This window comes from Sporosarcina sp. resist (assembly GCF_014302295.1).
Classification (GTDB): domain Bacteria; phylum Bacillota; class Bacilli; order Bacillales_A; family Planococcaceae; genus Sporosarcina; species Sporosarcina psychrophila.
In genome coordinates, this window is record NZ_CP060287.1 from 4,814,106 (window position 1) to 4,871,776 (window position 57,671).

Below are 57,671 nucleotides of genomic sequence, written 5' to 3' on the forward strand. Positions count from 1 at the left end.
CTTTTGCTCGCAAAAGCCGTTCTTCGTAACGGCTCTTCCTGCGGGGTCTTCAGCTCGCGCTGTTCCCGCTGGAGTCGCCGCTCTTCACTACAGTCAACTAGTTCTTACTATAAAAAAGAACTTTTTCAGTGGCTTATCGCTTCGGCTACCACGAAGTCGCGCCTTCGCTGGATGGTCTATGTGAGAAAGCGCATTTCATTAGCGGTGATGAAATCTGCAAACTGGAGTACGTCTTTCTTGACTATAAGTAGTATCAACTAGTAATCACCTTACAATCTCGCCATATACATCCAAAATCACATTTCTCTCGATAATGTACACCCTAGCGCAGGCGCGGCAAAGGCATCCCCAAAGCGCCAAGCGTTCTACAATCCACACCCCGAATTAAAACTCTCTCCTTATTGAGCGCCACAGTAAATTCAATGAAATTCTTTAATTCAACATATATAGCCCGTATTATCAGTCCTAAATTACGATATTTCCCCTAATTTTATTAACAAATAAGATTGAATTCTCTATTTACAATTCATCCTAAGAGTGCTATTATCTATAAAAATCAAATGCGTCGAAGAGAAGAGTAGCTAACGTTCATTCTTTGCAGAAAGCTCCGGTTGCTGAAAAGGAGTAAGAATGCGTTATCGAAACAAGTCTCTGAGCATCACTCCGGAACCAGCAATGGGGATAGAGTGACAGGAGCTCCTGTTATAGAGCCAGGGTATACGCATCTATTTGCCGTACCTGATAAGGTTACGATGGAAACATCGTAATAAACTGGGGTGGCACCACGATTGATACAATCTCGTCCTCAAGACTTAAGGTCTTGGGGGTGGGATTTTTTTATTGTCAAAAAATGAATGATAGAGGAGGAAAATCAAATGAGGCTTGGGAACGTAGTTGAATCTTGGAAATATCCTTTAATGTTGTTAGCTGGAATTGGCATTTCTAATGTGGGCGCCTGGATTTATTTAATTGCGCTTAATTTGATTATCCTTGAGAAAACAGGTTCTCCGCTTGCAGTGGCTGTCCTTTATATCCTTAAACCTTTGGCTACGTTATGTACAAATTTTTGGTCAGGCAGCGTCATAGACCGGTTAAATAAACGTAATTTAATGGTCACTCTTAACCTGGTTAGTGCGGTATTTATCGCTACCTTATCTTTTCCTTCTTCTCTTTGGTCGATCTATCTAGTCGTTTTTTTAATCAATATAGCACGCTCTATATTTGACCCGACATCTATGACTTATATTACAAAACTGATTCCCCCTAAGGATAGAAAACGGTTTAATTCATTACGCAGTTTAATCGATTCTGGAGGCTTTCTAATTGGGCCAGCTATAGCGGGATTGTTATTTATCATCGGCACACCCATTTTTGCCATTTACATGAACGCAATCGCTTTATTATTATCAGGATTAGTCACTATGATGATGCCCAACCTCGAAAAACACATACAGTTTAATAGTACCGATGAAAAAATATCTTTTGAAGTAGTGAAGCAAGATTGGACTGTTGTGTTTAATTTTAGTCGTCGCTACGCCTATATCATGTTCATTTACTTTCTTTTTGGCTGTGTAATGGTCATGGCTACAGCTATTGACTCACTTGAAGTGGCATTTGCTAAAGAGGTCCTTTCTTTATCGGATAGTGAATATAGTTTTTTAGTCAGCATAGCGGGAGCGGGGATCGTAATGGGCGCAATTATTAATACGATGATTGCCACTAAATCATCGACTTCTTTGTTAATCGGTTTAGGCTCCCTATTCGTTTCTATCGGCTATATTGTTTACGCTTTTTCCACTATCTTTTTCATGGCAGCTATTGGGTTTTTCATTCTTTCCTTTTCTCTCGCCTTTGCGAATACAGGCTTCCATACCTTTTACCAAAACAATATCCCAGTCGATGTGATGGGGAGAGTCGGAAGTATTTACGGATTAATTGAAGCTGTTTTAATCATACTTGCAACGACCATAGCTGGCGTGGCAGCTCAACTCATTTCTATTCAGTATGTTGTCATTGTAGGGACATTTGTGATGTTGGTGATTTCCATTACACTGTTTCTTTTTAACATCCGTCCTTCAAAGGCAAAACTATACTCGACTGCCTCTGTAGATTAAATATTAGATCCTTTGTTACAACGCCACTGGACATTCCTATCTCATCATTTAAGATCGATTGCACAACCTTTCATTTCTTTACAAACTATTAACACAAATTTACATGTCCTTCATGTTAGATTAACAACTTCACTTTATAGTTAAATTTGATAGTAGATTAAATAGGAGGTTTTACATTGATGAAAAAGCAGTTCTTTAAAAAAGTTATCCCCATCGCAGTTCTTTCTACTGTTTTGGTCGCAAGTTGGAGTGGTGCAATCACTAATCCAAGCGCCCAGGCAAATGAAGCAGAACTAAACAACAATGCAGAAATCAAAAATGTGATTTTCCTCATTGGTGATGGAATGGGCGTATCCTATACTTCCGCTTATCGTTACTTGAAAGATGATCCTACTACACCTATTGTTGAGAAGACAGCGTTTGACAACTACCTCGTTGGTCAGCAAATGACTTACCCAGAAGATCCTGAACAAACAATAACAGATTCCGCTTCCGCTGCAACTGCAATGTCTGCAGGTGTAAAAACATATAACGCCGCAATTGCTGTGGATAACGACAAATCTAACGTAAAAACTGTTTTAGAGGCTGCAAAAGAAACAGGCAAATCGACTGGACTTATTGCTACCTCAGAAATTACTCATGCAACGCCTGCTGCATTCGGTGCTCACAATGAAAACCGTAAAAATATGGATGCAATTGCCGATGATTATTACAATGAATTAATCAATGGTGAGCATAAAATTGATGTCCTCCTAGGCGGTGGGAAATCAAATTTTGAGCGCTCAGATGTGAATCTTACAGAATCCTTTAAAAAAGATGGATTTAGCTATGTAACCACTAAAGATGAACTGTTAAAGGATACTAATAATCAAATTCTAGGGTTATTTGCTACTGGCGGTCTTCCCAAAATGATTGATCGTCCAGATGATATCCCTTCACTTGAAGAAATGACTACTACAGCAATCGATCGCTTAAGTAAAAATGACAATGGTTTCTTCCTTATGATAGAAGGTAGCCAAATTGACTGGGCTGGCCACGATAATGACATTGTTGGTGCAATGAGCGAAATGGAAGACTTTGAAAAAGCATTTAATGCAGCTATTGAATTTGCAAAAAAAGATAAGCATACGCTAGTCGTAGCAACTGCTGACCATTCTACAGGTGGATTTTCTATAGGTGCAGACGGTAATTATAACTGGCTCACTGATACAATCAAAGCCGCAAAACGGACACCGTCCTTCATGGCAGATGAAATTGCTAATGGTGCTGATGTCGAGAAAACCTTAAAAAGCTATATTGATCAAGAGTTATTACCACTGACAGAAGTTGAAATCGAATCTGTTAAAACTGCTGGTGAAAAAGCGAGTGATATCAATAACGCAATCAAATCAATTTTTGACAAGCGTTCTTATACAGGTTGGACAACAGGTGGACATACTGGTGAAGACGTACCTGTGTATGCTTTCGGTCCATCTAAAGATCGTTTTGCCGGGTTACTCGATAATACAGACCATGCACAAATCATATTCAACATTTTAGATACGGATAAAAGTCAGTAATACTAGTCAGAACCCGTTGCTTCCATTGAAGCAACGGGTTTATTTTTTCATACAAAAAAAGCCCGAGTGATCTATTCCCGAACCTTTCTTTAGTAAAATGAAATTACACCGTTTCCCCCCTTTTATCCTCTCCTAAATTCCGCCCCAAAAAGTCTTACCGAATACGGATGTGTAAAATCGAATCTACCTTCCACTTTCACACTTTCATCGACAATCTCCCCGTTATTCATCACATATAGCCGGTCACACATATACGCAACAGCTTGCAAATCATGCGCTATGAAAAGTAAGGCCATGCCGGTTTCACGGTTAAGTTCTATTAGTAAATCAATAATTTCTTTTTGAATCAATCGATCCAGACTGGAAATGATTTCATCACATACGAGTAGTTTAGGTTCAACGAGAATTGATCTGAGCAAGTTAACACGTTGCCTTTCTCCACCACTCAGTTCGGAAGGACGTCTATGTAAATGAGCTTCCGTTAACTTTACCTTGCAGAGCATGCGTCGAATATGAGCATCCCGGTCCCCTTTCTTATTACGAAGCGGTTCCATCAAGATTTCACGTACAGTCCATAATGGATTGAGGGCAGCCGATGCGTTTTGAAAGATGAGTTGGCACCCTTTGTAAAATGCTTTTCGGGACTGCCTCGTGACGAGCGAACCATTGAATAAAATTGTTCCGTCATCAGGCGCTTCAAGTTGCATAATTACACGTGTCAGCGTACTTTTCCCGCTTCCACTTTCCCCGACAAGCCCAACGATTTCACCTTCTCCAACTGTGAGATTGATTGCACGAAGGACTTCTTTCGCTTTAGTTCCACTACCATACCTTTTTGATACACTTTCCATCACTAACACCGTCACACCTCCATTCCTTTAAAACCTACTATCCAACAAAAGCTTCGTGTAAGGATGCTTAGGACAATCAAATACCTCCACCACACTGCCAGTTTCAATAACTTCACCATGACGCATAACAATCATGTCATGTGCCGCCTCTGCAACGATATCCAGGTCGTGCGTTATAAGAAGAATTGTTGTTCCATGCCGCTCGTTCAATCGCTTTAGCAGCCCAATGAATTCCTTTTGTAGCACCATATCGAGTGCAGAAGTGGGTTCATCTGCAATTAAAAGGGCCGGTTCCATATACAGTGCACACGCAATCATACATCGTTGCAACATACCGCCCGATAATTCGAATGGATACTGTTCCATGATTTCCGATGCAAGGCCAAGATCATCCAAAATGCCCTCCATCTTCACTCGAAATTCTTCAATTGTATCGCCCGTTTTTCTTCCTGAAAACTCAAAAAGTTGATGCCTCATCTTCACAGAGGGATTAAAGCTGTTCGCCGCATCTTGGAAAATTGTAAATAGGTGTTTTTTTCTAATTTCCATCATTTCTCTATCCGAAACCGTAATCAAGTTTTTATCGTTAAATATAGCCTGTCCAGTTACCTTCGCTCCTGTTGGTACTATTCCGAGCAGTGCGGAAACCGTCATACTTTTCCCACTGCCGCTTTCACCAATAATGGAAGTAATCTTTCCGAGTGGAACAGAAAACGAACTATTACGCACAATCGATTTACCATCGATATCAATCGACAATTGATGTACCCTAAGCATTTAAACGCCTCCGTTCCGGATCTTTCAACGCTTCACCGATAAAGTTAATCGCAAGTATTGTAATGAAAATCATTATGCCTGGGAACAATCCAATCCACCAAGCCCCAATTAGGATATCATTTTGCGCATAGTACAACATATTACCCCATGATGGAATCGCTGGTGGTACACCAATCCCCAGAAAACTAAGCGACACTTCAATGAATATAGCTCCTGCAAAGTTAAACAATGTAACAACGAATATAGCCGGAATACTATTGCGAAGCATATGACTAAAGATAATTTTCCACATCGGTGTTCCGAACATTATCGCCATTTTCACAAATTCCGCATCCTTCAATCGAATAAATTCAGAGCGAACGATACGTGCGGTAACCAACCAACCTGTAACGCCAATAATGAGAGCCATACTCCACATTCCGCCTTGCATGAATGCTTGAAACGCTAAAATAATAATAAGCGAAGGAATCGTAATGAGCGCTTCTAAAAACCGCATCATAACAATATCGACGAATCCACCAATATAGCCGCTAATTCCGCCGTATAGAACACCCATAACAAGCGATACTAGTACAGAAATACTTGCAACAGTTAGCGTTACTTTACCGCCCTCTAAAAGACGTGAAAAGACATCGCGTCCAAGATGATCAGTTCCTAACAGATGACCTTCCCCAGGGGAGACGTATACTTTATCGAGATTCATGTCATTTGGTTCATACGATGAAAGGAAGCTTGCAAAAGTAGTTAGGATTATGATAACGCCGAGGACAACGCACCAAAAAATCAATGCTTTTTTTGATTTCATTTATCGCACATCCCCTTTCCGTAGCCTCGGATTCAATAAATACGTAATGAGGTCAATAACGAAAAGGCTTATGACAACGATTAAACCCGTTAGTAAAATACCACCCATCAACAATGGGAAATCTTTCGTAACCACCGCTTTTACGGTTAGTTGACCAAGTCCCGACCATGAAAAGAGCGATTCTACGATAATCGACCCGCCAACAAATGAAGGAATGGTCATCCCGATATAATTCAAATAGGGAATAGATGCATTGCGCAAAATCCCTTTTCGAATGACTTGCTCCGCTACACCATTGGCACGTGCTACCGTTACATAATAGTTACGGCTTTCTACTTTGATGCTTTCTTGGAGAAAGCGTGCATAAATTCCAACGTGAGTCAAAATGATAACAGTTGCAGGCATGAGTAGATAACGCAATTTATCCAAAAATCCACCTTCACCGCCAATATCTCCTGTTCCAGATGACGGAAGTATGCCGAGTTTGACTGCAAATAATGAAATAAATAAAATACCAAGCCAAAACGCTGGAATTGAAGAAGTCACAATACTGACTGTCGATAATCCTTTATCCCACACAGATCCAGCCTTCATGCCCGCTGTCGTTCCAAGCCAGATTGAACCTATACTAATAAAAAATAGCGTCACGCCGAAAAGAAGTAATGTATTTGGCAGCCGTTCCATAAGAATTGTCGATACGGGCCGCCCTTCTTTATACGAAACACCTAAATTCCCTTTCACTGTTTCCGCTAACCACGTACCATACTGCGCAATGACAGGTCGGTCAAGCGAAAAAACACGGCTGATTCGTTCTTTTTCAGCCGCGTTCAATGTTTGTGCATTCCCTCCGTAAAAAGCCGCTGCCGGATCACCGGGAGCTGCATGCATGATGAAAAAAGAGAGGAAGCTCACGATGAGGAGGACAATTATCCCCATCATCATTCGCTTCCCAATCCATTTAACGGTCATTCCACGTCCACTCCTCAACATTCCAGAGGAAACCAGATCCATGATGGCCAAGTATTCGTTCTTTCACACCGCTTAGATTTTTATTAATCCCGTAAACCGCGTCTTCGTACGCGATATAAGCAAATGCAGGGTCCTTCGCAAGCTCAGCTTGAAACTCCATATAAATTGCTTTGCGTTCTTCAGCATCTGTCGAAAAACGGCCTTTTTCAAGTAGCTCATCTACTTTTGCATTCGAATAGCTACCGTAGTTATAACCAGAGCTCGTCAAAACCGACTGATCCGTATGGAACAAAATATGTGTATGATGATCCGCATCGTACGGACTACCCCACCCGACCATGAATGCTTCTGCATCTTCGATTGTAATGGCACTCCAGTCAAGCGCATCTACTTTCACATCAGCGCCAATTTTCTTGAATCCTTCGGCAGCATAGTTCGCCATATTTACGCGTACTGTATCCGATACAGGTGCCGTAATCGTAAACGCCAATTTTTCATCATTTTTATAACGGAAACCATCTTTTTCTTCTTTCCAGCCTGCTCCGTCTAGAAGCTCTTTTGCTTTTTCAATGTCGTATGCATACTTCTCTACATTTTCATTGTTAAATGCATGTTTTTGAAGTGGTGAATACGCTTCTGTCCCGTATCCTTTCAAAATACCTTTGACGATTTGAGCGCGATCAATCGCATAGCTAAATGCGCGCCTCACGTCAACATCTTTCCACAAGTCAATGGTCGTATTGAAAAGGATACCGCGGTAATCCGCAGATTCAATATCGTAAATTTTAATATTCTTTTCTTTTTCCAACTCTTCAACTTGGACCGGGTCGAGTAGTGCAATATCGACTTCTCCAGACTTGAGTTGCAATGCACGGACATTACTATCCGGAATGAATTTAAAAATCACTTTTTCAATAGAAGGCTTTGTTCCATGAAAATTATTATAGGCTTTTAACGTTAAACTGTTGCCACGGTCCCACTTATCAAACATATATGGACCCGCGCCGATTGGATGACTATTGAATTCAGCTGTCCTCATCTCAACGCCTTCAAAAGCATGCTTGGGCAAAATTGGAGCCGTTAACTTATCAAGCATCGGCGTGAATGGGCGTTTAAGTTTCAATTCAAGTTTGTAGTCGTCAATTTTTGTCACCGAATCCACTTCCGTGAAATCCGACTTCAAAAACGAAGCATTATTATCGTCTAGTATGCTCTCAATTGTGAAAATCACATCGTCAGCAGTAAGTGGTTCGCCGTCGTGAAACGTAATGTCTTCTTTCAATTTAAACGTATACGTTAGCTTATCCGGTGATAGTTCATATGATTCAGCGATATCCATTGTTGGCTCATTGTTCTCATCGAACCGTATCAGACCGCGGAATAAAAGCGCATCCAGGTTCGTTTCTTCCAGTAGCGGATTAAGCCCTTCAAATTCAGTTTCCGACGCATAGACAAGTCGGTTTTCTTTTGTTTTCGAAGTTTCTTTCTCCTTGTTTCCACAACCCGCAATAACGAGTAAAATAGCAATAAAAATAATATATGCATTTGTTTTCCTTCTAAACATAGTAACCTCCAAAAAAATGTAATTCTATACTTACTAATTATAAAGAGCAGGATGTTCAATGTCTAACCTAACGCAGTTTGGAACAATCTTCTTGCAGACTTTCCGACTAAAATCCTGTAACTCGGGCATATTATCATGAACAAAAAAATAAGGAGGGTGATTATATGATGAACAAGATGGCCGTGACAGCACTTGGACTTGGCGCAGCATATTTAATGAGAAATAAAGATGCTAGGAACAAGCTGATGAAACAGGTTGAATCGTTCACAGGTACACTTTCCAAGAAAAGCGAATCGCAAAGTAATTCGTAAAATTGTTTTATAAACGATTAAGCGAAAAAACTTTTGCACAAAAACGGCAACCCTTAAATAGGTTGCCGTTTTTGTTGTGAAAATGTCGAATATAGCATTAGTTTACAACAGCATTTCGACGCTCCGTATACAGGACAATAAAGATACTCGCTTCGTAAAGCAACGCCATTGGAATCAGTACAATGAGTTGGCTCACAAAATCCGGCGGTGTAATCAAAGCCGAAATTATTGCGATGGCAAGATACGACCATTTACGCACTTTTTTCATTGATTCCGCTGTAAGTAACCCGATTGCCGCCAAAAACATCGCAACAATTGGTAACTCGAATAATATCCCGATTGGCATAGTCGTCATTAGCAAGAAACTGATGTATTCTTGCGCCGACACCATTACATTAAAATTCACGGCTCCCAATGAGACAAGAAACTTATAGCTAAGCGGATTGACGATAAAATAACCAAATGATACACCTATAAGGAAAAGCAGTAACATTACAGGCGAATACATGCTTAGAAACCGGCTTTCCCGTTCGTTAAGTCCCGGTTTTACAAATTGCCAGAGAAAATGACAGAGAAAAGGGATTGATAAACCCAATGCAAGTGCTGTGGAAATCGACATATAAAACTTCACAACTTCGAGTGGTCCAAGAATGATTAGCTCATGGCCGCGGGTAATATACGGGAACCATAAATTGATACTCGAAAACACTGCGATAAGAAAAAAAAGGAAAACAGCTGCACTTTTGACGAGCTGTTTTCTTAGGTCTGTGAGATGGTCAACAAGAGACGGAGCAGCTTCAAGATTGCTTTCCACGACCTTGTCATCCCGAGTTATTTCAGATTCTATTTCCGGTTTGACGGGTATAACAATCTTCGCCTTTTCGACTTGGACTTTATCAAGCGGACTTAAAATTTTACGACTATGATCTCCGTATGGATCCATACTTTCACCTGCTTATAGTTGATCCGTTTTCTTTATTTCCTTTGGGGTTACTGGTTCTTCATCCTCCATAATATCTTTCGCTGACCTTTTAAATTCAGCAAGTGTTTTCCCTACCGCGGCTCCCACTTCGGGTAACTTTTTCGGCCCGAACAAGATGAGAACAATAACAAGAATGATGATTAAACCCGGTACGCCAATACTCGCTAAACTCATTGCCTAAGTCTCCCTTCATTTTCACACAAGTGACCCACCAGCTTTACTGTATTTAACAATTCCTTCTGCTGCGCGATAAGCGAGCGCACCAACTGTCCCCGTAGGATTGTAGCCGCTGTTATGCGCAAAGTTACCTGCGCCAACAACAAATAGGTTTTCAGCGTCCCAATGTTGTAAGTAATTGTTGACAACACTATTATCCGGGCTCGCCCCCATAATAGTTCCACCTGTATTATGGGTTGTTTGATACGGAACAATATCATAATTTGTAATTGGATTTCCAGCCATGACTGTCTTCGCGCCCATCTCTTGCATAATGGCAGTTGTCTTTTCAATTAAATATTTGTGCAAATTTCGATCTTGGTCAGTAAAATTGTACGTCAACTGGAGTAATGGAATACCGTATGCATCTTTGTAATCCGGGTCGAGCGACATAAAGTTTTCTTTGTGCGGCATCGAAGCCCCTTCTGTTGAGACGTTAAGTGTCCTTGTATAGTTATGAATAGAGGCTTTCTTAAATTCGGCACCCCAGATAGGTGTGTCTGGCGGCACCGGGTTCGTCTGGATCGGGCGTGTACCTGTCTGAGTCATGGAGATACTCCCCCCGTGAATGAAATCCAGATCACTGTGGTCAAAGTTATCCCCATTCAGATCATCGATTGTCATGCCAAGAGATCCGGCTCCCATAAATACATTCATCTGTTCATCGAAAAAGCCTGTAGCACCAGGAAGAATTTGATATGCATAGTTCTTGCCAAGGGTCCCTTTTTGCGTCTGTGGATTGTACTGTTCTCCAATGCCTGACACCATTAATAGTTTTGCGTTATTCATGACATAACTCGTAAGCACAACAACTTCTGCAGGTTGGATATACTCTTCTCCAGTTTGGTTATCGATATATTTTACGCCCGTCACTTTATTACCTTTTTTCAAAACTTCTACAACATTCGCATGGAAACGGACATCGAAGTTTCCAGTTTTCCTTGCTGTTGGAATGACCGTTATTTCCGGTGATGTCTTTGCTCCGTATTCACAACCAAACCGTTCGCAAAACCCGCAGTATTGGCATGCTGATATTGATTCACCATCAGGGTTTGTATAGGCCTCCGACAAGTTTGCAGATGGTAACATGAAAGGTGTATATCCGAGTTTACTTGTTGCCGTTTCAAATTTTTTCAGAATAGGTGTTTTTTTCATTGCGGGTGTTGGGTAATCAGAAGAACGTTTCCCCGCGAAAGGATTTTTGGCTTCACCTGATAAACCTGCTGTCTTTTCAAATTTGTCGAAATATGGCTCTAGCTCATCATAGGTAATGCCCCAATCTTGAAGCAGGTAGTCGGCTGATAGTTTGTTTTTTCCATATTTCTTTTCTGTCATTGATTTGATTTCGAAATCGTAAGGCAAAAATCGCCATGTTTGTCCATTCCAATGCGTCCCCGACCCTCCGAGTCCTTCCCCAAGAAGAAAAGATCCCATTTGTCGCATAGGTAATGCCCTCATTTTTTGATGATTCCTAAAAGTAATTGTTTCTTTCGATAAGTCTTGCATCAGATCATAACGCATTGCATAACGATACTCATCATGTATCCTCGAAAAGTCTACTGTACTTCGTTCCTTTCCACGTTCCAATCCGACAACCTTCAGTCCTGCTTTTGCACATTCAGCAGCAATGATACCACCTGTCCATCCAACACCAACTGTAACGACATCGACTTTATCCAATGTTGTTGCCATTCACTATTCCCCCTTTAATGTTCCATACTGCTAAGTGATAGTGGTTCGTATTTCACAAACTTTTCATTTTCAATTTCGGCTATATAGGTCATTTGATTGCCCGGGAATTCCTTCATCCGCCAAGCATCCATGTTCACGTTGCCATTATAGATTGGATCTGCGTAGGCACCTTCAAGTGTAGCCTGACGAAGAAGCTTAAAGAAAAATTCAGATGACACGCCTTTCATATCAACTTCATTTTTTTGGAATGCGGTAATGATTTCGTCCATCTGTCCTCCCTCGAGATCAGCGAAACCTTTATCGAACCGCGTCTTTGCTTCCTCTTCCATCCTTACGACTCCTTGTTTGAAAATCTCTGCACGTGTCAGTCTACTTTGGTAACCTTGCGTCGCTTCACCCGCAGGGAACGGTCCTTGCATATATTCCTTCGCATTACTTCCGTAATTGCCCGCTAATTGGTTGTCGATGAAATACGGAACCCCGAGTCCAATTGCACCAGGACCAAGATCGTCTTCCGGGAAAATCCGTTCAACTGCTTGAGACAAAACACTGAACTCTGCCATGTTCGTAAAGAACATCAAACCTCGATTACTGACAGCGGCTTGCTCTCCGCCTGTTCCTTTATGATCACCAGTTCCAGCAACTTTATCTTCCTTGTTGACGTTGTACCCGACAAGGCCTCCAATGAGACCCCCTCCCACGAGAGCCCCTGTTGCAATTCCCGTTGTCTTCAGAAAGTCCCGTCTCGATAAGCCTTTTTTATCCACTGACATCCTTTATCCTCCTCAGTATGACTACCGTCTATATAATGATTCCTAGCACAAAGCATGGCAATCCTATCCAATGTTTATACAATACATGGATTTTTTTGATCAACTTAATTTTTACTCACACGCATAACGGGATATACTGAAAAAAACGAAATACGAAAGGAGTTTTCCAATGAAACGCCTTTTCCTCTTCTGTTTTCTATTAATATTAGCTGGTTGCACAGATCAAGAACGTCCTTCACCCCATGCGAATCCTGATCTCGCAGAAAAAGTTACGGTAAATCTCATCGCACCATGGTCCATTGATTTCGATGGAGAACATTTTTTCATCTCTGAGAAAGAAGGGTCAGTTGTTAAGGTATGGGGAAACGGTCAAACTTTACGCGAGGATGTCTTTCTTTCGGAGTCCTTAGCAAATGTAGCTGAATCTGGTCTGCTTGGTTTCGTGTTGAAAAAGGATTTTCTGAAATCGCATGAAGCATATGCCTACTACACATATGATTTAGAAGGTACTCCTGTAAATCGAATCGTAACATTACACTACGACGGAACTTCGTGGCATGAAAAAGACATACTCTTGGACGGAATCGTATCAGGTCCAGTCCATCATGGCGGGCGTCTTGCACTCTCTCCGAATGGTGTTTTATATGCAACAATTGGCGATGGGGCAAATCCTGATTCAGCACAAGACACTGATTTATTCAACGGGAAAATAATCCGGTTAACTGATGGCAACACATTTGAATTGGTGAGCATCGGACATCGAAATTCACAAGGGCTTGCGTGGGATGAAAGCGGAGTATTATATGCATCAGAACACGGTCAATCTGCAAATGATGAAATTAATAAAATTGAAGCCGGGAACAATTATGGATGGCCAATCATCGAGGGAACGGAATTAGCAGAAGGCATGGAAAAACCACTTCTCACCTCTGGTACTGGAGAAACATGGGCGCCATCAGGCATTACTTTTCACAAGGGATTGTTGTACGTTGCTGCACTCCGCGGTGAGGCGATTCTTGTCATTGACCCATTGGCTGGCAAACTCCTTGAGAAAATAGAAGGCTATGGCCGCATCCGTGACGTGTTTTCGGATGGCGAGTCATTATTTTTCATAACAAATAATACCGATGGTAGAGGGAACCCTGCCGAAGATGATGATGTGCTATATCGCTTGAAATAGGTGTTAGAAAAACCGACCAAAAGTGCCAGCGCCTGGTCAGAGGCGCTGGAGTCTAGAAGTGAAATAGCTTCTTTTGGAGGTTATCCACAGGACGAGATTTTATAGTTTCCTATGAAATGAAAAAAGGCTCCCCGACACAGGCAGCCTCATTCTATTTACTTCATAATCGCTTTCACCAATGCCTTACATCTTTCAAATCGCTCTTCATAATCCCCACTTACAATGACATATTCAACGCCAGCTTCATCAAACATTTTCTTTAACTTACGGTTATTTTCTTCTCGAATGGACTGATCTCCGTGAACACGTATACCATCGTTCACCCACGCCACATCGGGCTCCAAATAAATATGTAAATCATACTCTTGTAACTTTGCCACTTCAGTTAGGATATCTAGCCTTTTCCCGACATATAACTCCGAATAATACTGGGTAACAATCGCTTCAGTGTCGATAAAAAGCACTTTATTTGCCGTCCTTGTTTGCATACGTTCATGATATTTATGCTCAAACGCAATTTCATGGTAATCACTTTCTAGCGTAATCGACATAGAATCTTTGAATTTGTCATAATATGTACGACCGTATTCCTCAACATATGACGTATTATACACGCGTGCTAGATTTCGAACGAGCGTTGACTTCCCACTACTCTCCGTCCCAATGACAGCAACCTTTTTCACAAAATAGGGACGGACTTCTTGGGGAATCATATGCCAATGAACGTAAGGCCCTTCATCCCTAATCTTTGTTGCCGAAATGTCAAATAGCTCACGATCATTATCAAGCACGATATGTTCAGCGTCTGGATATAACTCATTAAAGTATTCATTATAACTACTCTCAGAACTGAAGACCGTATCGATTGTTTTCCCTATACACGCTTTAATCGCTTTCGCGCCTGCCGTCCAGTCTTCAAATTTCCCTGTTTGCTTTTCTTCAACACTATGTACAAATACATGATCCAAATCAGCCGTAATTTCGCTCCACCAACGAAGTCGTTGAACCGCTGAAATTGGTTTCATTCCTGTCCCTTCGAAAACTTCTTCCTCATATTCTTCATCATATGAAACAACGACATGTAATTCGTCGACGATTGTTGAAGCCATTACCATCGCATTCACATGGCCTAAATGTACCGGTAAAAATTTCCCGCCGTACATCCCAATTCTACGTTTCGCTGTCATCTTTCCTGCCCCCCAGAATACTTTCTTATGAGTCCAATACTACAAGGTCTTGCACTAATAAGAAAAGCGCAAGCCCCTTGGTAGCCCCGACACTTGCTGGCCTAGTTCGTGTGGGACCAGGGGCTATGCGTTCGAGTCTAGACACTGCTCCAGATGAAAAACTTATAGTTTTGTATCTTTAAAGAAAACCAACTAGAGATAGGCGGTATCTGAACAACTTCCGGTTCATTGTTCTTCCCATTCTCTTAAACGTTTTTTCACTTCAGCTTCCAGATCTTCAAGCTTCATTAAATGATTTTCCTGGTCAGGCTGCATTTGAAACCAGTTCACTTCCTCGTCTTTATAATGTCCTTGGTATTCTTTTCCGTCTAACGTCAACTCGAAATGTAACGTTTCGTATTGTGTATCTTCAAATATTTCTTTCCGCACATTAAAATTTTCGATCATAACATCGCCTCCATTTAGTTAATTCTTTTTACAGTTTGCCATTCCTATCATGCACATTTATCAGCGATTTCTTACTTGAATCATGAAATTCATTTCACATCGTAGCATTTGTCAGCTTTGCGATTGTCTTCGAAGATAACTTGACCCCTATCGAAACCTGTAGTCCGAAAATCGATAGCTAATAAAATGATACTTCTTACTAAACTTGCTATAACGTTTACTATATTCGTTGTCAGGTATATAGTTGTATAATTAACCAAATGGGGGTTTTATTATGAGCAACAGTTTTTCCGACAAATTCAAAGGCGCTGTAAACAAAGTAAAAGGCGAAGTGAAAGACAAATTCGATACGGCAATGGATAACGACAAGGTCGATAAGTTTAAAGGGCAAGCACAGGATAAATTTGGCGAAGTGAAAAACAAAATCGGTACCGCAATGGACAATGACAAGGTTGACAAATTTAAAGGGCAAGCGCAGGACAAATTTGGCGAAGTGAAAAACAAAATCGGTACCGCAATGGACAGCGATAAGGTCGACAAGTTTAAAGGGCAAGCACAAGATAAGTTCGGTGAACTGAAAGACAAGTTTACTAATAAAAAGTAACATTGGAAGATCCACACTAAAAGTACGTTATCTAACGCAAAAAACTGATTCGTAAAAAGCAGTGCCTTTGTTCCCGTTACATGAAGTAAGGTACTTCTTTTTCGATCAATTTTTATCAGGTAAGAAAAGCCCTAGAGTCTAGACACTACTTCAATTGAAAAACGTATAATTTCTTATCTTTTCCCCAAAACCAGTAATCCTTCAGCCGTTAAAACCATAATAGGTAATCATGTGCACTGTCATTTCAGCGTACACGATTACCTTTTTATGTGTGCAAACCTTCAAAGCCACGTATCGGAATTCGATCTTCCTCTAATCGGATCTCGTCTAACGAAACTTCAATTATATATTCAAACTTCCCGTAAGCTTGCACGTCGACCTTCTCTTTGACAAAAGAATTATTTGTCACAAGCGCAACTTCACCAGTCTTTTCATTGTATCCTTCTAAAGAAAATCGATAGCCTGCGATCATTGCATACGGAACGATTTCATACGCATCCTCCAATTCCCTAATGGAAACTGGTTTAATGAAAACCTGTTTTTCCCCATTTTTCCTTACGAACCCATTCTCCATGTCTAAAGGATTTTCCGATTGTAAGTAGTATTGTCGTTGATAGGAAATTAGTTCAAACTCTTTGTTTCCCCATACAGCAAAACGTCCTTTTCTTATCACTTCATCTCCCCCACTAGTTATATTATATATCCATTATACATAATAGATTGAAAATTGTGTATACATTTTTCGTCATATTTCAACAAAAAAACCTGGTAGAATTACACATAAAAAAGCTGGTTTTTCACTATATATGTTGAATTAAAGAATCCCATTGAATCTACTGTGGCGCTCAATAAGGAGAGAGTTTTAATTCACGGTGTGGATTGTAGAACGCTTGGCGCTTTGCGGTCGCGCCTGCGCTAGGGTGTTCATTATCGAGAGAAATGTGATTTTAAGATTTATATGCCGAGATTATACTGTGATTACTAGTTGATACTACTAATAGTCAAGAAAGACGCACTCTAGGTTGCAGATTCCATCACAGATAATGAAATGCGCTTTTTCAAATAAGACCATCCAGCGCAGGCGCGACTTCGTGGTAGCCGGAGCGATAAGACTGAAAGGGATCTTCTTTCTGGCTTATCGCGGGAGGCATCCACAAAGCGTCGAAGCGGTATTAGTGGGAATCCTAATTCATTCCAAGTACAACGGCTTTTTCAGTGGACTCCCAAAAGCCCTTGTAAAGCGCATACGCCGTATTCATTTGTTCAACATATATAGTTTTCCATCGCACTGATTACTCCACTTTCATTCTAACGCTGTGAATTGGATTCGGAGTATCTATGAATGGCGCAATCCCTCCAACTTTTATCCCATCATAATAAACCCGTGATTACTGTTCTGTGAATGCCATACGAGTACAAGCAGCAGGAATCAGTTCTTCACCATTCAAAAATAACTTAAAATGAAAACATCAACAAAGAAACAACTGCCTATTACAGAAAACGCTATATCGAGCAAAGTAAATTCCCTCAATCCCTAAAAAAAGCAGTGTCCATTCACTTATTGTGAATGGGCACTGCTTTTTAATCTATTTTCATCAGATCCAGCGGTGTAATAATTCCAAGTAGTTTCTCTTCCGGTCTTCCACTTTCCGTAATGAGAAGTGCCTCAAGACGTTTTCCTTCAGCAACAGACTTTTTAAAATATTCCTCCGCTTCATAAACAGAAAGATCCATTCTTATAAATCGATACGTGTTTTTTTGTTTTTCATGGGAATAAATGTCGAGAAGCGTCGGCATTTCCCGGGAAATTATTTCATCTGTCATATTATCTGCAAGCCAATACGTAATGCCTGTCGCAGTAACAAGCCCAATGAATTTATTGCTCTGATAAATTGGTATCTGATTGAACTTTTTTTCCCGGATTAGTTTCAATCCGGAGGCAAGTGTATCAGTAGCTTGTAATATATGGACTTTTCGTAAAAACATATCACCGACTGTAACAGGTTTCGAAAGCTCTCGGTCAATGTATTCAATTAGTTCCACAATATCATCATGTGGTTCTGCAATTGCATATTCAATATCAGTCCGATTATGGACAATTGCATTGCGTAAATCACCACATTCCCGCAAATCCCGCTCAAATTTCCGAATAACCGCATTCAAATGCTTGGATTTATCAATCAATCGCTGGAAAGACATATAGCTGCTTAAGCCACTTATTTTTTCCAAAGATTTTTCAATACGGTTAAATGCGAATATGAAGCGATCTGAATTGCGTGTAGTCATCTAGAACCCCTACCTTTCAGAATAATTCGTCTTTATACGAATTATACCACAAAGGGTTATTTACACTGTTGTTTTTGCCGCATTCCGTTTCGACATAAATACTCCGAATACGATTAAGATGACGATTAGTATCACTGTCAGACCCGAACTCATCCATAAATCCGACAGTTCAGAGTTCGAATCGAACCAATAGGATGCATACATCGACAATTTCCATGGTGATACTGTCCAATAGGTACCGATAAGCGAATCTATAATTTGGTAGACAAGTGTAATTAGAATCGCTAGGCCCGCCGCCCCACCTGTCGGAAGCCATGCGCTTAGCGCTAAAACAACAGTGACAACGAAGACGAGCCATAAACTATACGTCGCAACAAAAGCAAATATTGCCCCTGCATCTACATGGTTAAAAAGGATTTCAATATAATACCAGGCAGCCATAAAGCCGAGCCAGACGCTTCCAAGTACAATCCCATTAACGACCAGCCACTTACTTAAAAAGTAATTTCGAAATGACATTGGGCGAACATATAGTAATGTGGCCGTTCCATTTTTCCGCTCTCCTGAAATCGTCCCCATGAAAGCAAGAATTATAACGAGAATACCGATCATTTGATATTGCCCCAGCAATGACTGGAAGATATCCTCTCCTTTGAACTCTGGCCATAAGAATTCAGCTTCTTCTGGCATATTACCTACACTTCTCATAATTTCAGGCAAAAAATGATTCGTTACGGGCTCCAAAATACCGAATATAATAAAGACGAGAGGAATCCATAACATTTTGAAATTCCGTGTATGTTCACGCCATTCTTTCTGCAATAACACACTAAATCCATTCATTAGACCACCGCCACTTTCATGAAGATATCTTCAAGGCTCGCCGTCTGCAGTTCCACTTTTCTCACTAAGAACTTGCCTTCGGTTAACATGGATAGGACCGATGACATTTCAGCTTCTTCCAACCGAACGTCAATCGAAACAACCAACCCTTTTGATGTCACTTGCCATGCAGTTGCTTCCATAAAGCGCTGCAACTCTTGCATCCCTTCGAATTCAATGACGATTCGCGGTTCCGCATAGCGCGCACGTACTTCATCAAGTGAACCGTGTTCGACAAGTTTCCCATGCCGTAAGAACAGCAACTGGTCTGTCATTTCTTCAGCGTCATTTAAAATATGAGTTGAATATAAAATCGTCGTTTTTCTTTGCAAGTCTTTCAACAAATCCATCACTTGACGGCGCCCAACTGGATCAAGTGCAGATACCGGCTCATCGAGTAAAAGTAGTTTTGGTTTATGGACAATTGCCTGCGCAAGCCCCAGACGCTGTTTCATTCCTCCGGAAAAAGTGCCCGTCTTTTTGTTCATCGCTTCGCCTAGGCCTACAAATTCCAAGGTCTTTTTCGCTTCTATTCTTGCTTGTTTTGTTTCCACCCCACTTAGTCGTGCAGCCATTTCAGTAAATTCAAGTGCAGATAGCCAAGGAAAGAACTTTGGATATTGTGGAAGAAATCCGATAATCGAACGGATATCCTGCTTTGCAGCACCCTGGAACTGTATTGATCCGCTTGTTGGCGAGACTAACCCTGCAAGCATAGACAGTGTCGTAGTTTTTCCAGCTCCATTTGGCCCTATCAAAGCCGTTGCTGTATGTTCTTCAAGTTCGAACGAGACAGCATCCACTACATGATTATTGATATATTTCTTCGTCAAATTATCCACTTGAAGTAAATTTGTCATACTTGCCGCCTCCCAAAGATAAAGTACAGTATTGATCCAATCAAATTGCCAAGAACAATGATGAAAATCCACATGATAAATGGACCGTTCGTCCGTCTATGGCGAATAACATCAACGAGTGCAACAATCATCAAAATGAATTGAAGTACAATCAATGGCATAAGAAGATTCCAAGGAATACTCGCGAGCTCAGACATAAACTTCACACCCTTTCTAACTATTAATGGTAAATTCAGTATACCACGACTGTTATACGTTGTATATAACAGAAATACCGAAATAGTTATGATGCTAAAGAAGCTTATCAGTGCCACTCGAAACAACTCACTTGACGGTATATAAAAAAACTACCCAGTCACTAGGTAGTTTTCAATCAAATCTTGATTTAATTTAATCTTCTTTCCACTCTTTAATACGTTTTTTCACTTCAACTTCCAAATCTTCAAGCTTCATCTCATGATTTTCTTGATCAGGCTGCATTTGAAACCAGCTCACTTCATTCTCTTTATAATGACCTTGATATTCCTTACTGTCCAACGTCAATTCGAAGTGTAATGTTTCATTTGGCGTATCTTCAAATATTTCTTTCCTCACATTAAATTTACCAATCATCTCTTCATCTCCTCCATTTCGCTCATGTAGAACTTCTTCCTCCCCGCCCTAAGCACTTTCAGGCTTATATTCCCTCAAAGAAAAGGGGGGATTTCATGCCACTGTATTTGTAGATGTTGATTGTTTTGCTACAGCTTTTCTGTTTGCTGGAGATAAAACACGTTCCAGCCATCCCATAAAGAGGTCCGCGATGACCGCCATTAATGCGGTTGGAATTGCTCCGGCCAAAATAATGGATGCTCCATCTGTCACATTCGTCCCTCGAATAATAATGGAGCCGAGTCCTCCACCACCGATAAAAGCTCCAATTGTTGCCACACCAATTGCAATAACAAGAGCGGTCCGCAAACCTGCCATGATAACTGATAACGATAGCGGAAGTTCTACCATGAAGAGCATCTGCATCTGCGTCCGTGTCATCCCCATTGCACGACCAGCTTCTAAAATAGGTTTTTCTACACTTTTTATACCTGTATACGTATTTTTTATAATAGGCAGCAAAGAGTACAAAAATAAACTCATAACAACTGTGTTCGGTCCAAGACCCATCGCAAGCATTAGAACAGCAAGCATTGCAAGGGCTGGAATAGTTTGAATAATATTCGTTACCGATAACACCCATCCACTCAATTTACCGTATCGGGCAATAAGAATACCCACTGGAATACCAACAAGCGCCGCGAACAGGACTCCGTATGCAGACATAAGGAAATGCCTGACAAACTGATCCCACACATACGTGCCATTCACTGTGTAGTATGACCAAAGTTCTTGTAACGTTTCCATTCATTCACCCCCGTAATTCAGTTGAAGTAATTGTTTTCTTCCAAAAATTCTTGCGCCACGATTGCAGGTTCTTTTTTATTAACATCCGCCTCGTAATTTAAACGTGTCATTGTTTCTCCGTCTATTTTACCTGCAAGTTTCTTCAGGATTATATCAATTTCTGGGTGCTGTTCGATTACATCTTTTCGCGTCACAGGTGAACATTCATAAGGCGGAAAAAACTTCTTGTCGTCTTCAAGCGTCTTCAAATTAAATGCTTTCAAACGTCCGTCAGTACTATAGGCCAAAACGACATCCATCTTACCACTATTCACCGCTTGGTAGACGAGCCCCAGAGACATGGGCAATGCTTCTCCGAATGTAAATCCATATGTATCAACGAATCCTTCATAGCCATCTCCTGCCCTGTTCAACCATGAGTTGTCTACACCCAGCGTTAAATCATCAGCTATCTTTTCTATATCCGAGACAGTTTCAAGTCCTTCTTTTTCAGCAAGGTCGGCTGTTACTGTGAGCGCATACGTATTTTGGAACCCGTATGAATCGTACCAAACCTGGTCAAATCGTTTATCAAACTCTTCCTGGACCAGCGTCATTGCCTCTTCTGGATCTGCTAGGGGCTCTACTTCTAAAATACTCGACATATCAGTACCCGTGTAGCGTGCAGCTGTAATATCTACTTGCCCGCTCGTCAACGCCTGGTGCTGGATGATTGAAGTTCCTAAATTTTCCACCATTTCAACATTCAAATCTGTTTCTTTTTCAATCATAAGTCGAATCATATGACCCAGTGTCGATGTTTCCGTACTTGTAAGTGTTGCAATTCGAATTGTGTCATTACCTCCTCCGAGGCCTGGAAGTGAACAACCCCCAATCAGCAGGCTGGTGGCCAATAATGGAAGTACTATTCTTTTCATACTTTTTCTGAACACTCTTTTTCCCTCCTTAAGAAACCACTTTTCTGCTTTCTTTAAGTCCTTTTGGCGTAGCGAAGGATTCAAAACGACCGAGCAGGAAATCGACTAGTAGCGCAAGCAACGTAACTGGTATCGCCCCACCAATAATCAAGTCTGTCCTAAATAGATTCAGACCATCAAAGATAAAGTCCCCAAGCCCACCTCCACCAATGAATGATGCAAGTGTTGCCCATCCAATAAGGTAGACTGCAGACAGCCTTACACCAGCCATAATAACAGGAATTGCCAGAGGAAGTTCAACGTTCATCGTACGTTCAAACGCCGTCATTCCCATTCCCCTACCTGCCTCCACGAGATCCTGATTGACCTCTTTCACACCGATAAACGTATTTCTAAGGATTGGCAACATCGAATAAAGGAATAAAGCAACAATTGCGGGTGTTTTCCCGATTCCCAGAAGTGGTATGAAGAACGCAAGAATCGCAAGACTAGGGAATGTCTGGATAACTCCAACTACTCCCAATACAAAACCAGCAATCTTCGGCACTTTTGTAAGCATTATTCCAATTGGTACTGCAACAAGGATTCCAAGAAAAAGTGCAATAAATGATATATACAGATGTTCCCAAGTCTTCGTTGCCAACTGGCTTCCATACTCAGAGAAAAAATCAATAAATCCGTTCATTCAAAAACCTCCTTTACACCTGACCAAGTGTCTGCTCTTCGCTTTCTCCCCAAATGGAATCATAAACGATATCCACAAGGTTCGTTCTTGTAATCAAGCCGACCAAACGCCGATCTTCATCGACAACAGCTACGTATTTTAATCCACGTATAAGAATATTTCGCGTTGCTTCACGAAGAAGCGTATCTTCCTGAACGACGGTCAATTCCGTAGACATGACTTCCTTGACCTGCGTTTCCATATTGCGGCCCCTGTCTATCATCTCGACATTGAGCAGACCTTTCAGTACATTGTTTTCATCAACGACAAGTAGCGAATCCACACGGCGCTCACGCATAAGCTGAACTGCTTGAGACAGTGTCCCTTCCGTTTTGAAGGAGACGGGGTTCGGGTTCATAATTTGTCCCACCGTCTGTATACGTTGTTGAGCTTGCAAAAGACGGTCTTTACCGATGAAATCCTCTACGAATTCATTGGCCGGATCTCTTAAAATTTCGTCTGGAGTTCCCATTTGAACAATTTTTCCGTCTTTCATAATTACAATGCGATCTGCGAGCTTAATTGCTTCATCCATATCGTGCGTGACAAAAATAATTGTTTTACCAAGTGTCCTTTGAAGATGTTTGAATTCCGCCTGTAACGAATCGCGGGTAATCGGATCTAGCGCACCAAAAGGCTCGTCCATCAGGATAAGGGGAGGATCAGCAGCTAATGCACGAAGTACACCGATACGCTGTTGCTGACCTCCACTTAGTTCATGGGGGTAGCGATCAAGGAATTCTTTAGGCATATTGACAAGTTCGATTAACTCATCAGCCTTATTGTTTCGCTCATCAACCGACTTCTTCATAAGCCGCGGGACAAGTGCAATATTTTCTCGAATGGTCATGTGGGGGAAGAGACCAATTTGTTGAATGACATAGCCAATTGAACGTCGCAATTGCACGATGTTCTTTTCCATAATATTTTCTCCATTGATCAATATTTTACCCTCTGTGGGTTTAACTAATCGATTGATCATCTTCATAGTTGTCGTCTTTCCACAACCACTCGGACCGATAAAGACGATAAATTCACCTGCATTGATATGTAAATCTAAGTTATCTACAGCTTTTTTACCTCCAGCATAAATCTTTGACACATTTTTAAATTCAAGCACACATTTCGCCCCCTATGATTAAACTGTTCAACCATCTTTATACTTTTTCTGAGCAGATACCTATTTCTATGGGCTACCCTTTTTCATCACTTTTCAAACATGATTATGACGGTTTGTTAATATCTCTCAATTATCACCGATATAACATTTAAAGAGGAGGTTGTGCCATGCTTGGAATATGGCAGGCGACAGGAATGAATGTCATCCGCAATATGACTATGCAAAACAATCAAGTAATGCGGTCGATGGAGCGATTGTCTTCAGGTATGCGCATAAACAGAGCTGCAGATGATCCAGCAGGCCTTGCAATTTCAGAGAAAATGCGTGCGCAAATCCGAGGTCTATCGATGGCGGGACGCAACATCCAAGACGGTATTTCCCTATTCCAAACAGCTGAAGGTGCTTTAAATGAAACACACGCTATACTGCAACGGATGCGTGAACTAAGCGTACAGGCTGCCAATGGAACAGTGACAGATTCCGATCGTGAAGCCCTCTCTCTAGAATTTGTAGAACTAAAAAAGGAAATCACTCGTATTTCAAAAGATACAGAGTTCAATACATTGCCACTGTTAGACGGTTCACGCTCTTCCTTGAAGATTCAAGCTGGGGCGAATGCCGGCCAATCAATTGAATTTTTCATTGGTGATATGAGTGCAGAGACAATCGGTTTGTCTGACGCATCGATTTCAACCCAATCCAAGGCCAATGATGCAATTGGATTACTCGACAATGCAATTAAAAACGTATCCTCAGAACGCTCTAGAATAGGTGCCTATACAAACCGGCTTGAACATGCTTACAACAATACACTCGTCATGGAAGAAAACTTAATCGCAGCCGAATCCCGCATAAGAGATGTCGACATCGCAAAGGAAATGATGGCACTCACGAAAGCAAACATTCTACTTCAGGCCGGTCAATACGTACTCGCTATGCACATGCAACAAGCCCAGTCCGTACTACAGCTATTAAAACAATAAAAAGGCAATCGTGTTGTCTTATCGACATGCACAATTGCCTTTTTATGTGTATAAACCATCAAATCCAAGTATAGGAACCCGATCTTCCTCAATTACAATATCTTCAAGAAGTATTTCTATTATGTATTGAAATTCCCCATAAGGACGCACTTCGATCCGTTCTTTGACAAATGGATTGTTTGTTACCAATGCAACTTTCCCAGTCTTTTCATCATATCCTTCTACTGCAAAACGGTAGCCTTCAATCATCCCATATGGAATGACTTCATACGCATCCTCTAATTCCTCGACGGAAATAGTCTTAATATAAACTTGGTTAGATCCATTCTTCACGAACCCGTTCCTCAAGTCTAAAGGATCCGCCGATTGCAAATAGTATTGTCGTTGATAAGAAGCCAGTTCAAACTCCCTTTTATCCCATAAAGCAAATCGACCTTTTCTAATCATCCCATCTCCTCCCACTATTTTGTATCTACCTATATTATATGTAATATATCGAAGGTTGGGTACATAAGTTTAGTCACCTTTTTATACAATAAATTAGACCTTTTGAACCTATTCTGAACAAATACCATTGAGTATTATTTTTTTCTCCCATGTTTAATGTTTTTTCATGCAGGGTATCTATTACCTAACAAGAATAAAAAGGAGGCTTTACAATGACAAACGGTAGTTTCTCAGACAAAGTCAAAGGGACAGTAAACAAAGTGAAAGGTGAAACAAAGGATCAGATAGGCAATGCCACAAATGATCCTTCACTACAAGCTGAAGGTAAGTTTGATAAGTTAAAAGGCGAAGCGCAAAAGAAAATCGGAGAACTAAAAGATAAAGTTTCCGATAATAACAATCGATAATCTTTAAAAAGTAAGTCATCTATCAAACAGTGATAGCTATAAGTCCATACCTGTTAAGAAATAGGAATAAGTGTATCAATATGCATCATTCTTTTGATTATATGACTGTATGTCCCCCCTTTTTTAGACGGAGGGGGCTTTTTAATTTGTTGAGGTAGTGTGAAATTATTAAGGCGTGAATGTAAATTTTGCGAAACTAATAGGGTAACCGTAATAACAACTATTTAAGTTGAAATAAATATCCCCTTGTAAGGCGCCTCAACTTAGTTTATTTAGGTATTCATTTGTTCAACATATATATAAATAGTACGGCTGTTTGCAATGGGTAAACAGCCGTCTTCTGCCACTCATAAGTTTCTTGTATTGAGGCGTGGGACCGTACCGTCATTATCGATCATTTGTTGGTTTCCACCCTGACCATCCAATGGTTCTCCGCTCAGGCCACGTTCTGTACTACTATCCATCTCATCCAGTGCCTTACTTTTAACGAATAGAGCAACGCCACCATTTTTAACTTCATTGTAATAGTCCCTTGATTGCTGTTCTGAAAACCCCATGCGTGAAAAAGCATTCAGAATGGGTTCTTCACCGCCCAAAAACAGTTTAAAACGATCTAACCAATTATCATCTGCTGTACCGAGGAGTTCGGCATCGGTCTGTCCCCGAAGCATTGAAATATTATCTTCTTCATCGGTAACAACATACATATCACTTTCATCATAGCCTTGCGCTTTCAATTCTGTAATTTTATATAAAACTGTATCAATGGAATGAAATGTACCGATATACTTCTTGTTTTCCATTTTACAAAATTCCTCCTTTTCGATGATATTGCCTTTGTTTCTTATTGTACCCGTCCAAACCATTAAGAAACGCACTGCTCCATCAAATCGGATGTTTAGTTTCTGTAAAAGAGTGAATAACATAAGGACAAGAGAATATTCCACGGCAAACTCGAAGATGAAAGGAGTCTGTTTTTGATGACTAATAAAAAAGTATTTACTGAACGGGACCGAAAGGATGCTGAAGGACCATACATGGATAATCCCGAAAACCTCCGAACTGATAAGGAAAGCATTTACGATATGCATGAAGATATGAAAACTGTCGACTCCATTCCTCTGGAAGATTTAAAATTGGAAGAACGGGAAGAGAAACATCATCACGATTCCAAAAGTAATTCATCCAGCGAAGAGAAATTCCGCGGCTCTGGACTTAAAAAACAGTAAAAAACTGTACCCCATTCATATAATGTGATTGGGGTACAGTTTTGGTTTATGGACAATCGCCTACGTAATAATAGCTGTTTCATTCCCCCGGAAAAAGTATCCCTCTTTTCGTTCATCGCTTCTCCTAGACCGACAAATTCCTATGTCTTTTTTGCTTGCCTTATGACATCTGCTTAGCCACGCAACCATTTCTGTAAATTCAAATGCAGATAGCCGAGGAATACTTGAGAGTTCAACCGTTAATTTCACAATCTTTCTATTTGCTAATGATAAATATAGTATAGCAATTTCACACGTGTGTTGATTAACCAGAAAAGTACTGCTTTTTTTTGTGATGAAACACTAAGCACTCTATGTACAGGTGCTTTTGAATTACTTTGGATTGAAAGTTCAACGCAAAAAAACGGCAACAAAAATCGTTACCGTCGATGTACTTCAAAATTATTAGTGTCCTAGATAAGCCTTTTTTATCGTATCATCTTGCAGCAGCTCTTTCGCGTTACCACTCGCGACCACTTTACCTGTCTCAAGCACATAGCCATAGTCCGCAACTTTTAAAGCCTGACGTGCATTTTGTTCAACCAGTAAAACAGTCGTTCCTGCTTCATTAATCTCTTTAATAATTTTAAAGATATCTGCAACGATTAACGGGGCCAGTCCCATCGATGGTTCATCAAGTAAAAGTAACTTTGGCTTAGACATAATTACTCGCGCGATTGCCAGCATTTGCTGTTGCCCGCCTGAAAGTGTACCTCCTAGCTGAAATTGTCTTTCCCTTAGTATTGGGAATCGATTCATCGCCTTTTCAAGATCAGCATTTACTTCAGTGTCATTTCGATGATACACTCCCATTTCCAAGTTTTCTAAAACAGTCATAGAGGCCAAAATACCTCTTCCTTCTGGAACTAAAGCTAATCCTTTTCTTAAAAGCTGATCAGGTCGTTGTCCAGTTACATCCTTACCCAAATAATGAATACTACCTTCTTTCGGTTTCAATAAACCTGCAATCGTATTCATCATCGTTGTTTTCCCCGCACCGTTTGCACCGAGGATGGTTACTATCGTCCCCTCCTCAACCGTTACATCAATGCTTTTCAATGCCTGAATCTTATCGTAAAAAGTACTGACATTCTGTAGTTTAAGCAAGCTCATCTTCCTCCTCAACCCCGAGGTAGGCTTCAATTACTTCTTTATTGTTTTGAATACTGCTCGGTGTACCTTCTGCAATTTTCTTTCCAAAGTTCAATACCACAATACGGCTACAAATCCGCATAACAAGTGGCATATCATGTTCAATTAATAAAATAGTTATATTTAGCGCTTGAATTTTCTTGATCAAATCAAACAAATCATTTGTCTCTTTTTCATTCATTCCAGCAGCTGGCTCGTCAAGTAGCAATAATTTAGGTCGACTTGCCAAAGCTCTTGCAATTTCTAATCTACGTTGTTGACCGTAAGCAAGGTTTTTCGCAATCGTTTGACTGTATTCTGACAATCCAACAATTTCTAGAATCTCATCCGAGCTTTTCAGAACATTTTCCTCTTCTTGCTTTTGATATTTCGTCCGAAACACACTTTGCAAAACACCAGTAGTGAGACGACAGTGATTTCCTACCATTACATTTTCGCGAACAGTTAACTCTGAAAAGAGTCTGATGTTTTGAAATGTACGACAAATGCCCTGTTTCGTAATTTCATGCGGTTTCAAACCTGCAAGCGACTGTCCTGTAAATTCTATCTCACCAGAACTAGGAGGAAACATGGCGGTAATCATATTAAACATTGTTGTTTTCCCAGCACCATTTGGCCCTATCAAGCCAAGCACTTCTCCTTGTTCTATTGAAAAAGAAACATCTGTCAATGCTTGAATCCCACCAAAGTTTTTACTTATCTTTTTTATTTCCAGTACCATGTTTTCCCTCCTTCTTCTTTAATCTTGGACGTTTAATCCAATTGACGACATTCATATCAATGAGCCCCTGTGGCCGGAACGCCATCATCAATACAAGGAGTGCACCGTAAATCATGAAACGATACTCGCTGATAACACGCAAAAACTCTGGCATTGTTGAAAGGAAAATAGCACCGAATATCGGTCCCCAAATAACTTCACTTCCTCCAAATATAGCAAAGATCAGAATTTCAACAGCACGATGATAATCGAAATCTGATGGACTAATATAAGCCGTTAAATGTGCATATAATGCACCTGCAAATCCAGCAAGTAGCGCTCCTTGACCGAATGCTAGAATCTTATAGTATGTAATGTTAATACCCATTGCTTCCGATGCCTCTTCATCCATTTTAATAGAAGCAAATGCACGCCCAATTCTAGAATTACTTTGTCTAATAAAGAACCAAATAACGCCAATGCTAATCATCAGTAATACAAGAAAAACTGCTAAACTTATAAATTGGTTATTTTTTAATCCAATCATTTCCGGACTAAAACCTAAACTGTTACTAAAACTCAAAATCTCTCGCCCAAGATGAGGGATACTACGAATCCCAATAGCACCGTTTGTTAAACCTTCCCAATTGATAAACAGTACTCGAATGACCTCCCCAAACCCAAGCGTCGCAATCGCAAGATATACGCCTTGTAACCTTAGGGCAGGAAAACCAATTAACACGCCGATAAAACCTGTAAACACAGCTGCAATAATAATACCGAGTATTAGAGGTACATTATAATTAAGCGTTAAAATAGCCGACGTGTATGCACCTATACTCATGAATCCTGCATGCCCCAGTGACAATTGCCCTGTTCCAAGTGTTATGTAAATACTAACACCAAGGATAATATTCAATAAAATAAAAGTTGCAACTTGCAAATAATATGGGTTTATTAATTCGCTTAACATATAATCACCCCCTTGATTTCGATGTTGCCGTACCGAAAAGTCCTTGTGGTCTCACAATTAAAATAATGATAATAGCTAAAAACGCTATCGCATCACGATAGCCTGAATTTCCATAAGCTACTAAAAACGTTTCAGAAAGCCCTAATATTAACCCGCCCGCCATCGCACCACGAACGTTTCCTAAACCACCAAGAATGATAATAGCTAAACCTTTTAATCCGAATGATAAACCCATTTGTGGATTAACTGAGTTGAATGCAATTCCAACTAGAATTCCGGCAATTCCACCCATTGCAGATGCAATAATAACTGTTTGTGTAATCATCCTTTTCGTATTAACACCTAGTAGGCTTGCAACAGCTAAATTTTCCGCACTTGCACGTAATGCCTTGCCCGCCTTTGTTTTCGATAGCCAAAATGTGAGTCCAAACATTAATAGAATCGCAATAATGAAGATAAGAATTTGGACATAATAGACGGTTGTTGAACCAATCGTAATGTTCAACTCTGAAAAACTTGTCCGAAATGGATGATTTCCAGCTCCAAAAAAGTGATGAGCAGCATTTTCAAGAAAAATAGATACCCCAATCGTACTGATAAGCGGAGCAAGATGCGACACGCCCTCTTTACCTCTCAGTGGTCTTAATGCAAAACGCTCAAGGAAATAACCTAATATACCTGTAACAATAATTGCGACCAAAAAGGCCACATATAATGGTAAACCTAAACTATTCGTTACAATAACGCCCATAAATGCACCAAACATAAAAATTTCCCCATGCCCCATATTGACAATGTTAAGGACACCAAACACCAACGTATAACCGAGGGCAACAACAACATAAATACTACCCAATGTAAGACCATTTATTAATTGTTCAATTAGCAATGTGCACCCTCCTTATCCATTCTCAGCTTTTTTAAATAGTTAAAATAGAAATGCAATCAGGCTGCAAACATCTCAACCTGATTGCCGATCATTTATTCGAACACTACATACTCATTACCTTCAATAATTAATACAGTTGGTTCCATGACAATATCTCCGTCTTCATCAAATGACATTGTGCCTAATACACCTTTAAAGTCCTTGAGTGTTGCTAACGCATCGCGAATTTCATCGCGGTCAGCTACACCTGCATTTTTAACCGCTTCAGCCATTAGATACAATCCATCATAAGCTTGTGCAGCAAACTGATCTGGTTCAACTCCATATGCTTCTGTATAGTTTTTAACGAAGTTCTTTACTTTTTCGTCATCCTTTTGAGCAAACCAAGGTGTCGCAACGATTAAACCATTGGATGCATCTCCAGCAATTTTGATAACTTCCGGTGAGTTGAATCCATTCCCACCCACAAATGGAACATCAAGCCCCATTTTTCTAGCTTGGTCTAAAATTACCGCACCTTCATTATACAAAGCAGATGCAAGAATCAAATCTGGGTTCAAGTTCTTTATTTTCGTCAATTGTGCTTTATAATCGGATTGACCTAACTGGAATGTTTCTGTCGTAACGACCTCCAGATTTAAGTCTTCTGCTACTTTTTTCATTACATCGTAACCCGCTTTTGTAAATACATCGTCATTTCCATATAAAATCGCTACTTTTTTAACATCATATTTTTCAATTGCTTTTTGTACTGACGCTGGAATCGCTAGTGTCTCAGGGATTGAGTTTCTAAATACATAATCCCCAAGTTGAGGAATCCCCTCAGCCGTATTTGAAGTCCCCATGATTGGAACACCATTTAAATCTGCTTCAGGTCCAACTACAAACATTTCTGTACTAAGCGTAGGCCCAATAATTGCATCAACATTATCTGAGTTCATCAATTTCTGTGCAGCTGATAATGCTTCTTCTTGTTTACCAGCTGAGTCTTCAATCTTTAATTCCAGGTCAACTTCCCCTGCTTCTTTAAGTTCTTTATTGGCCAGTTTCAAGCCATTCGTAATTGCTTCTCCATAACCAGCTCCTGGTCCAGTTAAATAAGAAATGACACCTATTTTAGCCTTTACCGGGCCATCTGCTCCTGTTTCTTTGTCGCCCGCATCCTTCGTATCGGTTCCACAAGCTGTCAGCACAACTAGCGTGAACATCATCAAGACTGAAAATAGCAGTTTTGTTCTCTTATTCATTTAATCCCATCCCCTTTAATAGTTAAAAATAGTGATAATTCTAAATATACACTACTATTTAGTTAATTGGAATATCAAATAAAAAATCCTCCCTATAAAAAAGGGAGGATTCCATTATTCATCTATTTCTTCAAGCCGAGGCATTGCCGACAATGCGCCCGATTTTGTTGCACAGAGTGCACCGAGTTTATTGCCAAAGGAAGTATAGTCAATCCACTCATCGCGGGTTTTTGGTTTCCCTTTCAATTGGATTTGGCGAAGAATTCCTGCAATGAATGCATCGCCTGCTCCCGTCGTATCGACAGCTATGATGGGTTCAACGCCTACATGTGTTATGCTGCCGTCAATGACAGCAAACGTACCGAGCTCACCCGCGGTGACGAGTATTACAGGAATCCGATAAGGTGCTAACTTGAGGATTCCATCTTTCAACGTATCTGTCTCCGTTAGGAAAAAAAGCTCCTCTTCGGTCAGTTTCAGCAGATTGGTGTTCTCAACAAATGACATGATTGTCTCACGGCAAAGCGCTTCACTCTCCCACCTTAGTGGACGGATATTTGCGTCTAATGACAAAGGCACTCCAAACTTATTAGCAAGACGTACCGCTTCCCGCGTCGTTTGTAGGGCTGTTAAATGAAACATTGTGCCCGAACAAATATGCAATACGGAAGCATCTTGAAATGCCTCTATAGACAAATCAGTAGTTTCTACTTGGATATCAGGCGTCTCATCGATATATGTATGAAAAATACGGTCGTTGTCATCCGTCAAATGGACATACACGCCACTCACCCGTTTGTCATTCTCCAGTTTAGCAAACGTCAAGTCGACGCCTTCTTTCCTCAATTCATTCCGAACAAACTGGGAAGTTTCGTCATCTCCTGTCACGGTGATGAATGCGGACGAAGCGCCAAGCCTAGAAATACCCGCTGCCACATTGACCGTTGCTCCGCCAAGAAACGTCGTGAATGTTGAATTGGACTGGTCTTCCGCTATATAATCGACGAATGCATCGCCATAAATAAGAACATGTTTTTTATTCGCATCAATCATGAATGTACACCCTATCACTTTATTTTTCCCAATCGTATCATGGAACACGATTTACAGGAAGAGTACGGAAATATATCGCTTTAAAAGTTGAAATAAAGAATTTCTTCCACTCTACTTCGGCACTTTCGGAACATGCCTGTCAATTAACCAAAAGTAACTAGTGAATAACATGATCACCTACTGGGCGCTAAGTATATAATTTACTTTGGATTGAATGACTTCTATACGATTACCGAGATGTCTGGATATGTAGGGATGCGACAGGCAACTATTCGCAATAGGATTACTGAAAAGAGTGTCGTGATAATTTCGCCGAAAGCGAACCGGAAATGATCCAGTGAAAACGGATTTTTCCAAGCCCTACTCACCAGTATTTTATACAAACAAATAGTTATTCAACAGACGTGACTTTATAATCGAATCATTACACCCCAAAATTTAAATTCTTGTTAGTCGTCTGACCTCTGACCTGTAATTCTTTCCCTAATCGTGGTATACTGTTTGGATGGAACGGGAGGATTTTCTTATGAAACAATGGATTTATCCACTACTTATCGTCTTTGCAGCAAGCTGTTATGGTATTCTTTCAACAATTATTAAACTCGCGATTCAAGATGGTTACACTGCTGCTGAAGCAGTAACGAGCCAATACTTTGTCGGTTTTTTCATAGCTCTACTTATCTTCGTCTTTGTACGACGTAAAGTCCCAAAGTTTGGCGGTGGTGTGACACTCCTTCTTGCAGGGTTATTTACTGCAACGACTGGTACGGTATACGGCCAAGCCATTGAATACATGCCTGCTTCTCTTGCGGTTGTTATGCTATTCCAATTCACTTGGGTAGGAATGCTGTTCGACTGTATCGCGAAACGACGCCTTCCAAAACGGATTGAAGTCATTTCACTTCTTTTCCTTTTCGGCGGTACAATTCTTGCAGCCGGTATTATCGATGCAGATCTTAGCGGAATTCCTTGGCAAGGTTGGGCATGGGGAATGGCTTCAGCTGTCAGCTTTGCATCATTCGTTATGATTAATTCACGACAAGTTGAAGGAATGGATACGGAAACGCGTCTACTGTTCACATCGTTTTTCGCAGCAATTGCAATCTTCTTTTTCCAATCGCCCGAAATCGTCTGGAACGGTACGTTGTTTAACGAAAATTTATGGGTATACGGTTTGATCCTAGGACTGTTCGGGATTGTCATTCCGATTTACCTCTTCTCAATTGCAGTGCCGAAAGTTGGGACTGCGATGACATCGATTTTAAGCGCAGCAGAACTTCCCGTTGCTGTCACCGCGTCCGTTATTTTATTGAGCGAAGCGCTGACAATTTTTCAAGTAATTGGTATTATTATTATCGTAATTGGTATGACGTTACCGACCATTGCGCAGAGAAGATTGAAATACAACTGATAGTTTCAACAGCCCACTGCACTTGCAGGTGGGTTGTTTTCTTTACAACAGGTAGTATTTGATATAATAGAGGATGTAGAAGGAGGTTTTTAATAATGGACATAACAATTCGACAAGCACAACCGACTGATGCCGAACAGGCTGCACCGCTTATTATCGACGCAATCGGTGATATCGCTAAAAGAATGACAGGCGAAACAGAATGGGACAAGGTAGAGCAGGAACTATGCGTACTTTTCAAGCGTGAGGATAACCGACACTCCCATCTCTATACATATATTGCCGAGCTGGATGGAAAAGTAGCAGGTATTATGGTGTTGTATGCAGGCGCAGATGCCCCTGAACTCGATCGAAATTTAAGTGAGTGGCTTGCTAAAAAAGGTGCTACTAACTCTGAAGTCGAAGCGGAATCGTTAGCTGACGAACTTTACATCGATACAGTTTGTATTGATCCTGCATTTCGCGGTAAAGGAATCGGTACGGAGTTGTTTGAGTACGCAGAAGAAGTCGCGAAACAAAAATACAGTACAAAGCTTTCTTTAAACGTCGAAACACAAAAAGAACCAGCTATCCGTCTATACAAACGGCTTGGTTATGAAATCGTCTCACCCTGGACAATCATTGGTGAACCTTTTCATCATATGGTGAAAATTGTATAACTAAGAAAAGCGCCGGAGTCTAGACATCACTCCAGGTGAAAAACTTATATTTTCTTTTACAAGTGTTGATTAACCAAAAACAACCAGTAAATAACTAAATCCAACACTAGGCACTTCTTGTACAATTACTTTGGATCGCTTTGGATTGAACGACCCCTATACGATTAACGAGATGTCTTGATGTGTAGGAATACGACTTCGTCGCATCCCTACACATTTTTTCGGTAATCGTATGGTGCTTATTCATCCGTCGCGCTCCAAATGCATATATACACAAAGTGCTAAAACTTTTCGGGACGAAAGAATAGCGGGGCTTCTTATCTGAATAGTAGCCGCCAAAAATACAATTTTGGCGGCTGAAGCCTTCTCCTTAGTCTTGTCTTTTTTAGTTAAGGAAGAGTCACTTTCTTATAATAGTCCATCGCATGATAAGGTGCATACTCTTTACTAATAGTAAGCAAGGAACACCTTGTACAAAGTACTAGAGTGCCCGAAATTGTATCTTCGGGCACTTACAACCTTTCTAAAGAGTCATCTACTCTTTTTTTCAAAAGTAGCTGTATTTTTCACTTAAACGTTGTAGGAACGCGACAGGCAACTAATCGTAACAGAATTACTGAAAAGAGTGTGGCTAGGAATGACGAAGTCATTTCTAGCCACACTCTCCCCTCGGTAAAGTTGTCATGACTATTTCGCTGAAAGCGGACCGGAAATGATCAAGTGAAAATGGCGTTTTTCAAGCCTTTCTTACCTGCTCTTTATGCAAGAAAGTGGTTAATCAACAGACGTGACTTTCTTTCACTATACAAACCGCCCTTTCGTTTTCTATCCATTAGAAATCGAAAAGGCGGTTTTTCTTTATTTACTTTCTTGCTCTTTTACGAAAGTAACAAACTTATCAACGACTAAATCCAAAAACTTGAGAGTGCCTTCGTCTGTCAGATAACCATCTTGGAACTTTTGTCCGGCTGAGCCAATGAATATTTCATTTCCCGCAGGAGGCAGTGTAGTTGCTTGGATACTCCCTAATACTTGTCGCAAATGCAATTGTGCTCTAACCGTCCCTAACACTCCTTGAGAAACTCCCATCGGCAATACCGGTTTACCTGCTATCGGCTTGTCCACTCTGGATAGCCATTCCAATGCATTTTTCAAAACGCCCGACATGGACCAGTTGAATTCAGGTGTGCTAATGAGTACAGCATCCGCATCAGCAACCATTTTCTTGTAGTTTTGTACTTTCTCAGAAGGTGACTTTTCCTCATCCTCATTGTAGAACGGCAAATTTCCGATATCCGCAATTTCTATTTCGAAAAGGTGACTGTATCTCTTTTCAACCGTTTTTACTAACTGCATGTTGAATGAATCTTTTCGTAAACTCCCGACAATCGCTACAATTTTCATCAAGTTCTCTCCTCTTTTTTACATATTCCATTCTTTAACATGTATTCTACACGATACCCACGATTCACATCTATCATTCGACTCAACTTTGCAAATTAAATTTCTTCCCTGAAAACTTTTTAGTGTTTCTAAGGGTAAGTATAGTAAGAGCAACAAAATACCGTTGTTTTGGAAGGAGTGAAACCCGAGTGGAGATAGAAAAATTGATACGAAACATACAGACCGGTGACAAAGACTCGTTTCGCGAATTTTACGAAGCATATGCAGACTACGCAATTCGAACGGCTTCTGCTATTACGCGCAACCGTGAAATGGCCAAAGATGCGGTACAAGAAACGTTCATCCGCGTCTATCGGCAAATCGGTAGCTACAACCCTGAATTGCCCTTTGACCCGTGGTTTTACCGGATTTTAATGAATGAATGTCTTCGTTACCTAAAGAAAGAGTCCCCTCTTTCAAAATTTGAACATCCCGACTTGGAAAATGACCCATCTCTTGCCGAAGAATCTTTCAATCAGCTATCCGATTTATACGATACGATTCAATCGCTTGATGACATACACCGAATTCCAATCATATTAAAGTATGTGAAGGGCTTTACCGAAAAAGAAATTGCGGACATTCTAGGGTTAAATCACAATACAGTAAAGTCACGGTTGTTTAAAGGTAGAAAACGACTAAAAGAACAGTTAGACCCGACGAATAAGGAGGAGGGATCACAATGAGTAACTTCGACGAACGAGCAAAAGAGGCTCTCGATAAACGGACTGAACAAGAAACGCTTGGTCTAAAAGATGAAATATGGAACGGTCTAGAAAAAGAACTATTCAGCGAAGAGAACGTTAACAGAGGAGATGTGAAGAAAATGAAAAAGAAAAATCGTGTAATTCCAATTATCATTACAACTGCCGCCGCCCTTGTCATCGCATTCAGTTTACAAACGGATACAGGAATGGCATTCATGAAAGGTATTAAAGACATGTTCGTCCCAGAAAAGGAAATTACTCAAAGCATTGAAGGACAGGACGAAAAAACCGACGTTAATTTAAATGAAGGTGGAAACTCCGAGTACATCATCTATGTCGATGAAACACGCTATAAAATGATCAACGGCGATAAAGCAGACGTCATTACAACAATTGAACCCCTTCCAGAAAAGTACCCGGAAGTGACAATGGAAATTAAACAAGTAGCTGATCAGAAACCCGAAGATCTCGTTAAAAAGTTTGAAGCCGAGTTAAAGAAAGACTTCCCGGAGCTAAGAGCAGTCGAAACAGTGACAGAACCAGTTGAAGGTTATTTATTACACGGATTGAACGGTAGCGATTGGGATGCTAAAGTTGTTCATGCCTATGTCATCAGCAACGGCAAAGACGGTAGCTACATCATTACAGAAAACTATTTCCTCGAAGCTGCGGAAGGCCACGGAGCAAGGTTCCACCATATGTTGGAGAGCTTTGAGATCGTAGAATAATAACTTTTTTTTGAGCGGGCCGTCAAGAGACGGTCTTTTTTTTTTGAACGCTTGCATATATTTCACCATACCGTTTTGGTGGTTGGCCCCCTCTGAATTCCTAAATAGATATTGCATCGATATATTTTTCATGCTAAGCTAACTATCAAATCGTAATGATTACGATTTGATGAGGGGATCTGCAAAACAAAAACTAAAGGGAGACTATGCTTTGAAAAACAAAAAAAGTTATTCTATATTCCTACTCATACTTACTGTAATTTTACTCTCGGCTTGCTTCGATAAAAAGGACGGAAATGTCCTGACCTCCAAAGCTAAGTCTACTAATGACCTTGTCTTTGCAAGTACAAAAGATATTCGAGACATTAACCCGCATCTCTATGCAGGTGAAATGCCTGCCCAAAACATTGTATTTGAATCTCTGGTAATTAATACGGATGAAGGGATAAAACCTGCCTTAGCTGAAAACTGGGATATTTCGGAGGATGGTTTAACATATACTTTCTATCTAAGGCAAGGAGTTGTCTTTACAGATGGTGAGCCCTTTAATGCGGAAGTTGTAAAGATGAATGTAGATGCTGTAGTAGAAAATATTGAAAAAAATGCATGGCTGAATCTTGTGGCTGAAATCCAAGAAACAAAAGCTGTGGATAGGTATACATTCCAGTTAACACTGAAGAATCCCTATTATCCTACACTAGAAGAACTCGGCCTGACTCGCCCCTTTCGGTTTATTTCACCCAAAAGTTTTATCGCCGGAACAACAGCTAATGGAGTTAGTAGCTATGCAGGTACAGGTCCTTATGTGTTGACAGAGCATAAAAAAAATCAATATGCCGTATTTACGGAGAATGACAACTACTGGGGCGATAAGCCGAAAATCAAATCCATTAAATGGAAAGTGATGCCCGATCACCAAACCATACTTCTAGCCTTGGAAAAAGGTGAAATCGACCTACTATTTGGTTCCGATGGAGATATGGTAGATAACGATTCTTTCAAGGCGCTTTCTGAGCAAGACAAATACAGCACCGCTGTTAGCCGTCCAGTCGGTTCTCGAGCAATTGTCTTAAATTCACAAAAACCGATTACAAAAGATCCAATAGTTCGCGAAGCATTCCAATCTGCGATTAACAAACAAATAATTGCAGAGGGAATTCTAAATGGGGCTGAGCAAGTAGCTGATACCCTTCTTGCACCATCTGTCCCCTATGCAGATGTGAACTTAATAAAACAAGAATATAGTGAAGACAGAGCAAATGAATTGCTAGCAAAAGCCGGCTGGAAAATAGGTAAAGATGGGTATCGATATAAAGATGGAAATAAACTTGAGATTACAATTTACTATAACTCCGATAACGCTCAGGAACGTACAATCAGTGAATCAATGCAGAATGATTTAAAACAAGTTGGTGCCAGTCTTAAAATCATTGGAGAAGAGAAACAAGCCTATTTTGACCGACAAAAAACAGGAGATTTCGATTTAATGTATTCTCTATCATGGGGACTGCCTTATGATCCGCAAACTTATGTATCGTCTTGGCGAGTGCCTTCTCATGCCGATTATCAAGCACAAGTAGGGCTTGAGAAAAAGGAATGGCTGGATCAAGTCATCACTGATCTTATGAGTGAACAAAGCGAAGATAATCGTAAGCAAATGTATAAGGATATCTTAACGTATATTCACTCCGAGAATATTTATATACCATTAACCTATTCTGTAACAAAGGCCGTTCATACTAAGGCGCTAAAAGGAGTTGATTTTAATGTCTCACAGTACGAAATTCCTTTTGAAAAAATGTACTTCGAAGAATAAAATCAAACGATCCTTTGATAGATAAATGTATTGAAATAAAGTATCCCATTTAAGGCGCTACAGCGCTCTGGGATGCCTCCCGCCCTAAGCCAAGCACTTTCGCTCAGTTTATATAGATATAGAATTCTCACCGATTATGCTTTTATAGACAGAGAATTGGCCGGGGATTTTACTTGATAAAATATCTTGTTAGGAGAAATATCCTTGAAAATATATCTATTAAAACGTGTGCTAGTTATCATTCCAATTATCCTTGGCATTTCGTTTTTAGCATTTGTACTGATCAACTTACGAACTAGCGATCCGGCAGAAATTGCAATGCGAGTAAACCAAGTTACACCGACAGAAGACATGATAGAGGCAATGAGAATTGAACTGGGTCTTGATAAACCCTATTTAGTCCGGTATTTTTCATGGCTCGGAAATAACCTTCAAGGGGACTTTGGTAACAGTTATGTAACGCATGAGCCTGTTGCTGATCAACTGGCAACTGCACTGCCGGCAACTCTCCAGCTCGCGTTCATTGCGTTAGTTATTATTCTTTCCTTCAGTATTATAATCGGCATGCTGTGCGCCATTTACGAAGGAAGCATCGGTGATAAAGTGATGCGCGCATTGATTTTCATCTCCACAGCCATGCCAAGTTTTTGGATAGGAATTCTTCTTATCTGGCTCTTTTCTGTCAAGCTGAATTGGTTCGACACTAGCGGTATGGAAAGGCCAAGTTCTGTTATTCTCCCTGCTGTCACGCTGTCTTTAGGATTTATTTCAACTTATGTCCGCCTTATTCGAAACAATATGATTAAAAACAAAAGTGAAAACTTTGTACTTTATGCTAGGGTTCGTGGCTTAAAGGAAAGCACAATCACCAGAAAAGTCTTTAAAAACTCTCTTCAAATTTCCATGACCGCCATAGGAATGTCGATTCCTAAGCTGATTGCTGGAACGGTTATTGTCGAAAATGTTTTTGCTTGGCCAGGTATTGGACGATTATGCGTTACTGCAATCTTTAATTCGGATTTCCCAATTATCCAAGCTTACATATTAATTATGGGCGTGCTGTTCGTTATATGTAATCTTCTAGTTGATATTCTTAATACAATGCTTGATCCACGCATGAGAAAGGAATTATAGTATGAATGTTTGGAGACGTTTAAAGACTGATAAATTGGCCATTCTTTGCTTATCATTGTTACTTTTGGTTATTACTGCCGGTATTTTCGCTCCCATTCTTGCACCTCATAATCCGTTAGAAATGAATATCCTTCAGAAATATGCAGGAGTCAGCCAAACCTACCCATTAGGAACAGACCAATTAGGACGATGCATTTTATCCAGACTTTTATTTGGAATTCGTACAACCGTCTTTTTCGCTTTGGTTACAATGTGCATTACGATTACGATTGGAACATTGCTTGGAATTATTTCAGGGTTCTTCCGTGGGAAAGTAGACGAAATTATTATGAGATTTTGTGATATTATGCTGTCTTTTCCATCAGAAGTCATGATTTTAGCGATTGTAGGGGTCCTTGGACCAGGCTTGTTAAATGTGGTAATTGCCAACATCCTTGCCAAGTGGGCTTGGTATACACGTATGATCCGATCCGTGGTTATTCAATATATAGACAAAGATTATATACGCTTCGCTAAGGTATCCGGTTGTAGCACAGGACATATTATGAGAAAACATTTACTTCCTGGTGTATCAGGCGAAGTAGCGGTATTTGCAACCCTTGATACGGGATGGGTTGTTTTAAATATCTCTGCACTCTCCTTCCTAGGTTTAGGAGTACAGGCTCCGACACCAGAATGGGGCATGATGTTAAATGAAGCGAGAAACGTAATGATTACCCATCCAGCACATATGCTTGCTCCAGGACTTGCAATTGTAATTGTCGTTGCTGCGTTCAACTTCCTTGGCGACAGCTTACATTCAGCCATAAATCCTAAACACTTTCAGATGAAAAAGAAAAGGAGTCGCTTGAATGTCTTTACTAGAAGTAAAAAAGCTATCCGTTATTGACACGAGAAGTGGGCAGCAGATTGTACAAGATTTAAATTTCACTCTTAAAGAGAACAGCTGCCTCGGAATTGTAGGTGAAAGCGGAAGTGGAAAATCAATAACCGCAAGAGCAATCCTCGGTTTAACTTCCCCATGGTTGGATGTTACGGGTGAAGCCATTTTTAATGGAATGAACTTAATCGGACAATCAAACGGGGTGATGAGAAAAATCCGGGGACAACAAGTCTGTATGATTCTTCAAGATGCAATGACAGCTTTTAATCCACTCAATACTATCGGCAGACAAATGAGTGAGACATTTCGCGAAAACTTAGGGGTTAAAAAGAAGCTCGCTATAGACATGGCAAAAGTTGCGTTGCATCGTGTACATATCCATCATCCCGAGCAAGTTTTGAAGATGTATCCACATCAACTGTCGGGAGGGATGCTACAGAGAGTAATGATTTCTATTGTGATTATGATGGAGCCGGATATCATAATAGCCGATGAGCCCACAACAGCAATCGACTCCATAAATCAACGTGATATTGTAGAGCAATTCAAGTTGCTACGCGAACTCACAGGCACTTCGATTATCTTCATTTCCCACGATTTAGGGGTTGTTCAATATTTGTCAGATGAATTGCTGGTCATGCAAAATGGAAAATGTCTAGAATACGGAAAGACTAACGAAGTCTTTTCCTCCCCGAAGCATGGTTTCACGAAGTATTTAATCAATACCCGATTGAGCCTAACAGAGCCGTTTCAACAATCTATGACGTCGGGAGTATTATCATGTTTGTAAACGTTGAGAACGTATCAAAAAGCTATAATAAAGATGGTGGTTTTTTTATAAAGTCTAAAACCGAGGTTTTGAGCGATATTAGCCTTCAGATTAAAAAAGGCGAATGTCTAGGGTTAATTGGTGAAAGTGGAAGCGGTAAGAGCACGCTGAGCAAAATCATTCTTGGTCTAGAGAAACCAGGTCGGGGCAGAGTAATGATTGAGGGAGAACCTTTTTCTATATGGATTAAGAAGAATAAAGGGAAAATGAGTGTAGTATTTCAAGATTACACCTCGTCTGTAAATCCACAATTCACAACCCGAAGTATAATTGCAGAACCACTAATTGCTCTAGGAGTTAATAAAAATCTAGATGAACGGATCGCTGAGCTCCTATCTAGAGTCGGGCTCCCACTTACAATGATCCATAAATATCCGCATGAGTTGAGCGGAGGACAACTTCAGCGTGTTTGTATTGCACGTGCCATTGCAACTAAGCCTAAATTTATTGTTCTTGATGAGGCCATCAGTTCCCTGGATGTTTCGAGTCAGGCGGAAATTCTTCAACTACTACGCGATATCAAGGATGACATGAATATGACTTACCTGTTTATAACTCATGATCTTCAGGTCGTCGCTAATATTTGCAATAGAATTCTTTTTCTATATCAAGGAGAAATTGTTGAGGAATTAGAAAGCTCCAATCTACTACTTGCAAAAAATGATTATGCGAAGAGGTTGCTAAATTCAGTAATGCTCTTTAATGTTCCGTGATTGCTTCGCTTAAAAAGCCTAGGGTAATAGAATAACGACAGCGTAAAGAGGATGGGTGATACACCATCCTCTTTTTTATGTTCATTGCAAAGAAATAGCGTGTTTCGATGCATAATCGCAGGGTTCAAAGGGTATAGTTTAACTATATAGCCTTTTCTAAGAGGGTCATTCTATAGGTGGTTTTGATAAGGGGGTTGAAACGAGATGGACTTATTCTTAGTCGTAATAGACGTACTCGTCGTTATGTCCTATATCTTACTTATTGCTTTAATTTCCCCGACTATGATGCGATTTATCAAGAAACGAAACTACGACATATTTTTTCAATTGTTACCTGTTGTATCAATAGTTTTTGCGAGTAGCGTTATCATTTGCATTGGTTATGGTGGTTTTAAAGAAACTCTTTTTTTCCAGTTAACAAGTATCATCTCTTTTTTATTTTTGTTATCTCTGCTGTTCTTGACGTTGATAATGAAAAAACTATGGAAAGAGAACTATGAAAGATTAATAACTTGGTTAGTCTCTATTCGTATAAAAGAGATACGTTTTCTGAAAGCCAAGTAAGGCAAAGGAGTAAGTAGTCTATTATCGGTTTCTAATTGTAATCAGATAAATAATTATACGTTTGTCTACAATCTTAGATACGACTATTAATTAGTCGTATCTATTTTGGTGTTTATATATTCATCTCTTACTATACTCATTCTCAAATGTATGAATCACAAAATCTTTTCTGCAAAAAGTATTGCTTAAACCCTTTTGGATGATCTTCAATTACACCGAAAACTTCATAGCCATTTTTCTGATAAAATTCAGGAGCTTGAAAGCTGAATGTATCTAAGTGAATAAGCCTACATCTTTTAGCTTTTGCGAGACTTTCAATCTTTTCCAATAAAATACTCCCATAACCTTCTTCCCTAACACTTTCATCGACCCATAAAAAGTCAATATGCATATGACGCCAAAATATATCTCCAGTAATTCCACCCATTACTTCTCCTTTGTCATCCTTTATAACGAAGCTAATACTTTCCCTTGAGGTTTTAAGTTCGTTCGGGAGCTGTTCCATATTATGTTCTATGACCTTACTTCTTATATAGTCGCTATCGTCTTGATTCCATTGTTCAATTATCTTCATACTATTCCCTCCTAGTTCCATTCCTTTTATTCGAAAAACAAACACCGAAACTCAACCGTTCACTTATAAGATAAATAATCTACTAATAACTCCCGTGCTTTTTCATGATTCATATACTCAGCATAAAAAGTTGGATAATTTATCATGCTTTCTTGCAAAAAATAATATTGATGAAAAATATCATAAAAAGTCAATTGAAGCCAATCTATTTGACCTTGAGGAATTGCTTCCGATTTTCCTCTTTCAATGTACCCAAGACTTCCGGCAATATTCGCCCAGTAGGCGCTCAAATCAGCTGTTAAGATATCATTTGGGTTTATTTCTTTTATAAAATCCTCCTGTATTTTATAAATATCACTATAAGGAAAGGGGATATGTAGGCTATCTTTTATAACTTGCAGTTCTTTATAAATAAGTTCTTTTTCTATTTTCAACACCGCCACTTTAATTTTTTTCTTAAACTTCTGCTAACCTTTACTTACTGCATGCAAATACTAAAAATAATGGGATTCTCATTCTTCTTCTATACTCTTCCTCACTTTTGAAGTTTTCAAGACGCGGGCGACATTCATTTATTTCCTCTAGTTTAAATCCTGCACGTTTCAATTCCTTAAAATATTCTTCTATATGTACGATGATATTTAACGACTTCTTTTTCAATCCAAGGCCCTACACCTTTTCCAGTATGGAAATAATCATCTACCTTCCAATCTGTAGGTGCCGATTTTGTTGCACTTTGTACTGAAGAAGTTTAAAACTGGATGTTGAACACTAAAAACAAATTGCCCATCTACTTTTTCTAGATAATGCAGTGCTAGTCGAGAAACAACCAGGTCATATTGTTCTTGTGGAAAATCCCAGGTTTCCATTGACGAGTGTTGAATTTTACTAGCAGTATAATCTAAGACGCTTACTGCCTTTTGGACCATGTTGAGTGAACCTTCCACACCTTCATAAAAAGAACAGCCCTGTTTCATTAGCTCTAATCCAAACTCTGCGTCGCCACAGCCTAAATCCGACACTTTTTTCCACTAACATCTCCAATTAGCTTCATTAACACCGGCTTTTCGATAATATTATTTGGACTTTCTGCTCTATGTCTTCTTGTTAAATAATTTCCAAAGAATTCATCATCGTCATAAACTGCAGCGTCTTTATATTCCAAATGAATTCCCTTATCTGTGAAATGAAAATTGCTAATCAGCTTCCCCATTTATTATTTTAATCAATTATATATCCTACTTTTTGCAAGATTTTTAAAGTTGTATAGTTCAAACTTGGTAATGAATTTAAAGGAAAATACGATAGCTCTATACTCTCCTCGTCTTTTGTTAGTGTTCCAGTAACTTCTGTTGCTTTGTAAACAGCAGTTGCATTATATATCTCGTCACCATGTGGAAATTTAAAATATAATTCTTTGCCAGAAACCACTCCCAAAAGTTCTAGTTGATTCGCTACAAGACCAGTTTATTCAAATAACTCCCTTTTAGCGGTCTCTTCAAATGTATCCCCCATCTCCATCCCACCACCAGGAATACCCCAATCTTTTGTATCTGAACGTAATTGTAGTAATAATTCATTTTCCATATTCATTATGATTATTGCTGATCCCGGGGCAATAATAGGTTTTGTTCCTATGAATCCCCTTAAATACTTTATGTAATTCATGACATTCTCCCTTTCCCATAAATTTCGGATCTATATATGTGAAATAAAGAACCCCATCCAATTCGCTAGGGCGCCTTCACACTGTTTAAATAGAATTTCATTTGTTCAACATATCTAAGTCAATTTCATGTTTATTTATATTTAATTAGAATGATCAATCTTCAAAATGATCCACCTATATTATTTACTTTTTCATTCAAGAGTCGGCAAAAACGTTTCGCTTAATTCTCTCCGAACACGCGTAATATGCTCTTCCATTAGTTTCTTCGCTTCCTGAGCATTGCCCGATGCGATTGCTATATAAATCTCCTTATGTTCCTCGAATGTATCCTCGTAGCGATCTTCATCTAAAAAACGGTGTTTCCGTGTCGCACGAATTGTATCCTCCATTCGTTCAGTCAGCGTTTGGACCAAATTAATAAGTAGTTTATTATGCGTAGCATAGACAATTTGCAAATGAAAATGCAGATCAGCCTGTACCCCCGCTTCTGCATCTTGCCACGATACAGCCATTTGTTCTAGTGACTGACGAATCTTTTCCAAGTCTGCTGAAGTTGCTCGTTGTGCGGCAAGAGATACCGATTCAACTTCCAACGCACGGCGCAGCTCCAACATTTCATAGACCAAATTGTTTTCGGCTTGAATAATTGTAGTTGAAAGTGCATCACTTACTAACTGAACTTCAGACGTTTTGATGAAACTCCCCCCGCCTTGTCTGATTTCAATAGCACCGCTAATCTCTAATGCCTGAAGTGCCTCTCTCACAGACGTCCTACTCACACCAAACCGACTTGCCAATTCTCTTTCCGGCGGCAATTTATCACCTGATTTTAGATCTCCATTTAAAAAGAACTTTTCTATCTTTTCAACAATAACTTCATAGGTCTTTTTTTTCTGCAGATTCAACGATTTCCCCCCTTACATCGAACCTCTTTCGTGACTTTAACGATATCAATTAAATTTGGAATAATCAATGTCTCAAAATAATCGTTGCACTGTTCAGATTATTAGGTATAATGAAAAGTGGTTGGACCAAAATTAAAAATTTCTAATTACATAAAATATTGGTATGACAAATTAGTTGATTAAGGAGAGAAAATATAATGAAAATTTCTATAGTAAATATAGTTGAAGCGTTAACAAAAGTACTTAAGGACGAGCAGGTAACCATCAATGAAACCGTAAGAGAGCTTCATGGCAGGGATGAATCGTATCATGCGGCAGGACTTCCGGACATTGTGGTTTTCCCAGAATCGACTGAAGATGTTAGTAAAGTAATGATAGTATCGAAAGAATACCAGGTTCCGATTATTCCATTCGGTCTCGGTTCAAGCCTGGAAGGACATGTAATCCCTTCAAAAGGAGGAATCACAATTGACTTCTCGCTGATGAACAAGATTATTGAAGTTCGAGAGAATGACTTTCTCGTTAAAGTACAGCCTGGTGTAACCCGTACACAGTTAAATAAAGAACTGAAAAAGCACGGGCTGTTTTTCACTGTCGATCCGGGAGCGGATGCAACACTTGGTGGAATGGCGGCAACAAATGCAAGTGGAACAACGACCGTCAAATACGGCGTCATGCGTGATCAAGTCCGTGATTTGGAAGTTGTGATGGCCGATGGAACAATCATTCATACTGGGAATATGGCCGCGAAGTCTGCATCTGGCCTTCATCTGAACGGTCTGTTCGTAGGATCTGAGGGCACGCTTGGTTGCTTTACGGAATTAACACTACGCGTATACGGAATTCCAGAACACGTCACGGCGGCCCGAGCTTCCTTTGCTACTGTCAATGACGCGGTCGAAGCTGTTGTGTCCATTCTACAGGCTGGTATTCCGATCGCACGGGTTGAGTTAGTCGATGAACCATCTATAAAACAGGCGAATCTTTACAGTGAAACCAACTACAAAGAAAAACCAACACTATTCTTAGAATTTCATGGGAATGAAGCAGGATTAAAACAAGACGTTGACTTCACAAAAGAAATTGTTAAAGACCATCATTGTGAAGACATCGAATTTGAAACGGACAACGCGGGACGCAACAGACTATGGGAGGCGCGGCATAATTTAGCCTATGCCTTCATCCACGGCTATCCGGGGAAAAAGATGATGGTAACGGATGTTTGTCTCCCGATTTCAGAGTTAGCAGGTGCCGTTGAACATGCACGTGAAACGGTCGAGTCACTTGATTTGACTGGCGGAATTGTCGGCCACGTAGGCGATGGTAATTTCCATGTACTACTAATGATGGACATGAACAATGCCGAAGAACTTGCGAAAGCCGATGAGTTGAATGAACGAATCGTCATGTATGCGCTTGAGCGTGGTGGCACATGTACTGGAGAACACGGGGTTGGGATTGGTAAACAGAAATATCAGGAACGGGAGCACGGTGCTGCACTCCTCGTTATGGAAAAAATAAAAAAAGCACTTGATCCAGACAATTTATTGAATCCAAATAAAAACGTGAAGATGGACTAGGGAGGATATCTACTATGAAAATACTTGAAACGCTTAGCACAATTGCAGGGAAATATTTTGCCTTTTGGGTTATCGCAATTGCCGTAATTGCATTTATGATCCCAACGCCCTTTTTAGGGTTGGGCGGCTATATTACGATTTTACTAGGTGTTGTCATGTTCGGAATGGGACTGACGTTAAAGCCCGTTGATTTCAAAATTGTCCTGACAAAACCGCTACCTGTAATTGTCGGTGTCGGTGCCCAGTTCATCATCATGCCCCTAGTTGCATTCGCATTAGCTCACTTGCTCAAGTTGCCCCCTGAATTGGCGGCGGGCTTAGTGCTTCTCGGGTGTGTTCCAGGCGGTACGGCCTCCAATGTTATGGTCTATCTTGCGAAAGGAAATCTTGCGTTGTCAGTTGCAATGACTTCCCTTTCCACTTTATTGGCTCCAGTCGTCACACCACTTTTGTTGCTTTTACTTGCGGGACAATGGCTACCCGTTGATCCAGTTTCGATGTTCAAGTCAATCGTCCAAGTGATTATCATCCCAATTATATTAGGGTTTGCCGTCCAAAAGCTTTTCCCGAAAGCTGTCGAAAAAAGCATTTCGATTGTACCACTCATTTCAGTAACGGCGATTTTAATCATCGTATCAGCCGTCACTGCCGCCAATGCGGATAATGTTGCAAGTTCAGGACTCGTTGTTTTCATCGCCGTTTTCCTTCATAACGGATTCGGTCTACTACTTGGCTATTTGACAGCGGTAATGCTCGGCCTGAACGAAAATGATCGACGAGCCATTTCAATTGAAGTTGGCATGCAAAACTCTGGATTAGGCGTGGCTTTGGCGACTGCTCACTTTAGCCCGCTTGCAGCACTGCCGAGCGTTTGGGGCGCGATCTGGCATAACATTTCAGGTCCAATCCTCGCCACGATCTGGTCAAAGAAACCGATTGTTGAAGAGAAAGATGAACCCGATGATGCACCGGAAGTTACGGTTTTAACTCCTTCCGAGAAATTGTAAGAATGAACATAGGACTTGTTTTGACTTAGTATCTTTATTATAAATTTGTTATCACCGTCTCCATGGTTGTTATCACCGCTATAGGATAAGTTATCACCGCCTTGGAGCAGTTTATCATCGCTACGAACGGGGTTATCACCGCCATGGTTAAAAAACACCGCAAGAAGAGGGGGTTTCTCAAAAGTCGAGTTTTCGACCAACGAGAAACCCCCTTCTTTTCTGTATAATGTTAATATATACAAAACAAAGAGTGGGAGTCGATTGTCTATGTTAAAAGAACGTGTGTATTATGCAGATCCATATTGCAAATTGTTTACGGCTCAGTTTATAAAAGCGGCACAAGATGCAGAAGGAAATCACTATGTCGTGTTGGACAATACAGCGTTTTATCCGACAGGTGGTGGTCAACCGCATGATACAGGGACATTGAATGGTATTCAAGTACTTAATGTAGAGGAAGTAGAAGATGAAATTCGCCATACTTTGGCTGAAAGTCTCGGTTCTGCAACCGAAGTAGAGGGCGCTATCGACTGGAAGCGACGCTTTGATCATATGCAACAACATGCAGGACAGCATATTTTATCAGCCGCGTTTATTGAACTGTTCGAGTTTCCAACAGTAAGCTTCCACTTAGGTAAAGAAATTGTATCAATCGATTTGGATATGGAGGATGTATCTCCAGAGCAATTGGACACGGTGGAAAAATTAGCGAATGACATTATTTTAGAAAATAGACTGATTGAAATAAAATGGATAACTGAAGATGAGCTTCATCACTACCCCCTTCGTAAGCAACTGGCAGTGACAGACGAAATTCGACTTGTCATTATCCCTGATTTTGACTATAACGGCTGTGGTGGTACACATCCTAGTTCAACTGGACAAGTAAGTGTACTGAAGATTTTATCGACTGAGAAGCATCGAGGCAAAGTGCGCGTACATTTCGTATGCGGTGGACGTGTGTTACAGCAATTGCAACGAAAAAATCAGGTGTTAGCGGAAACGTCCAGATTATTAAGTGCCCCGGACGATGGTGTTGCGGATGCAGTACAAAAGTTATTAGAAACGAATCATTCACTTGAAAAATCGTTGTCAGATACGCAAGAAGCACTTTTAGCATTTGAAGCGCAAGCATTATTGAAGCAACAGGAAAATGGCGTTGTGAAAGCACTCTTTACAGATAGAACTGTCCAGCAACTACAGAAACTTGCCCGGCTTCTTGTGACTGAATCAGATGAAGTAATTGTACTTCTCGTTGCTGAAAGTGATAATCGATTACAGTTTGTCGCGGCTCGAGGAGCTTCTGTAGAAACAAGCATGAAACTAATCGCATCTGCTACACTTCCCCTGATTAACGGAAAAGGCGGCGGGAATGATGCGTTTGTCCAAGGTGGCGGTGAACAATTGGTATCCGCAGAGGAGTTACTGACTGTGATGGAAGGCTCATGTGACGAAAACTAAGGTATATGAAACTTTGGTGAAATCGAAATGTAAATAGAGAAAGGGCTGATTATATTGAAAAAGTATCTGATCTTTATCATTAGTTTTGCAGCGTTGTATACGTTATTCCAACTTTCATCAGGTGCAATTCTTACCGCTCTCTATAAGCCGGATATATCTTTAATGCAATCTACATCGAATCAAGAAGCCATATATGGAGGGAGTTCTACTATTCCCTTATTATTCATCCTCCTATCATCAACAATTGCCTACTTCCTTTCGCAGAAACTAGGTAGAACTTCAAAAGCATCTGATGAACTTGCGAATCCTTGAGTTGGTGCCAACCTACAATGAATCATTCTTGATTCTTTTTAGTACAAGCACTAAACTATGAAAGCATCACTATTAATAAAGTTAATCTTCAATCAGAGGGGGGTCTTCATCCCCCACTGATTGTTAGTTTAACCATTCGGGCTTTTACGGGCAGTTGACCCCCACTTATTCTTCTTGTGTCCTTGAAGACTTGAAGTGGGGTCTTACTGCCCGTTAATGCGGGATAAACAATTCCATAGAAATAACAGGAGGTACTATTAATGCATAAAACAGAAGAAATTTTAGAAGCTAAAAATTACATTCTTAGTAAAACAAAAGAAGTTCCCGAAATCGGAATTATCCTAGGTTCTGGATTGGGCGGCCTTGCCGATGAGATAGAAAACGGAGTTGTCATTCCATACGAGGATATTCCTTTTTTCTCGAAATCAGCTGCAGTTGGTCACGCAAATGAATTAGTTATCGGGCGTTTAGAAGGTAAAACAGTCGTGGCTATGAAAGGACGTTATCACTTCTACGAAGGGTATTCTTTAGACGAAGTTACCTTCCCTGTCAGAGTGATGAAAGCATTAGGTATAGAAAAACTAATTATCACGAATGCGTGTGGAGCGGTAAATACTGACTTTAATCCGGGCGAGTTAATGCTAATTACAGATCATCTTAATTTAGTTGGCATTAATCCATTGATTGGTAAAAACAACGATGATTTAGGAACGCGCTTCCCAGACGTTTCTGAGGTTTATAATCGCGAAATGAGAGAAATAGCGTTAAAAGTAGCGCGTGAGAATGACATTACATTAAGAGAAGGCGTCTATGGTTGGTGGAGTGGCCCTATTTACGAAACACCTGCTGAAATCCGTATGATTCGCATTTTAGGTGGAGATGCAATTGGCATGTCAACAGTGCCTGAAGCAGTTGTTGCGATTCATTCAGGGCTGAAGGTATTAGGAATATCTTGCTTAACGAATATGGCGTGTGGGATTCTAGATGAACCATTAAGTCATGAGGATGTCATAAAAGTTGCTGCTCAATCTCGAAGTGCATTTGTACATTTAATTAAAAACGTCTTGCAAGAGATTTAAAGAAATTAATAAATACGAAAAGCCTTCTGAGAAACACTCCCAGAGGGCTTTTCACATGCTTATTAATAGACTTCAAAGTTCTGACCAGTTTGTAGGCCAAAGACACTTTTTTCAAAAGCAAGAACTACACGCCTTACAGGTACTGCATCAAACCCTTGGAAAAGGGTGCCGAATTTGTGTATCGACTCTTGTAACACATTTGGACTTACGCTATTAATGCGAATTCCTCTTGGCATTTCAATAGCCGCAGCTTTAACGAATGCCCTGACGCCGCCGTTTGCCAGAGCCGCTGATGCTCCTTTCGCGATTGGGTCATCCATCATAACCCCCGTCGTTAACGTGTAACTCCCACCATCGTTCATATTATCAAAACCTAAAAGCACTAGATTGACTTGCCCTTTCAGTTTGCTATCAATCCCGATGTCATTCAACTCGGGTGTCATATCCGTAACTGCGTCGAAATGAGCACGACCTGCTGCATTAATCACCGCGTCAACTTTGCCAACCTGTTCATACATCTTTTTAATGCTCTCTACTGACGTAATATCAACAGATACATCGGCACCATTTCGTCCCGCACGAATGACCTCGTGATTTTTCTCCAGTTCTTTAGTAACCGCATTACCAATCGTTCCACTTGCACCTACGACAAGTATTTTAATATGTAGCCCCCCTTTTTAAAGTATCTAGCTTCAATTAGTTATTGTTCCATCATACTTATCAAATGCACTACTTATGAAAAATACCCCAAATGAATTTTCTTTGTTCTTAAAAGTACCTCATCCAAAATACTTCACACCAATCTGTATAATCAGGAGCACGGTTACGATACGTAGTAGTGGTTTAACATGCTCTGTTTTCAATTTACGTGCGAGACGAACACCAAGTTGTGCACCACTTATCGAACCAAGCATTAATGCAATTGTGAGTGGCCATATTATTTTCCCCGTCGAAATATAACTGATTGAGGCGCCGAAACAGCTTGAAAAAATCATGATACGAGACAAGCCGACTGCCCTCAAGTAAGAAACTTTCAATCGAGCAAATAAATATAACGCTAACGTTCCGCTACCCGGTCCAAAAACGCCGTCGTAAATACCAATTCCATACAATGAAGTGGCACTTTTTTTAGTTGCTCGAAAGGATTCATTGCCTTCAAAATCCGCTTTCCCAAGAAATGATGAGATGAATGCGAACGTTAATAGTATAATCGCGATAACAATCATCCATTCTTCTTTCAAAAAGGAAGCGATAACTCCGCCTGTAATTCCTCCAGCAAGACTGATTGGAACAACCGTAAATGCTTCTTTGACCGTTACTTCTTTATTTTTATAAATCACAAGAAAACTTGAAAATGAGCTCACTGTGTTTGATACTTTATTGGCCCCAATTGCTGAGTGAACTGGCAATCCCATCAGCAGCATGGCCGGCAAACTGATAAGTCCCCCACCTCCTGCTAATGTACCAAGTGTTGTTGCAGCAAATCCGATGAAATAAAGCAAGATGTATTCCATATAGCATCCTTCTTTCAGTGAAAACCTCTATATGACTAGCATATTCAACCTTAGTCCATAAGTAAATTAAATTGTATGAATGAAAGTACATTCAAAAAACGAATGAGCTAATCTTTAAATAGTACTCAAAATACACGCTGGGGCTGTTGCTCCGTAACAACAATGAATGTACATGGAATGAAAAATGCTCCTTCCGATATATTCGGGGGAGCATTTTTCATTCTAGTTAGTTAATCAATAAGCTCGACTGAACCACACAGTATATTTTGCTTCTGTTCCACAATTGATGCATGTTGACTTCGTAGCGGGTGGATTGAATGGGATATTACGCGTCGTGAATTTTGTTTTTTCTTTCACTTGTTTTTCACAGGCGTCATCTCCACACCAACCCGCAAGGATCCAACCTGGGATTTCTCCATTTTCTGTTGAATCCGTAATATGTTGCGTTAATTGCTCGAGTGAATCGACATGCGTATGGGAATGCTTTTCACGGAATGCACGTGCTTTGTCCAATAAGCGAGTTTGCATCGTGTTAAGCGCGCCTTCGATGCAGTCAGCTATAGTTGGAAGATCAACAGAAATTTTTTCTTCTTCATCGCGAGCTTTTATTATTGCTTGGTTATTCTCCAAGTCACGTGGCCCTAATTCAACTCGAACCGGCACACCTTTCAGTTCCCATTCATTGAATTTATAACCCGGTGATTGATCAGAATCATCCAAGCGCACGCGAATTCCTTTTGCCTTTAAATCCGTATAAATCTTATCAAGTCTTTCCATAATTTCAGGATTCTTCTTCCAAGGTCCTACTGGAATTAATACAACCTGCGTCGGTGCGACACGTGGCGGCAATACAAGCCCTTGTTCATCGCCATGCACCATAATAACAGAACCTATCAATCGGGTAGAAGTCCCCCAAGATGTCGTATGGACAAATTCATGCTTATTTTCTTTATTTAAATACTTAATATCAAATGCTTGCGCGAATTTTGTTCCTAAATAATGTGAAGTTCCTGCTTGAACTGCTTTTCCATCCTTCATCATTGCTTCAATGGAGTACGTATCCACGGCTCCTGCAAAACGCTCGGAAGGTGTCTTTTGACCATCATATACTGGAATCGCCAGCAACTCTTCGACAACTTCTTTATAAATGTTGAGCATTTGCATCGTTTCAGCACGTGCTTCTTCTTCATCCACGTGAGCTGTATGCCCTTCTTGCCATAAAAACTCAGACGTCCGAATGAACGGCAATGTTTTCTTTTCCCAACGGAAGACGTTCGCCCATTGGTTAATTAACACAGGAAGATCTCGATAGCTTTTAATCCAATCCGAATAAAGATGCCCAACCATCGTTTCAGACGTTGGTCGAAGCGCTAAACGCTCTTCTAGCTTTTCACCTGCAGCTTCGGTAACCCAAGGGAGTTCTGGTGAGAACCCTTCGATATGATCCTTCTCTTTTTCAAAAAACGACTCTGGAATAAGCATTGGAAAATAGGCATTTCGATGCCCCGTTTCTTTAAAACGTCTATCCATCTCGGCTTGGATATGCTCCCAAATTTCATAGCCATCCGGTTTGAATGCAATGCACCCGCGAACTGGCGTGTAGTCCATTAAATCCGCCTTTTGAATCGTGTCGATATACCAGCTTGTAAAATCATTTTTCTGTTGATTGGTCATTAATTTCCCCTCCTAAAATAATAAAGAAATCCTTCGGTTGCCTGAAATCTGGACATCAAAAAAGCACAAAGTCGCCCTTATAATAAGGACGTCTTTGTACTGAATGGACGTGGTACCACCTTAGTTTAGCCTAAATCAATTGCGCCCCGGTGTAATTGCGTCCAGATTTTGAATTGCATGTGCGCAATTCAAAATCTGTAACATCCGCCGGGGGCTTTAACTTAATTCAGCTGAATTAAGTTAAATTCAAGCCCTCTAAAACGTTTGGTAACGAAAACGACTCGGTTATGTTGTCATAACATCTCAGTGGTAGGTTTCGACAAGAAGCGGTGATATAGCTCTCAGTAAGTCGCTATACTTTCTGTTTCACAATTCTTGTCTACTTAGTCACATCAAAGATTTCATATTACTTTTAATATATCAAATACTCTCGGTTCATACAACTTCAATGAATGTCGACAGGCACTGGAAAATTATTTGGGCAAATTCGGTCGTAAATTTCGCATATGATACCCATCGAAGTTGCCTCTCACAATGTAGATGAAGTCTGTTCTGATTTAAAATTAGATTTATTAAGCTATTATTACTTGTCATGCTATACTAAATGGGTATTTAATTGAGAATGATTTTCATTTGAAGTTCGAAAACTTCATATACTATCTAAACATAAAGGGGATTATCAGATGAGTCAGCAAGAAGGGAAAAATGTGGTTGAACAAAACATTATAGACCGAAGAACAATCAAATCTTTTAAAAAAGATCCGATTAGTGCTGAAGTAATCATCGAGCTGCTAAATGTCGCGAAATGGGCACCGAACCACAAGTTGACGGAACCGTGGCGCTTTCAGTTGTACGTGGGTGAAGGAAAAGAACAATTTGTTCAGGCCTACATTGACTCGCAGCCGAAAGTAGATGGCGAAGTTTCAGAAAAAGTGAATAGAAAAGCACAATACTTCCGAGATATACCCGTTCATCTTGTAGTCATTATGCCTGAAGATCCCCGTCAAAGAAGATGGGATGAGGATTACGGGGCAATTTCCTCTCTAATTCAAAACTTCCAACTTGCGGCATGGGAAAGGGAAATTGGAATGATTTGGCGTACTAACGATTGGGTATACGACCCGGCATTCAGGGAGGCCATCGATGTCCTACCTGGCGAAAAAGTCGTAGCGACGTTAATGATCGGCTATCCTAAACATATACCAGAAGCTCAACCACGCACGGATATTCGCGAACTTGTTACGATCATTAATAAGTAGTTTTTCGAATTAGAGACTATATATGTTGAATTAAAGAATCCCATTGAATCGCTACGGCGCTAGGGGATGCCTCCCGCCATAAGCCAAGCAGCTTCGCCGCCAGTCTTATGGCTTCGGCTACCCCTGCTAAGGCGCCTTCGCTCAGTATATATACCGGATTCAACATATATAATTATATTCAAGAAATGCGCTTTCTCACACAGACCATCCAGCGAAGGCGCGACTTCGTGGTAGCCGGAGCGATAAGATTGAAAGCGGTCTTCTTTCTGGCTTATCGCGGGAGGCATCCACAAAGTGCCGAAGCGGTATTGGTAGGAGTTCTAATTTGCTCTAAGTAATGGTGCCTTTTCAGTGGCCTCCCAAATGCCCTTGTAAAGCGCATACGCCATATTCATTTGTTCAACATATAATAA

The 57,671-nt window shown here is 40.3% G+C and carries 60 protein-coding genes, 2 pseudogenes and 1 other annotated feature; of the genes and pseudogenes, 24 read left to right on the top strand and 38 right to left on the bottom strand.

Annotated elements, in window-relative coordinates; all coding sequences use genetic code 11:
* Positions 1 to 556 precede the first annotated feature (556 nt).
* Positions 557 to 810, top strand: a binding site (T-box leader).
* 65 nt (positions 811 to 875) lie between these two features.
* Together H7992_RS23140 and H7992_RS23145 are read left to right on the top strand one after the other, a co-directional pair.
* Positions 876 to 2,114 carry an MFS transporter gene (locus H7992_RS23140; RefSeq protein ID WP_187046164.1) on the top strand — a complete coding sequence of 413 codons (1,239 nt, stop codon included), beginning with the start codon at positions 876 to 878 and terminating at the stop codon, positions 2,112 to 2,114.
* A 179-nt stretch (positions 2,115 to 2,293) separates the two neighbouring features.
* A complete protein-coding gene (locus tag H7992_RS23145; RefSeq protein WP_187048024.1) occupies positions 2,294 to 3,673 on the top strand; it encodes an alkaline phosphatase in 1,380 nt (459 codons plus the stop codon).
* Between the two features lie 122 nt (positions 3,674 to 3,795).
* Here the strand turns inward: H7992_RS23145 and H7992_RS23150 are convergent, their stop codons facing one another.
* From H7992_RS23150 to H7992_RS23170, 5 genes are read right to left on the bottom strand one after another with little or no spacing between them, the layout of a single operon-like run.
* Positions 3,796 to 4,524 (bottom strand): ABC transporter ATP-binding protein, encoded by a 729-nt coding sequence (locus tag H7992_RS23150; RefSeq protein WP_187048025.1) that lies wholly within the window; start codon positions 4,522 to 4,524, stop codon positions 3,796 to 3,798.
* A gap of 27 nt (positions 4,525 to 4,551) precedes the next feature.
* A complete protein-coding gene (locus H7992_RS23155; RefSeq protein WP_187046165.1) occupies positions 4,552 to 5,301 on the bottom strand; it encodes an ATP-binding cassette domain-containing protein in 750 nt (249 codons plus the stop codon).
* Positions 5,294 to 6,106, bottom strand: a complete 813-nt coding sequence (locus H7992_RS23160; protein WP_187046166.1) for an ABC transporter permease — start codon at positions 6,104 to 6,106, stop codon at positions 5,294 to 5,296. The genes H7992_RS23155 and H7992_RS23160 overlap by 8 nt, the downstream gene beginning before the upstream one ends.
* The gene (locus tag H7992_RS23165; RefSeq protein WP_187046167.1) at positions 6,107 to 7,075 is read right to left on the bottom strand and encodes an ABC transporter permease; all 969 of its coding nucleotides are present in this window, start codon (positions 7,073 to 7,075) and stop codon (positions 6,107 to 6,109) included.
* Positions 7,065 to 8,639 (bottom strand): ABC transporter substrate-binding protein, encoded by a 1,575-nt coding sequence (locus H7992_RS23170; protein WP_067213623.1) that lies wholly within the window; start codon positions 8,637 to 8,639, stop codon positions 7,065 to 7,067. Before H7992_RS23170 ends, H7992_RS23165 begins: the two co-directional genes overlap by 11 nt.
* Positions 8,640 to 8,803: 164 nt before the next feature.
* Between H7992_RS23170 and H7992_RS23175 the strand changes: the two genes are divergently transcribed.
* On the top strand, positions 8,804 to 8,950 hold the full coding sequence (locus H7992_RS23175; RefSeq protein WP_187046168.1) for a hypothetical protein: 147 nt from the start codon (positions 8,804 to 8,806) through the stop codon (positions 8,948 to 8,950).
* A gap of 97 nt (positions 8,951 to 9,047) precedes the next feature.
* Here the strand turns inward: H7992_RS23175 and tatC are convergent, their stop codons facing one another.
* The 4 genes from tatC to H7992_RS23195 are packed head-to-tail and all read right to left on the bottom strand — an operon-like array spanning position 9,048 to position 12,613.
* Complete coding sequence (gene tatC / locus H7992_RS23180; RefSeq protein WP_187046169.1) at positions 9,048 to 9,893, bottom strand: twin-arginine translocase subunit TatC; 846 nt, start codon at positions 9,891 to 9,893, stop codon at positions 9,048 to 9,050.
* Positions 9,894 to 9,905: 12 nt separating this feature from the next.
* On the bottom strand, positions 9,906 to 10,106 hold the full coding sequence (gene tatA / locus H7992_RS23185; protein ID WP_187046170.1) for a twin-arginine translocase TatA/TatE family subunit: 201 nt from the start codon (positions 10,104 to 10,106) through the stop codon (positions 9,906 to 9,908).
* Positions 10,107 to 10,127: 21 nt separating this feature from the next.
* Positions 10,128 to 11,840 carry a GMC family oxidoreductase gene (locus H7992_RS23190; protein WP_187046171.1) on the bottom strand — a complete coding sequence of 571 codons (1,713 nt, stop codon included), beginning with the start codon at positions 11,838 to 11,840 and terminating at the stop codon, positions 10,128 to 10,130.
* 14 nt (positions 11,841 to 11,854) lie between these two features.
* Positions 11,855 to 12,613 (bottom strand): gluconate 2-dehydrogenase subunit 3 family protein, encoded by a 759-nt coding sequence (locus tag H7992_RS23195; RefSeq protein ID WP_187046172.1) that lies wholly within the window; start codon positions 12,611 to 12,613, stop codon positions 11,855 to 11,857.
* 169 nt (positions 12,614 to 12,782) lie between these two features.
* Between H7992_RS23195 and H7992_RS23200 the strand changes: the two genes are divergently transcribed.
* Positions 12,783 to 13,793 (top strand): PQQ-dependent sugar dehydrogenase, encoded by a 1,011-nt coding sequence (locus H7992_RS23200; protein ID WP_187046173.1) that lies wholly within the window; start codon positions 12,783 to 12,785, stop codon positions 13,791 to 13,793.
* Between the two features lie 155 nt (positions 13,794 to 13,948).
* Here the strand turns inward: H7992_RS23200 and nadR are convergent, their stop codons facing one another.
* The gene (gene nadR, locus H7992_RS23205; protein WP_187046174.1) at positions 13,949 to 14,980 is read right to left on the bottom strand and encodes a multifunctional transcriptional regulator/nicotinamide-nucleotide adenylyltransferase/ribosylnicotinamide kinase NadR; all 1,032 of its coding nucleotides are present in this window, start codon (positions 14,978 to 14,980) and stop codon (positions 13,949 to 13,951) included.
* Positions 14,981 to 15,205: 225 nt separating this feature from the next.
* Positions 15,206 to 15,427 (bottom strand): hypothetical protein, encoded by a 222-nt coding sequence (locus tag H7992_RS23210; RefSeq protein ID WP_067213630.1) that lies wholly within the window; start codon positions 15,425 to 15,427, stop codon positions 15,206 to 15,208.
* A gap of 274 nt (positions 15,428 to 15,701) precedes the next feature.
* Here H7992_RS23210 and H7992_RS25185 point away from each other — a divergent pair, with 274 nt between their 5' ends.
* Positions 15,702 to 16,031, top strand: a complete 330-nt coding sequence (locus tag H7992_RS25185; protein WP_067213631.1) for a hypothetical protein — start codon at positions 15,702 to 15,704, stop codon at positions 16,029 to 16,031.
* Positions 16,032 to 16,296: 265 nt separating this feature from the next.
* On the opposite strand, the gene H7992_RS23225 is transcribed toward H7992_RS25185, so the two are convergent.
* From H7992_RS23225 to H7992_RS23270, 10 genes are all read right to left on the bottom strand, one after another.
* Entirely contained in the window at positions 16,297 to 16,704 is a 408-nt protein-coding gene (locus H7992_RS23225) for a hypothetical protein (RefSeq protein ID WP_187046175.1), read from the bottom strand.
* 908 nt (positions 16,705 to 17,612) lie between these two features.
* Positions 17,613 to 18,317, bottom strand: coding sequence for a CBS domain-containing protein (locus tag H7992_RS23230; RefSeq protein ID WP_187046176.1), 705 nt, complete (start codon positions 18,315 to 18,317; stop codon positions 17,613 to 17,615).
* Positions 18,318 to 18,377: 60 nt separating this feature from the next.
* On the bottom strand, positions 18,378 to 19,160 hold the full coding sequence (locus tag H7992_RS23235; RefSeq protein WP_067213634.1) for an ABC transporter permease: 783 nt from the start codon (positions 19,158 to 19,160) through the stop codon (positions 18,378 to 18,380).
* Complete coding sequence (locus H7992_RS23240) at positions 19,160 to 20,059, bottom strand: ABC transporter ATP-binding protein (protein ID WP_187046177.1); 900 nt, start codon at positions 20,057 to 20,059, stop codon at positions 19,160 to 19,162. Before H7992_RS23240 ends, H7992_RS23235 begins: the two co-directional genes overlap by 1 nt.
* Complete coding sequence (locus H7992_RS23245; protein ID WP_067213636.1) at positions 20,056 to 20,256, bottom strand: PLDc N-terminal domain-containing protein; 201 nt, start codon at positions 20,254 to 20,256, stop codon at positions 20,056 to 20,058. Before H7992_RS23245 ends, H7992_RS23240 begins: the two co-directional genes overlap by 4 nt.
* A 193-nt stretch (positions 20,257 to 20,449) precedes the next feature.
* Positions 20,450 to 20,671: a hypothetical protein gene (locus H7992_RS23250; protein ID WP_067213637.1), complete on the bottom strand. Its 222-nt coding sequence runs from the start codon at positions 20,669 to 20,671 to the stop codon at positions 20,450 to 20,452.
* A 93-nt stretch (positions 20,672 to 20,764) separates the two neighbouring features.
* The gene (locus H7992_RS23255; RefSeq protein ID WP_187046178.1) at positions 20,765 to 21,457 is read right to left on the bottom strand and encodes an ABC transporter permease; all 693 of its coding nucleotides are present in this window, start codon (positions 21,455 to 21,457) and stop codon (positions 20,765 to 20,767) included.
* A gap of 17 nt (positions 21,458 to 21,474) precedes the next feature.
* A complete protein-coding gene (locus tag H7992_RS23260; protein ID WP_187048026.1) occupies positions 21,475 to 22,374 on the bottom strand; it encodes an osmoprotectant ABC transporter substrate-binding protein in 900 nt (299 codons plus the stop codon).
* A 28-nt stretch (positions 22,375 to 22,402) separates the two neighbouring features.
* The gene (locus tag H7992_RS23265) at positions 22,403 to 23,059 is read right to left on the bottom strand and encodes an ABC transporter permease (protein WP_067213639.1); all 657 of its coding nucleotides are present in this window, start codon (positions 23,057 to 23,059) and stop codon (positions 22,403 to 22,405) included.
* 13 nt (positions 23,060 to 23,072) lie between these two features.
* Entirely contained in the window at positions 23,073 to 24,218 is a 1,146-nt protein-coding gene (locus H7992_RS23270) for a betaine/proline/choline family ABC transporter ATP-binding protein (protein WP_067213640.1), read from the bottom strand.
* Between the two features lie 167 nt (positions 24,219 to 24,385).
* Here H7992_RS23270 and H7992_RS23275 point away from each other — a divergent pair, with 167 nt between their 5' ends.
* Entirely contained in the window at positions 24,386 to 25,201 is an 816-nt protein-coding gene (locus H7992_RS23275) for a flagellin N-terminal helical domain-containing protein (protein ID WP_067213641.1), read from the top strand.
* Between the two features lie 42 nt (positions 25,202 to 25,243).
* On the opposite strand, the gene H7992_RS23280 is transcribed toward H7992_RS23275, so the two are convergent.
* The gene (locus H7992_RS23280) at positions 25,244 to 25,648 is read right to left on the bottom strand and encodes a hypothetical protein (RefSeq protein ID WP_187046179.1); all 405 of its coding nucleotides are present in this window, start codon (positions 25,646 to 25,648) and stop codon (positions 25,244 to 25,246) included.
* Positions 25,649 to 25,860: 212 nt separating this feature from the next.
* Here H7992_RS23280 and H7992_RS23285 point away from each other — a divergent pair, with 212 nt between their 5' ends.
* Positions 25,861 to 26,055, top strand: a complete 195-nt coding sequence (locus H7992_RS23285) for a CsbD family protein (protein WP_067213643.1) — start codon at positions 25,861 to 25,863, stop codon at positions 26,053 to 26,055.
* Positions 26,056 to 26,402: 347 nt separating this feature from the next.
* Here the strand turns inward: H7992_RS23285 and H7992_RS23290 are convergent, their stop codons facing one another.
* Positions 26,403 to 26,858 (bottom strand): YflT domain-containing protein, encoded by a 456-nt coding sequence (locus H7992_RS23290; protein ID WP_187046180.1) that lies wholly within the window; start codon positions 26,856 to 26,858, stop codon positions 26,403 to 26,405.
* Positions 26,859 to 27,035: 177 nt separating this feature from the next.
* Here H7992_RS23290 and H7992_RS23295 point away from each other — a divergent pair, with 177 nt between their 5' ends.
* Positions 27,036 to 27,284: a hypothetical protein gene (locus H7992_RS23295; RefSeq protein ID WP_067213645.1), complete on the top strand. Its 249-nt coding sequence runs from the start codon at positions 27,036 to 27,038 to the stop codon at positions 27,282 to 27,284.
* 444 nt (positions 27,285 to 27,728) lie between these two features.
* On the opposite strand, the gene H7992_RS23300 is transcribed toward H7992_RS23295, so the two are convergent.
* The 6 genes from H7992_RS23300 to H7992_RS23325 all read right to left on the bottom strand — a co-directional run bounded on the left by H7992_RS23300 (position 27,729) and on the right by H7992_RS23325 (position 33,337).
* Positions 27,729 to 28,430 (bottom strand): ABC transporter ATP-binding protein, encoded by a 702-nt coding sequence (locus tag H7992_RS23300; RefSeq protein WP_187046181.1) that lies wholly within the window; start codon positions 28,428 to 28,430, stop codon positions 27,729 to 27,731.
* Positions 28,423 to 29,196, bottom strand: coding sequence for an ABC transporter ATP-binding protein (locus H7992_RS23305; protein ID WP_067213647.1), 774 nt, complete (start codon positions 29,194 to 29,196; stop codon positions 28,423 to 28,425). The genes H7992_RS23300 and H7992_RS23305 overlap by 8 nt, the downstream gene beginning before the upstream one ends.
* Positions 29,168 to 30,148 carry a branched-chain amino acid ABC transporter permease gene (locus tag H7992_RS23310; protein ID WP_187046182.1) on the bottom strand — a complete coding sequence of 327 codons (981 nt, stop codon included), beginning with the start codon at positions 30,146 to 30,148 and terminating at the stop codon, positions 29,168 to 29,170. The genes H7992_RS23305 and H7992_RS23310 overlap by 29 nt, the downstream gene beginning before the upstream one ends.
* A gap of 4 nt (positions 30,149 to 30,152) precedes the next feature.
* A complete protein-coding gene (locus H7992_RS23315) occupies positions 30,153 to 31,037 on the bottom strand; it encodes a branched-chain amino acid ABC transporter permease (RefSeq protein WP_067213649.1) in 885 nt (294 codons plus the stop codon).
* Between the two features lie 92 nt (positions 31,038 to 31,129).
* A complete protein-coding gene (locus H7992_RS23320; RefSeq protein ID WP_187046183.1) occupies positions 31,130 to 32,284 on the bottom strand; it encodes an ABC transporter substrate-binding protein in 1,155 nt (384 codons plus the stop codon).
* Between the two features lie 114 nt (positions 32,285 to 32,398).
* Complete coding sequence (locus H7992_RS23325; protein ID WP_187046184.1) at positions 32,399 to 33,337, bottom strand: carbohydrate kinase family protein; 939 nt, start codon at positions 33,335 to 33,337, stop codon at positions 32,399 to 32,401.
* Between the two features lie 526 nt (positions 33,338 to 33,863).
* Between H7992_RS23325 and H7992_RS23330 the strand changes: the two genes are divergently transcribed.
* Positions 33,864 to 34,748: an EamA family transporter gene (locus H7992_RS23330; RefSeq protein ID WP_067213652.1), complete on the top strand. Its 885-nt coding sequence runs from the start codon at positions 33,864 to 33,866 to the stop codon at positions 34,746 to 34,748.
* A 95-nt stretch (positions 34,749 to 34,843) separates the two neighbouring features.
* Positions 34,844 to 35,407 carry a GNAT family N-acetyltransferase gene (locus H7992_RS23335; RefSeq protein WP_187046185.1) on the top strand — a complete coding sequence of 188 codons (564 nt, stop codon included), beginning with the start codon at positions 34,844 to 34,846 and terminating at the stop codon, positions 35,405 to 35,407.
* A gap of 858 nt (positions 35,408 to 36,265) precedes the next feature.
* Here H7992_RS23335 and H7992_RS23340 read toward each other — a convergent pair.
* Complete coding sequence (locus tag H7992_RS23340) at positions 36,266 to 36,811, bottom strand: NADPH-dependent FMN reductase (RefSeq protein WP_067213654.1); 546 nt, start codon at positions 36,809 to 36,811, stop codon at positions 36,266 to 36,268.
* 188 nt (positions 36,812 to 36,999) lie between these two features.
* Here H7992_RS23340 and H7992_RS23345 point away from each other — a divergent pair, with 188 nt between their 5' ends.
* The 8 genes from H7992_RS23345 (at position 37,000) to H7992_RS23380 (ending at position 44,224) form a co-directional block, all read left to right on the top strand.
* Positions 37,000 to 37,536 (top strand): RNA polymerase sigma factor, encoded by a 537-nt coding sequence (locus H7992_RS23345; protein WP_231885741.1) that lies wholly within the window; start codon positions 37,000 to 37,002, stop codon positions 37,534 to 37,536.
* Complete coding sequence (locus H7992_RS23350) at positions 37,533 to 38,285, top strand: hypothetical protein (protein WP_067213655.1); 753 nt, start codon at positions 37,533 to 37,535, stop codon at positions 38,283 to 38,285. Before H7992_RS23345 ends, H7992_RS23350 begins: the two co-directional genes overlap by 4 nt.
* A gap of 211 nt (positions 38,286 to 38,496) precedes the next feature.
* Positions 38,497 to 40,101, top strand: a complete 1,605-nt coding sequence (nikA, locus tag H7992_RS23355) for a nickel ABC transporter substrate-binding protein (protein ID WP_255428530.1) — start codon at positions 38,497 to 38,499, stop codon at positions 40,099 to 40,101.
* A 204-nt stretch (positions 40,102 to 40,305) separates the two neighbouring features.
* Positions 40,306 to 41,235, top strand: a complete 930-nt coding sequence (opp1B, locus tag H7992_RS23360; RefSeq protein ID WP_067213656.1) for a nickel/cobalt ABC transporter permease — start codon at positions 40,306 to 40,308, stop codon at positions 41,233 to 41,235.
* A 1-nt stretch (position 41,236) separates the two neighbouring features.
* On the top strand, positions 41,237 to 42,124 hold the full coding sequence (opp1C, locus tag H7992_RS23365) for a nickel/cobalt ABC transporter permease (protein ID WP_067213657.1): 888 nt from the start codon (positions 41,237 to 41,239) through the stop codon (positions 42,122 to 42,124).
* On the top strand, positions 42,087 to 42,908 hold the full coding sequence (locus H7992_RS23370) for an ABC transporter ATP-binding protein (protein ID WP_187046187.1): 822 nt from the start codon (positions 42,087 to 42,089) through the stop codon (positions 42,906 to 42,908). Before opp1C ends, H7992_RS23370 begins: the two co-directional genes overlap by 38 nt.
* On the top strand, positions 42,899 to 43,660 hold the full coding sequence (locus H7992_RS23375; protein WP_187046188.1) for an ABC transporter ATP-binding protein: 762 nt from the start codon (positions 42,899 to 42,901) through the stop codon (positions 43,658 to 43,660). Before H7992_RS23370 ends, H7992_RS23375 begins: the two co-directional genes overlap by 10 nt.
* 204 nt (positions 43,661 to 43,864) lie before the next feature.
* Positions 43,865 to 44,224: a hypothetical protein gene (locus H7992_RS23380; RefSeq protein ID WP_187046189.1), complete on the top strand. Its 360-nt coding sequence runs from the start codon at positions 43,865 to 43,867 to the stop codon at positions 44,222 to 44,224.
* 142 nt (positions 44,225 to 44,366) lie between these two features.
* On the opposite strand, the gene H7992_RS23385 is transcribed toward H7992_RS23380, so the two are convergent.
* The 5 genes and pseudogenes from H7992_RS23385 to H7992_RS23405 all read right to left on the bottom strand — a co-directional run bounded on the left by H7992_RS23385 (position 44,367) and on the right by H7992_RS23405 (position 47,372).
* Positions 44,367 to 44,798, bottom strand: a complete 432-nt coding sequence (locus H7992_RS23385) for a GNAT family N-acetyltransferase (protein WP_187046190.1) — start codon at positions 44,796 to 44,798, stop codon at positions 44,367 to 44,369.
* 59 nt (positions 44,799 to 44,857) lie between these two features.
* Positions 44,858 to 45,232, bottom strand: coding sequence for a YxiJ family protein (locus H7992_RS23390; protein WP_187046191.1), 375 nt, complete (start codon positions 45,230 to 45,232; stop codon positions 44,858 to 44,860).
* Positions 45,233 to 45,272: 40 nt separating this feature from the next.
* Positions 45,273 to 45,963, bottom strand: a pseudogene (locus H7992_RS23395) (methyltransferase domain-containing protein).
* 56 nt (positions 45,964 to 46,019) lie between these two features.
* A pseudogene (locus H7992_RS23400) lies at positions 46,020 to 46,466 on the bottom strand (NUDIX hydrolase).
* 192 nt (positions 46,467 to 46,658) lie between these two features.
* Positions 46,659 to 47,372 (bottom strand): FadR/GntR family transcriptional regulator, encoded by a 714-nt coding sequence (locus H7992_RS23405; RefSeq protein WP_187046192.1) that lies wholly within the window; start codon positions 47,370 to 47,372, stop codon positions 46,659 to 46,661.
* A gap of 197 nt (positions 47,373 to 47,569) precedes the next feature.
* On the opposite strand from H7992_RS23405, the gene H7992_RS23410 reads away from it, so the two are divergent.
* The 5 genes from H7992_RS23410 to H7992_RS23430 all read left to right on the top strand — a co-directional run bounded on the left by H7992_RS23410 (position 47,570) and on the right by H7992_RS23430 (position 52,811).
* Positions 47,570 to 48,952 (top strand): FAD-binding oxidoreductase, encoded by a 1,383-nt coding sequence (locus H7992_RS23410; RefSeq protein ID WP_187046193.1) that lies wholly within the window; start codon positions 47,570 to 47,572, stop codon positions 48,950 to 48,952.
* Between the two features lie 14 nt (positions 48,953 to 48,966).
* Positions 48,967 to 49,959: a bile acid:sodium symporter family protein gene (locus H7992_RS23415; RefSeq protein ID WP_067213668.1), complete on the top strand. Its 993-nt coding sequence runs from the start codon at positions 48,967 to 48,969 to the stop codon at positions 49,957 to 49,959.
* Between the two features lie 267 nt (positions 49,960 to 50,226).
* Positions 50,227 to 51,420, top strand: coding sequence for an alanyl-tRNA editing protein (locus H7992_RS23420; RefSeq protein WP_187046194.1), 1,194 nt, complete (start codon positions 50,227 to 50,229; stop codon positions 51,418 to 51,420).
* A gap of 54 nt (positions 51,421 to 51,474) precedes the next feature.
* Complete coding sequence (locus tag H7992_RS23425) at positions 51,475 to 51,732, top strand: hypothetical protein (protein WP_067213670.1); 258 nt, start codon at positions 51,475 to 51,477, stop codon at positions 51,730 to 51,732.
* 260 nt (positions 51,733 to 51,992) lie between these two features.
* Positions 51,993 to 52,811: a purine-nucleoside phosphorylase gene (locus H7992_RS23430; protein ID WP_067213671.1), complete on the top strand. Its 819-nt coding sequence runs from the start codon at positions 51,993 to 51,995 to the stop codon at positions 52,809 to 52,811.
* A 62-nt stretch (positions 52,812 to 52,873) separates the two neighbouring features.
* Here the strand turns inward: H7992_RS23430 and H7992_RS23435 are convergent, their stop codons facing one another.
* The 3 genes from H7992_RS23435 to proS form a co-directional block, all read right to left on the bottom strand.
* The gene (locus H7992_RS23435; RefSeq protein WP_187048028.1) at positions 52,874 to 53,473 is read right to left on the bottom strand and encodes a short chain dehydrogenase; all 600 of its coding nucleotides are present in this window, start codon (positions 53,471 to 53,473) and stop codon (positions 52,874 to 52,876) included.
* 117 nt (positions 53,474 to 53,590) lie between these two features.
* Positions 53,591 to 54,325 (bottom strand): sulfite exporter TauE/SafE family protein, encoded by a 735-nt coding sequence (locus H7992_RS23440; RefSeq protein WP_187046195.1) that lies wholly within the window; start codon positions 54,323 to 54,325, stop codon positions 53,591 to 53,593.
* Positions 54,326 to 54,559: 234 nt separating this feature from the next.
* Entirely contained in the window at positions 54,560 to 55,999 is a 1,440-nt protein-coding gene (gene proS, locus H7992_RS23445; protein WP_187046196.1) for a proline--tRNA ligase, read from the bottom strand.
* 683 nt (positions 56,000 to 56,682) lie between these two features.
* On the opposite strand from proS, the gene H7992_RS23450 reads away from it, so the two are divergent.
* On the top strand, positions 56,683 to 57,258 hold the full coding sequence (locus H7992_RS23450) for a nitroreductase family protein (protein WP_187046197.1): 576 nt from the start codon (positions 56,683 to 56,685) through the stop codon (positions 57,256 to 57,258).
* The last annotated feature ends 413 nt before the right edge of the window (positions 57,259 to 57,671 follow it).

Excerpts from the sequence above, each read along its gene's own strand:
- H7992_RS23140 (WP_187046164.1), top strand. The coding sequence starts at position 876 with ATGAGGCTTGGGAACGTAGTTGAATCTTGGAAATATCCTTTAATGTTG.
- H7992_RS23145 (WP_187048024.1), top strand. The coding sequence starts at position 2,294 with ATGAAAAAGCAGTTCTTTAAAAAAGTTATCCCCATCGCAGTTCTTTCT.
- H7992_RS23150 (WP_187048025.1), bottom strand. The coding sequence starts at position 4,524 with ATGGAAAGTGTATCAAAAAGGTATGGTAGTGGAACTAAAGCGAAAGAA.
- H7992_RS23155 (WP_187046165.1), bottom strand. The coding sequence starts at position 5,301 with ATGCTTAGGGTACATCAATTGTCGATTGATATCGATGGTAAATCGATT.
- H7992_RS23160 (WP_187046166.1), bottom strand. The coding sequence starts at position 6,106 with ATGAAATCAAAAAAAGCATTGATTTTTTGGTGCGTTGTCCTCGGCGTT.
- H7992_RS23165 (WP_187046167.1), bottom strand. The coding sequence starts at position 7,075 with ATGACCGTTAAATGGATTGGGAAGCGAATGATGATGGGGATAATTGTC.
- H7992_RS23170 (WP_067213623.1), bottom strand. The coding sequence starts at position 8,639 with ATGTTTAGAAGGAAAACAAATGCATATATTATTTTTATTGCTATTTTA.
- H7992_RS23175 (WP_187046168.1), top strand. The coding sequence starts at position 8,804 with ATGATGAACAAGATGGCCGTGACAGCACTTGGACTTGGCGCAGCATAT.
- tatC (WP_187046169.1), bottom strand. The coding sequence starts at position 9,893 with ATGGATCCATACGGAGATCATAGTCGTAAAATTTTAAGTCCGCTTGAT.
- tatA (WP_187046170.1), bottom strand. The coding sequence starts at position 10,106 with ATGAGTTTAGCGAGTATTGGCGTACCGGGTTTAATCATCATTCTTGTT.
- H7992_RS23190 (WP_187046171.1), bottom strand. The coding sequence starts at position 11,840 with ATGGCAACAACATTGGATAAAGTCGATGTCGTTACAGTTGGTGTTGGA.
- H7992_RS23195 (WP_187046172.1), bottom strand. The coding sequence starts at position 12,613 with ATGTCAGTGGATAAAAAAGGCTTATCGAGACGGGACTTTCTGAAGACA.
- H7992_RS23200 (WP_187046173.1), top strand. The coding sequence starts at position 12,783 with ATGAAACGCCTTTTCCTCTTCTGTTTTCTATTAATATTAGCTGGTTGC.
- nadR (WP_187046174.1), bottom strand. The coding sequence starts at position 14,980 with ATGACAGCGAAACGTAGAATTGGGATGTACGGCGGGAAATTTTTACCG.
- H7992_RS23210 (WP_067213630.1), bottom strand. The coding sequence starts at position 15,427 with ATGATCGAAAATTTTAATGTGCGGAAAGAAATATTTGAAGATACACAA.
- H7992_RS25185 (WP_067213631.1), top strand. The coding sequence starts at position 15,702 with ATGAGCAACAGTTTTTCCGACAAATTCAAAGGCGCTGTAAACAAAGTA.
- H7992_RS23230 (WP_187046176.1), bottom strand. The coding sequence starts at position 18,317 with ATGACTACACGCAATTCAGATCGCTTCATATTCGCATTTAACCGTATT.
- H7992_RS23235 (WP_067213634.1), bottom strand. The coding sequence starts at position 19,160 with ATGAATGGATTTAGTGTGTTATTGCAGAAAGAATGGCGTGAACATACA.
- H7992_RS23240 (WP_187046177.1), bottom strand. The coding sequence starts at position 20,059 with ATGACAAATTTACTTCAAGTGGATAATTTGACGAAGAAATATATCAAT.
- H7992_RS23245 (WP_067213636.1), bottom strand. The coding sequence starts at position 20,256 with ATGTCTGAGCTCGCGAGTATTCCTTGGAATCTTCTTATGCCATTGATT.
- H7992_RS23250 (WP_067213637.1), bottom strand. The coding sequence starts at position 20,671 with ATGATTGGTAAATTTAATGTGAGGAAAGAAATATTTGAAGATACGCCA.
- H7992_RS23255 (WP_187046178.1), bottom strand. The coding sequence starts at position 21,457 with ATGGAAACGTTACAAGAACTTTGGTCATACTACACAGTGAATGGCACG.
- H7992_RS23260 (WP_187048026.1), bottom strand. The coding sequence starts at position 22,374 with ATGAAAAGAATAGTACTTCCATTATTGGCCACCAGCCTGCTGATTGGG.
- H7992_RS23265 (WP_067213639.1), bottom strand. The coding sequence starts at position 23,059 with ATGAACGGATTTATTGATTTTTTCTCTGAGTATGGAAGCCAGTTGGCA.
- H7992_RS23275 (WP_067213641.1), top strand. The coding sequence starts at position 24,386 with ATGCTTGGAATATGGCAGGCGACAGGAATGAATGTCATCCGCAATATG.
- H7992_RS23280 (WP_187046179.1), bottom strand. The coding sequence starts at position 25,648 with ATGATTAGAAAAGGTCGATTTGCTTTATGGGATAAAAGGGAGTTTGAA.
- H7992_RS23285 (WP_067213643.1), top strand. The coding sequence starts at position 25,861 with ATGACAAACGGTAGTTTCTCAGACAAAGTCAAAGGGACAGTAAACAAA.
- H7992_RS23290 (WP_187046180.1), bottom strand. The coding sequence starts at position 26,858 with ATGGAAAACAAGAAGTATATCGGTACATTTCATTCCATTGATACAGTT.
- H7992_RS23295 (WP_067213645.1), top strand. The coding sequence starts at position 27,036 with ATGACTAATAAAAAAGTATTTACTGAACGGGACCGAAAGGATGCTGAA.
- H7992_RS23305 (WP_067213647.1), bottom strand. The coding sequence starts at position 29,196 with ATGGTACTGGAAATAAAAAAGATAAGTAAAAACTTTGGTGGGATTCAA.
- H7992_RS23310 (WP_187046182.1), bottom strand. The coding sequence starts at position 30,148 with ATGTTAAGCGAATTAATAAACCCATATTATTTGCAAGTTGCAACTTTT.
- H7992_RS23320 (WP_187046183.1), bottom strand. The coding sequence starts at position 32,284 with ATGAATAAGAGAACAAAACTGCTATTTTCAGTCTTGATGATGTTCACG.
- H7992_RS23325 (WP_187046184.1), bottom strand. The coding sequence starts at position 33,337 with ATGATTGATGCGAATAAAAAACATGTTCTTATTTATGGCGATGCATTC.
- H7992_RS23330 (WP_067213652.1), top strand. The coding sequence starts at position 33,864 with ATGAAACAATGGATTTATCCACTACTTATCGTCTTTGCAGCAAGCTGT.
- H7992_RS23335 (WP_187046185.1), top strand. The coding sequence starts at position 34,844 with ATGGACATAACAATTCGACAAGCACAACCGACTGATGCCGAACAGGCT.
- H7992_RS23340 (WP_067213654.1), bottom strand. The coding sequence starts at position 36,811 with ATGAAAATTGTAGCGATTGTCGGGAGTTTACGAAAAGATTCATTCAAC.
- H7992_RS23350 (WP_067213655.1), top strand. The coding sequence starts at position 37,533 with ATGAGTAACTTCGACGAACGAGCAAAAGAGGCTCTCGATAAACGGACT.
- opp1C (WP_067213657.1), top strand. The coding sequence starts at position 41,237 with ATGAATGTTTGGAGACGTTTAAAGACTGATAAATTGGCCATTCTTTGC.
- H7992_RS23370 (WP_187046187.1), top strand. The coding sequence starts at position 42,087 with ATGTCTTTACTAGAAGTAAAAAAGCTATCCGTTATTGACACGAGAAGT.
- H7992_RS23375 (WP_187046188.1), top strand. The coding sequence starts at position 42,899 with ATGTTTGTAAACGTTGAGAACGTATCAAAAAGCTATAATAAAGATGGT.
- H7992_RS23380 (WP_187046189.1), top strand. The coding sequence starts at position 43,865 with ATGGACTTATTCTTAGTCGTAATAGACGTACTCGTCGTTATGTCCTAT.
- H7992_RS23385 (WP_187046190.1), bottom strand. The coding sequence starts at position 44,798 with ATGAAGATAATTGAACAATGGAATCAAGACGATAGCGACTATATAAGA.
- H7992_RS23410 (WP_187046193.1), top strand. The coding sequence starts at position 47,570 with ATGAAAATTTCTATAGTAAATATAGTTGAAGCGTTAACAAAAGTACTT.
- H7992_RS23415 (WP_067213668.1), top strand. The coding sequence starts at position 48,967 with ATGAAAATACTTGAAACGCTTAGCACAATTGCAGGGAAATATTTTGCC.
- H7992_RS23420 (WP_187046194.1), top strand. The coding sequence starts at position 50,227 with ATGTTAAAAGAACGTGTGTATTATGCAGATCCATATTGCAAATTGTTT.
- H7992_RS23430 (WP_067213671.1), top strand. The coding sequence starts at position 51,993 with ATGCATAAAACAGAAGAAATTTTAGAAGCTAAAAATTACATTCTTAGT.
- H7992_RS23440 (WP_187046195.1), bottom strand. The coding sequence starts at position 54,325 with ATGGAATACATCTTGCTTTATTTCATCGGATTTGCTGCAACAACACTT.
- proS (WP_187046196.1), bottom strand. The coding sequence starts at position 55,999 with ATGACCAATCAACAGAAAAATGATTTTACAAGCTGGTATATCGACACG.
- H7992_RS23450 (WP_187046197.1), top strand. The coding sequence starts at position 56,683 with ATGAGTCAGCAAGAAGGGAAAAATGTGGTTGAACAAAACATTATAGAC.